The 57671-nt window shown below is 74.2% G+C and carries 48 protein-coding genes (1 of these 48 running past the window's edge); 23 read left to right on the top strand and 25 right to left on the bottom strand.

The features are described 5' to 3' along the window. Positions 1-1371: the 5' portion of a HelD family protein gene (locus ABT106_RS05855; protein ID WP_351272868.1), read on the bottom strand. It extends 708 nt beyond the left edge of the window; 1371 of the gene's 2079 nt are visible here — the first part of the coding sequence; its start codon is at positions 1369-1371; its stop codon lies off the left edge, out of view. Positions 1372-1692: 321 nt separating this feature from the next. On the opposite strand from ABT106_RS05855, the gene ABT106_RS05850 reads away from it, so the two are divergent. Further along, the gene (locus ABT106_RS05850; RefSeq protein ID WP_351272865.1) at positions 1693-1878 is read left to right on the top strand and encodes a hypothetical protein; all 186 of its coding nucleotides are present in this window, start codon (positions 1693-1695) and stop codon (positions 1876-1878) included. An 87-nt stretch (positions 1879-1965) separates the two neighbouring features. Here ABT106_RS05850 and ABT106_RS05845 read toward each other — a convergent pair whose 3' ends face one another. Then, positions 1966-3609 (bottom strand): DNA repair helicase XPB, encoded by a 1644-nt coding sequence (locus ABT106_RS05845; protein WP_351272863.1) that lies wholly within the window; start codon positions 3607-3609, stop codon positions 1966-1968. Between the two features lie 255 nt (positions 3610-3864). Between ABT106_RS05845 and ABT106_RS05840 the strand changes: the two genes are divergently transcribed. Beyond that, on the top strand, positions 3865-4407 hold the full coding sequence (locus ABT106_RS05840) for a DoxX family protein (protein WP_351272860.1): 543 nt from the start codon (positions 3865-3867) through the stop codon (positions 4405-4407). A 43-nt stretch (positions 4408-4450) separates the two neighbouring features. Here the strand turns inward: ABT106_RS05840 and ABT106_RS05835 are convergent, their stop codons facing one another. Both ABT106_RS05835 and ABT106_RS05830 read right to left on the bottom strand, forming a co-directional pair. Further along, the gene (locus ABT106_RS05835; RefSeq protein WP_351272858.1) at positions 4451-5041 is read right to left on the bottom strand and encodes a DUF4291 domain-containing protein; all 591 of its coding nucleotides are present in this window, start codon (positions 5039-5041) and stop codon (positions 4451-4453) included. 60 nt (positions 5042-5101) lie between these two features. Then, positions 5102-7609: a helicase-associated domain-containing protein gene (locus ABT106_RS05830; protein ID WP_351272855.1), complete on the bottom strand. Its 2508-nt coding sequence runs from the start codon at positions 7607-7609 to the stop codon at positions 5102-5104. An 86-nt stretch (positions 7610-7695) separates the two neighbouring features. Between ABT106_RS05830 and ABT106_RS05825 the strand changes: the two genes are divergently transcribed. Further along, positions 7696-8739 (top strand): hypothetical protein, encoded by a 1044-nt coding sequence (locus tag ABT106_RS05825; RefSeq protein ID WP_351272853.1) that lies wholly within the window; start codon positions 7696-7698, stop codon positions 8737-8739. A gap of 92 nt (positions 8740-8831) precedes the next feature. After that, on the top strand, positions 8832-9449 hold the full coding sequence (locus ABT106_RS05820) for an HAD family hydrolase (RefSeq protein ID WP_502979229.1): 618 nt from the start codon (positions 8832-8834) through the stop codon (positions 9447-9449). Between the two features lie 30 nt (positions 9450-9479). On the opposite strand, the gene ABT106_RS05815 is transcribed toward ABT106_RS05820, so the two are convergent. Next, a complete protein-coding gene (locus ABT106_RS05815) occupies positions 9480-9731 on the bottom strand; it encodes a hypothetical protein (RefSeq protein WP_351272849.1) in 252 nt (83 codons plus the stop codon). A 178-nt stretch (positions 9732-9909) separates the two neighbouring features. On the opposite strand from ABT106_RS05815, the gene ABT106_RS05810 reads away from it, so the two are divergent. Then, a complete protein-coding gene (locus tag ABT106_RS05810; protein ID WP_351272846.1) occupies positions 9910-10293 on the top strand; it encodes a cold-shock protein in 384 nt (127 codons plus the stop codon). A gap of 81 nt (positions 10294-10374) precedes the next feature. Here ABT106_RS05810 and ABT106_RS05805 read toward each other — a convergent pair whose 3' ends face one another. From ABT106_RS05805 to ABT106_RS05790, 4 genes are all read right to left on the bottom strand, one after another. Further along, on the bottom strand, positions 10375-11229 hold the full coding sequence (locus ABT106_RS05805) for a 1,4-dihydroxy-6-naphtoate synthase (protein ID WP_351272843.1): 855 nt from the start codon (positions 11227-11229) through the stop codon (positions 10375-10377). Further along, complete coding sequence (locus tag ABT106_RS05800) at positions 11216-11941, bottom strand: futalosine hydrolase (protein ID WP_351272841.1); 726 nt, start codon at positions 11939-11941, stop codon at positions 11216-11218. The genes ABT106_RS05805 and ABT106_RS05800 overlap by 14 nt, the downstream gene beginning before the upstream one ends. Positions 11942-11954: 13 nt before the next feature. Continuing rightward, the gene (locus ABT106_RS05795) at positions 11955-12440 is read right to left on the bottom strand and encodes a DUF2771 domain-containing protein (protein ID WP_351272839.1); all 486 of its coding nucleotides are present in this window, start codon (positions 12438-12440) and stop codon (positions 11955-11957) included. Positions 12441-12562: 122 nt separating this feature from the next. Beyond that, positions 12563-13939, bottom strand: a complete 1377-nt coding sequence (locus tag ABT106_RS05790) for an MFS transporter (protein WP_351272836.1) — start codon at positions 13937-13939, stop codon at positions 12563-12565. 334 nt (positions 13940-14273) lie between these two features. Here ABT106_RS05790 and ABT106_RS05785 point away from each other — a divergent pair, with 334 nt between their 5' ends. Continuing rightward, positions 14274-15191, top strand: a complete 918-nt coding sequence (locus tag ABT106_RS05785; RefSeq protein WP_351272833.1) for a DUF3027 domain-containing protein — start codon at positions 14274-14276, stop codon at positions 15189-15191. Positions 15192-15241: 50 nt separating this feature from the next. On the opposite strand, the gene ABT106_RS05780 is transcribed toward ABT106_RS05785, so the two are convergent. Beyond that, positions 15242-16273: a WD40 repeat domain-containing protein gene (locus ABT106_RS05780; protein WP_351272831.1), complete on the bottom strand. Its 1032-nt coding sequence runs from the start codon at positions 16271-16273 to the stop codon at positions 15242-15244. A 76-nt stretch (positions 16274-16349) separates the two neighbouring features. Here ABT106_RS05780 and ABT106_RS05775 point away from each other — a divergent pair, with 76 nt between their 5' ends. Beyond that, entirely contained in the window at positions 16350-17078 is a 729-nt protein-coding gene (locus ABT106_RS05775) for a GDSL-type esterase/lipase family protein (protein ID WP_351272829.1), read from the top strand. Positions 17079-17170: 92 nt separating this feature from the next. Here ABT106_RS05775 and ABT106_RS05770 read toward each other — a convergent pair whose 3' ends face one another. The 4 genes from ABT106_RS05770 to ABT106_RS05755 form a co-directional block, all read right to left on the bottom strand. Beyond that, entirely contained in the window at positions 17171-18160 is a 990-nt protein-coding gene (locus tag ABT106_RS05770) for an aldo/keto reductase (RefSeq protein WP_351272826.1), read from the bottom strand. 281 nt (positions 18161-18441) lie between these two features. Further along, positions 18442-18999, bottom strand: a complete 558-nt coding sequence (thpR, locus tag ABT106_RS05765; RefSeq protein WP_351272823.1) for an RNA 2',3'-cyclic phosphodiesterase — start codon at positions 18997-18999, stop codon at positions 18442-18444. A gap of 41 nt (positions 19000-19040) precedes the next feature. Further along, positions 19041-20468, bottom strand: a complete 1428-nt coding sequence (locus ABT106_RS05760) for an MFS transporter (RefSeq protein WP_351272820.1) — start codon at positions 20466-20468, stop codon at positions 19041-19043. Between the two features lie 25 nt (positions 20469-20493). Next, entirely contained in the window at positions 20494-20931 is a 438-nt protein-coding gene (locus tag ABT106_RS05755) for a MarR family winged helix-turn-helix transcriptional regulator (RefSeq protein WP_351272818.1), read from the bottom strand. 119 nt (positions 20932-21050) lie between these two features. On the opposite strand from ABT106_RS05755, the gene ABT106_RS05750 reads away from it, so the two are divergent. Beyond that, positions 21051-21233 (top strand): hypothetical protein, encoded by a 183-nt coding sequence (locus ABT106_RS05750; RefSeq protein WP_030156886.1) that lies wholly within the window; start codon positions 21051-21053, stop codon positions 21231-21233. A 34-nt stretch (positions 21234-21267) separates the two neighbouring features. Here the strand turns inward: ABT106_RS05750 and ABT106_RS05745 are convergent, their stop codons facing one another. Continuing rightward, a complete protein-coding gene (locus tag ABT106_RS05745) occupies positions 21268-22719 on the bottom strand; it encodes an NCS2 family permease (protein WP_351272814.1) in 1452 nt (483 codons plus the stop codon). A 128-nt stretch (positions 22720-22847) separates the two neighbouring features. On the opposite strand from ABT106_RS05745, the gene ABT106_RS05740 reads away from it, so the two are divergent. Continuing rightward, positions 22848-23171, top strand: a complete 324-nt coding sequence (locus ABT106_RS05740) for a DUF2530 domain-containing protein (protein ID WP_351272812.1) — start codon at positions 22848-22850, stop codon at positions 23169-23171. A 156-nt stretch (positions 23172-23327) separates the two neighbouring features. Continuing rightward, positions 23328-25793: a cation-translocating P-type ATPase gene (locus ABT106_RS05735; RefSeq protein ID WP_351272809.1), complete on the top strand. Its 2466-nt coding sequence runs from the start codon at positions 23328-23330 to the stop codon at positions 25791-25793. A 42-nt stretch (positions 25794-25835) separates the two neighbouring features. On the opposite strand, the gene ABT106_RS05730 is transcribed toward ABT106_RS05735, so the two are convergent. The 4 genes from ABT106_RS05730 to serC form a co-directional block, all read right to left on the bottom strand. Continuing rightward, complete coding sequence (locus ABT106_RS05730; RefSeq protein WP_502979231.1) at positions 25836-28988, bottom strand: sacsin N-terminal ATP-binding-like domain-containing protein; 3153 nt, start codon at positions 28986-28988, stop codon at positions 25836-25838. A gap of 69 nt (positions 28989-29057) precedes the next feature. After that, positions 29058-29699 (bottom strand): class F sortase, encoded by a 642-nt coding sequence (locus ABT106_RS05725; RefSeq protein WP_351272803.1) that lies wholly within the window; start codon positions 29697-29699, stop codon positions 29058-29060. Beyond that, positions 29692-30507, bottom strand: a complete 816-nt coding sequence (locus ABT106_RS05720; RefSeq protein ID WP_351272801.1) for a hypothetical protein — start codon at positions 30505-30507, stop codon at positions 29692-29694. Before ABT106_RS05720 ends, ABT106_RS05725 begins: the two co-directional genes overlap by 8 nt. Before the next feature lie 304 nt (positions 30508-30811). Continuing rightward, entirely contained in the window at positions 30812-31939 is a 1128-nt protein-coding gene (gene serC / locus ABT106_RS05715; protein WP_351272798.1) for a phosphoserine transaminase, read from the bottom strand. Between serC and ABT106_RS05710 the strand changes: the two genes are divergently transcribed. The 3 genes from ABT106_RS05710 to ABT106_RS05700 all read left to right on the top strand — a co-directional run bounded on the left by ABT106_RS05710 (position 31911) and on the right by ABT106_RS05700 (position 36327). Continuing rightward, positions 31911-34913, top strand: a complete 3003-nt coding sequence (locus ABT106_RS05710) for an FAD-binding and (Fe-S)-binding domain-containing protein (protein ID WP_502979227.1) — start codon at positions 31911-31913, stop codon at positions 34911-34913. The genes serC and ABT106_RS05710 overlap by 29 nt on opposite strands. Before the next feature lie 74 nt (positions 34914-34987). Continuing rightward, on the top strand, positions 34988-35965 hold the full coding sequence (locus ABT106_RS05705; RefSeq protein ID WP_351272796.1) for an EamA family transporter: 978 nt from the start codon (positions 34988-34990) through the stop codon (positions 35963-35965). Then, entirely contained in the window at positions 35962-36327 is a 366-nt protein-coding gene (locus tag ABT106_RS05700) for a DUF1801 domain-containing protein (RefSeq protein ID WP_351272794.1), read from the top strand. Before ABT106_RS05705 ends, ABT106_RS05700 begins: the two co-directional genes overlap by 4 nt. 22 nt (positions 36328-36349) lie before the next feature. On the opposite strand, the gene ABT106_RS05695 is transcribed toward ABT106_RS05700, so the two are convergent. Next, the gene (locus ABT106_RS05695; protein WP_351272791.1) at positions 36350-37360 is read right to left on the bottom strand and encodes a helix-turn-helix transcriptional regulator; all 1011 of its coding nucleotides are present in this window, start codon (positions 37358-37360) and stop codon (positions 36350-36352) included. Between the two features lie 81 nt (positions 37361-37441). Here ABT106_RS05695 and ABT106_RS05690 point away from each other — a divergent pair, with 81 nt between their 5' ends. Beyond that, the gene (locus tag ABT106_RS05690; protein ID WP_351272788.1) at positions 37442-37894 is read left to right on the top strand and encodes a hypothetical protein; all 453 of its coding nucleotides are present in this window, start codon (positions 37442-37444) and stop codon (positions 37892-37894) included. 90 nt (positions 37895-37984) lie between these two features. On the opposite strand, the gene ABT106_RS05685 is transcribed toward ABT106_RS05690, so the two are convergent. Continuing rightward, on the bottom strand, positions 37985-39667 hold the full coding sequence (locus ABT106_RS05685) for a CocE/NonD family hydrolase (protein ID WP_351272785.1): 1683 nt from the start codon (positions 39665-39667) through the stop codon (positions 37985-37987). Between the two features lie 346 nt (positions 39668-40013). On the opposite strand from ABT106_RS05685, the gene ABT106_RS05680 reads away from it, so the two are divergent. The 7 genes from ABT106_RS05680 to ABT106_RS05650 all read left to right on the top strand — a co-directional run bounded on the left by ABT106_RS05680 (position 40014) and on the right by ABT106_RS05650 (position 49457). Then, the gene (locus ABT106_RS05680; RefSeq protein WP_351272782.1) at positions 40014-40814 is read left to right on the top strand and encodes a TIGR03084 family metal-binding protein; all 801 of its coding nucleotides are present in this window, start codon (positions 40014-40016) and stop codon (positions 40812-40814) included. Beyond that, the gene (locus ABT106_RS05675) at positions 40811-42970 is read left to right on the top strand and encodes an acyclic terpene utilization AtuA family protein (protein ID WP_502979226.1); all 2160 of its coding nucleotides are present in this window, start codon (positions 40811-40813) and stop codon (positions 42968-42970) included. The genes ABT106_RS05680 and ABT106_RS05675 overlap by 4 nt, the downstream gene beginning before the upstream one ends. Next, positions 42967-44565: an acyl-CoA carboxylase subunit beta gene (locus ABT106_RS05670; RefSeq protein ID WP_351272779.1), complete on the top strand. Its 1599-nt coding sequence runs from the start codon at positions 42967-42969 to the stop codon at positions 44563-44565. Before ABT106_RS05675 ends, ABT106_RS05670 begins: the two co-directional genes overlap by 4 nt. Positions 44566-44573: 8 nt before the next feature. Next, positions 44574-46532: an acetyl/propionyl/methylcrotonyl-CoA carboxylase subunit alpha gene (locus ABT106_RS05665; RefSeq protein WP_351272777.1), complete on the top strand. Its 1959-nt coding sequence runs from the start codon at positions 44574-44576 to the stop codon at positions 46530-46532. Further along, complete coding sequence (locus ABT106_RS05660; protein ID WP_351272774.1) at positions 46529-47689, top strand: acyl-CoA dehydrogenase family protein; 1161 nt, start codon at positions 46529-46531, stop codon at positions 47687-47689. Before ABT106_RS05665 ends, ABT106_RS05660 begins: the two co-directional genes overlap by 4 nt. A 455-nt stretch (positions 47690-48144) precedes the next feature. Further along, positions 48145-48882 (top strand): enoyl-CoA hydratase family protein, encoded by a 738-nt coding sequence (locus ABT106_RS05655; protein ID WP_351272771.1) that lies wholly within the window; start codon positions 48145-48147, stop codon positions 48880-48882. Beyond that, positions 48870-49457 carry a TetR/AcrR family transcriptional regulator gene (locus ABT106_RS05650; RefSeq protein WP_351272768.1) on the top strand — a complete coding sequence of 196 codons (588 nt, stop codon included), beginning with the start codon at positions 48870-48872 and terminating at the stop codon, positions 49455-49457. Before ABT106_RS05655 ends, ABT106_RS05650 begins: the two co-directional genes overlap by 13 nt. 90 nt (positions 49458-49547) lie before the next feature. On the opposite strand, the gene ABT106_RS05645 is transcribed toward ABT106_RS05650, so the two are convergent. Next, positions 49548-50654, bottom strand: coding sequence for a citrate synthase 2 (locus ABT106_RS05645; protein ID WP_351272765.1), 1107 nt, complete (start codon positions 50652-50654; stop codon positions 49548-49550). Between the two features lie 199 nt (positions 50655-50853). Between ABT106_RS05645 and pdxH the strand changes: the two genes are divergently transcribed. Beyond that, positions 50854-51525: a pyridoxamine 5'-phosphate oxidase gene (pdxH, locus tag ABT106_RS05640; protein WP_351272762.1), complete on the top strand. Its 672-nt coding sequence runs from the start codon at positions 50854-50856 to the stop codon at positions 51523-51525. A 426-nt stretch (positions 51526-51951) separates the two neighbouring features. Beyond that, positions 51952-53268 (top strand): PAS domain-containing protein, encoded by a 1317-nt coding sequence (locus tag ABT106_RS05635; protein WP_351272759.1) that lies wholly within the window; start codon positions 51952-51954, stop codon positions 53266-53268. Positions 53269-53348: 80 nt separating this feature from the next. Here the strand turns inward: ABT106_RS05635 and gdhA are convergent, their stop codons facing one another. The 3 genes from gdhA to ABT106_RS05620 all read right to left on the bottom strand — a co-directional run. Continuing rightward, the gene (gene gdhA / locus ABT106_RS05630; protein ID WP_351272756.1) at positions 53349-54698 is read right to left on the bottom strand and encodes an NADP-specific glutamate dehydrogenase; all 1350 of its coding nucleotides are present in this window, start codon (positions 54696-54698) and stop codon (positions 53349-53351) included. 216 nt (positions 54699-54914) lie between these two features. Further along, entirely contained in the window at positions 54915-56321 is a 1407-nt protein-coding gene (locus ABT106_RS05625; protein WP_351272753.1) for an alpha/beta hydrolase family protein, read from the bottom strand. A 177-nt stretch (positions 56322-56498) separates the two neighbouring features. Beyond that, positions 56499-57671, bottom strand: a 1173-nt coding sequence (locus ABT106_RS05620; RefSeq protein ID WP_351272751.1) for a serine hydrolase domain-containing protein, incomplete at its 5' end; no start/stop codon positions are given.

Raw genomic sequence — 57671 nt, 5'->3', positions numbered from 1 at the left:
CGCCTCGTCGATCAGGACCAGGTCCGCCGCCGACCACGCCACCGACTTCACGCTCCGGAACGGCTTGGGCCACAGCAGCAGCTTCTGCTCGTCCGCCGTGAGGACCCCCTCCGCGTGGGCGGCCAGGAACTCCGGGTCGGAGAGCAGCCGCAGGACCAGCCTGGCCGGTTCGACCGGCGGCCAGACCGCCTTCACGGCCGCCTTGACGGCGGGGTTGCGCGCCACCGCGTCCTGGACGCGGTCGTCGGGCGCCTCGCCCGCCTGCTCCATCCGTACGAGCACCGCGTGCGCGATCCGCTGCGGCAGCGCGTCACGGGCGGCGCCGTAGCGGATGTCGCGGTTCTGGAGCTCCTCGACCATCTCGGCCAGCTCGTACGCCGGGACCCGCCAGCGCCGCGACCCGCGGACCACCATCAGCGGCTCGGCGGGCGGGGTGACGTGCGAGCCCAGCGCGCGGCGCAGCACCTGCGCCATCCGGGCGTCGCCCTTGACGACGGCGGTCGCGGCGGCGTCCCGCGCGCGTACCTCCAGGCCGTCGCGGGCGACCAGGTCGTCGACGGTGGCCTGCTTGACCTCCAGCTCGCCGAGCGCCGGGAGGACCTGCTCGATGTAGTGCAGGAAGGAACGGTTCGGCCCGATGACGAGCGTGCCCGTACGGGCGAGGCGGTCGCGGTGGGCGTAGAGGAGGTACGCGACGCGGTGCAGGCCGACGGCCGTCTTCCCGGTACCGGGCCCGCCTTGCACGCAGACGGAACCGGAGAGCCCGGAGCGGACGATCTCGTCCTGCTCGGGCTGGATCGTCGCGACGATGTCCCGCATGGGGCCGACGCGGGGCCGTTCGATCTCCTGCTGGAGCAGCTTGCTGACGCCGGCCGCCTCGCCGGGGTCGGAGAGGTGCTCGTCCTCGTACGCCGTCAGCTCGCCGCCGGTGTAGCCGAAGCGGCGGCGCAGCGAGACGTCCTGGGGGTCCTTCCTGGAGGCCCGGTAGAACGGCTGCGAGACCGGCGCCCGCCAGTCGATGACCATCGGGTCGCCGCCCGCGTCGTGGACGTGGCGGCGGCCGATGTAGAACCGCTCGCCCTCGGCGCCCTCGGCGAGGGTCGCGCCCGGGGCGTGCAGGTAGTTCAGCCGCCCGAAGAACAGGGGGGTGTGGGAGAGGTCGGCGAGGGACTTGATGCGGTCGTCGATCTGGGCCTGGAGGACGATCGCGTTGACCCAGTTCGCGGTGACGTCGCGGATGTCGAGGGCCTCGGCGTCCTCGCGCATGGCGCGGAGCGCGGAGCGGGACGCGGCGAGATGGGAGCGTTCGCGGGCGAGGGGGTCCGACGGTGCGGGGGCGTGCGGGTCTGATGCGGGCGCGTGCGCGGGCACGGGGCTGCCTCCAGCTGCTGGGTGCGAACGGAAGCCCGCCGGTTTCCGTGCGGCGGGCGGCACTCCCCGGTGAGGCGGCGGGAGGCGGCAAGAGCGGAGATTCTAGCGAGGGGCGGGGCCCGGTGCGAACGGATTGGGGGCCGGACGTCCCCTCGGGGGCGAGACCTCCGTACGGGTGTACGTACGGGTGTGGTACCGGGGAGTGTCATACCCCGGACAGAGCCGGCGGGGGGAGGCATGGGCCGTGAGGAGGAGGCCGGGGCCCCGGGATTCCGTCCGTGGGCCGATGTGGAATCCGCGCCGGAAACGCACCATGGATACATGAGCACCGCAACCTTCACCCCGGTCCAGGGCGGCCGCCCGAGCGGCGCCACCGCCACCTCCGACTTCCGTCCCCGGCACAGCCTGGGCGGCGTGCTGCGCGGCGCGAAGGTCTTCGCGGCGACCGCCGTGAGCGTCGTCGTCCTGGGCGAGTACGCCGAGGACGCGGGCGTCATACGCCGCTGACGGCACGGCCGCCGGCCGGCCGCGCCCGCCTGCCGGCGGCGCGGCCGCGCGCTGCGACGTGGCGGCGGGGCGGCGTCGGCCGCGCGGTCAGTCGTTCGCCAGGATCTCGTCCGCGTCCATGATCCGGTAGGCGTAGCCCTGTTCCGCGAGGAAGCGCTGCCGGTGCGCCGCGAAGTCCTGGTCGACGGTGTCGCGGGCGACGACCGAGTAGAACCGCGCCTCGTGGCCGTCCGCCTTCGGACGCAGCACCCGGCCCAGGCGCTGGGCCTCCTCCTGGCGGGAGCCGAAGGTGCCCGACACCTGGATGGCGACGGTCGCCTCGGGCAGGTCGATGGAGAAGTTGGCGACCTTCGAGACGACCAGCACGCTGATCTCGCCCTCGCGGAAGGCGTTGAACAGCTTCTCGCGCTGCGCGTTCGAGGTCTCGCCCTTGATGACGGGCGCGTCCAGGTGCTCGCCGAGCTCGTCGAGCTGGTCGATGTACTGGCCGATGACGAGGGTCTGCTCGCCCTTGTGCTTGCGCACCAGCGCCTCGGTGACCTTCCGCTTCGTCGCGGTCGTCGCGCAGAAGCGGTACTTCTCCTCGGTCTCGGCGGTCGCGTACGCGAGCCGCTCCGCCTCCGTCAGGTTCACCCGTACCTCGACGCAGTCGGCGGGCGCGATGTAGCCCTGCGCCTCGATCTCCTTCCACGGCGCGTCGAACCGCTTCGGCCCGATGAGGGAGAAGACGTCCGACTCGCGGCCGTCCTCGCGCACGAGCGTGGCGGTCAGGCCGAGCCGGCGGCGCGCCTGGAGGTCGGCGGTGAACTTGAAGACCGGCGCGGGCAGCAGGTGCACCTCGTCGTAGACGATCAGGCCCCAGTCCCGGGAGTCGAAGAGCTCCAGGTGCGGGTAGATGCCCTTCCGCTTGGTCGTGAGGACCTGGTACGTGGCGATCGTGACGGGCCGGATCTCCTTGCGGGTGCCGGAGTACTCGCCGATCTCCTCCTCCGTCAGCGAGGTCCGCTTGACCAGCTCGTGCTTCCACTGGCGGGCCGAGACGGTGTTCGTGACCAGGATCAGCGTGGTCGCCTTGGCCATCGCCATGGCCCCGGCGCCGACCAGCGTCTTGCCGGCGCCGCAGGGCAGCACCACGACACCGGAGCCGCCGTGCCAGAAGCCCTCGACGGCCTGCTGCTGGTACGGGCGCAGGGCCCAGCCGTCCTCGTCCAGCTCGATCGGGTGCGCCTCGCCGTCCACGTACCCGGCGAGGTCCTCGGCGGGCCAGCCCAGCTTGAGCAGCGTCTGCTTGATCTGCCCGCGCTCGGAGGGGTGCACGGCCACGGTGTCGGCGTCGAGCCGGGCCCCGACGAGCGGGGCGACCTTCTTGGACCGCAGGATCTCCTCCAGCACGGGCCGGTCGGTACTGGTCAGGACCAGCCCGTGCACGGGGTGCTTGGAGAGGGTCAGGCGGCCGTAGCGCGCCATGGTCTCGGCGACGTCGACGAGCAGGGCGTGCGGGACGGGGTAGCGGGAGAACTCGACGAGCGCGTCGACGACCTGCTCGGCGTCGTGCCCGGCGGCCCGGGCGTTCCACAGGCCGAGCGGGGTGATCCGGTAGGTGTGGATGTGCTCGGGAGCCCGCTCCAGCTCGGCGAAGGGAGCGATGGCCCGGCGCGCGGCGCCGGCCAGCTCGTGGTCGACCTCGAGGAGGAGTGTCTTGTCGCTCTGGACGATCAGTGGACCATTCACGCGCAGCGCCCCGTTTCATTCAGGCCAAACCTCCAGTGTGCCGTACGGCGCGGAGGCTGGGAACACGGCGCTTCGGCGGGGCGACCGGCGGGGCGACCGGCGGCGACCGGCGGGGCGCCGGATCGGGCAGGTGTTCTGCGGCCGAACGGGTAGACGGCAGCGGTCGATGGGGCGGACGCCGATGTTGCGGCGGGGCCGGCGCGGCGGGCGTCGTACGGTGGCCGTCGCTGCCAGGCGATCTCGGAACGGACCCTCATGACGCAGACAAGCTGGGACCGCACGCTCTTCAGCACCTCCACGGCTCCCGCCACCACCCTCACCCACGACACCGGCCTGCTCCTGCTCCGGCTCGTCGTCGGCCTCAGCATGGCCGGCCACGGCGTGATGAAGCTCTTCGGCTGGTACGGCGGCCCGGGCCTCACCGCGACCGGCAAGGGCTTCACGAGGGCGGGCTATCCCGCCGGGGACGCGATGGCCGTCATCGCCGGCCTCTCCGAAACCCTGGGCGGCCTCGGTCTCGCCCTCGGTCTGCTCACCCCGCTCGCCGGAGCGGCCCTGACCGGCATCTTCATCAACATCCTCGACCTCCGGGGCCTCGGCGCCTACTTCCCGCCCAAGGGCGTGGAACTCGAAGTGGTGCTGTTCGCCGCGGTCGTGGCCCTCACCCTCACCGGGCCGGGCCGCTTCGCCGTCGACCACTACCTCCCGGTGCTGCGCGAGTCCCGGCCCCGCTACTCCCTGCTCGCCCTGCTGCTGGGCGTCGTCGCGGGATGCGTCGTCCTGCTCCTCCGGGACTGATTCCTCCGCCCTTCCGCCTCCTCCACGACCGGCCGGACACCCCCTACGCGCCCAGGTGCTCCAGCGGCCCCGAGGGGTACGGGGTCTCCGCGGGCAGCAGGGCCCGCGCGGCCGCCTCGTCCCCGGACCGGAGCAGGCCGTGGACCTCCCGGGCCAGCGGGGTCACGTCGCGGATGGAGACCGTCCACGCGTCGGCGTACGCGCGACAGGACGGCCCGGACAGGCCGAGCTGGAGCGAGCGGTACGGGAGCGGGCCGAGCCGTACGTCCCGCTCCGGGTCCCACTGGACCCGGGCCGAGGACTCCCGCAGGGCCCGCCGCCAGGCCGTGCGGTCGGCGTGGACTCCGCGGGAGTAGTGGGACAGGCAGGCGCCGGCCAGTGCCCGGTCGAAGCCGTCGCGGGTGATCTCGACGGCGAGGACCGTCTCCTGGCCGGCCTTGGTGGCCCAGCCGCAGCGGTACATCATCCACAGGAACGACGGCTTGACCCACGTCATCCGCTCCCGCTTCCAGGCGGGCGGGAAGCGGCCGTCGCGGGCCGCGGGCAGGCCGAGCGAGGGGGCGTACGCCTGGTAGACGGTGACCGTGGTGGCGGTGTGGGCCGCGCGGATCTGGCGCGGGGGTACGTCGTGCATGCCCCCACCCTGCGGTGCGCCTCCCGGCGGGACCACCGGTTTTCCCCGCCCGGGCCGGGGTCAGAGGTGGTCCTCCTCCAGTTCCGCCACGCCCGTGATCCGGTGGAGCGCGTACGTGCGGACCTCGTCCGCCGTGTGGTCGTAGCCCGTCACGAAGCCGCCCTCCACCCGGACCGGGGCGAGGACCCGCTGGCTCGCCGCGCCGTCGGCGTTCACGTAGCCGATCCACACCGCCGAGCCCGTCATCGCCGCCGCCTGGACCGTCGCGAGGGTCTCCGCCGCGCTCGTGCGCGGCAGTCCGCCCGGCACCCCCGCCGAGGGCGCCGGTTCCCTGCGGACCGCCGTCGCCGCCAGGTCGCCCGCGCGGATGGCCCGTACGGCCGCCCCCAGCAGCGTCGCGTCCGGCACCGGCGGCCCCTCCGGCACCGGTACGGGCGCCGCGCGCCCCGGGCTGCGGTGGGCGTCGGCCCGGCCCACCAGGACGTCTCCCGTAGGGGACTCCGCGGCCGGCGCGTATCCCATCGCCCGCAACCCGTCGAGCAGGGCGCCCGGTTCGCAGTGCGCGGCCAGCACGGTCGGCGCGAGGCGGCGCAGGCCCAGCCCGGCCGAGCGCTTGTCGGCGAGGATCTCGCCCAGCATCGCGTCGTCGTCGCACCGCACGTACGAGGAGGCCGCCCCGACCCGCAGGTGCCCGTGCCGCCGGGCCACGTCGTCGATCAGGTACGCGAGCGGCTGCGGGACGGGGGTGCGGCTGTGCTCCTTGAGGAAGGCGTGCAGGTCGACGGCGGTGTGCCCGGCGTCCAGGGCGCGCCGCACCGAGCCCGGCGTGAACCGGTACACCGTCGCCCCGCCCTTGGACTCCACGTCCGCGAGGACCGCCAGGGTGTCGCCGAGCGGCCGCCGCAGCGGGCCGGGGGCCACCGCCGTCAGGTCGGCCTGGAGCAGGACGTGGTCCACCGGCTCGGGCAGCAGCGGGGCCATCAGCGGCGCCGGGTCGCGGTGTTCCAGCAGGGCGCGGCCCGGCCCGGACAGCGCGCCCCGGCCGGTGACGCCCAGGGTTTCGGCCTCGTCCAGCGCCCAGCGGGCGAGGCGGGCCCGCAGGTCGCTCGTCCCGCGTACGGGGCGCTCCCACGCGAGCCGGGCCAGCAGGGCGTCCGGGGCGCCGGCACCGCCCTCGGGGAGCCCGGCGAGGAGTTCCAGGACGCGGCGGCGCACCTCGGGGGCGGCGGAGCGGTCGAGTTCGGGGCCGAGCGCCGACAGGGTGCGGCCCTTGGCGTCCTGTTCGCCGACGAGCCCGGCGGTGCGGGTGGCGGGCAGCCAGGCCGCCGCGAGGGCCGACCACCGTTCGGCGGGCGCCAGTTCGCACCAGGTGTCGAAGGCGGGGGTGGGGGCGTAGCGTTCGTCCGCCTCGCCGTCGCCGGCCAGCAGCCCGGCCGCGTACGCCAGCTCGGCCCAGAACGCCGCGGCGGCCTCGGTGGCGTCCAGGGTGGCCGCGGCCCGCTTGAGGTCCCGTACGGACAGCCCGCCGGCCCGCAGCACCGCCGGACCGGCGTACTCCCAGGACTTCACCAGCTCCTCGACGGTCGACAGCGCGGCCATCGCCTGCCCGGCGGCGTTCGCGTCCACAAGCTGTGGACGGTGCTCGCGGTGTACGGGCACCGGCGGCGCGAGCGGCGCGGTGTCCCGGTGCGCGAGCCCGCCGCGCAGGTGCAGCGCCACCTCGCGCGGCAGGACGACGGTCCGCGCCGAGGCGGGCAGCAGCAGCCCCCGGTCGCGCAGCCAGCGCACCGGAGCGGTCGGGTTCGGGGTCACCTCCCCGTACGGCGGGCCCCACACGAGCCGCCCCAGCACCTGGTGGGCCTCGGCCGGAGCCTCGTCGAGCAGGGCGGACATCCGCTCCGGGTCGGTGAACAGCCCGGTCAGCGCGGAGACCGCGGACACCGGGTCGTGGGTGGCGGGCAGCCCGGCGGCCGACACGATCTCCTGCACGCGGGTCGGCGACATCCCGGCCGTGGCCTCCGCGACGGTCGGCCCGAGGCCGGTCGGGGAGGGCCGCTGCGCCGAGGGAGCCAGCAGCTCGCGGGCGGTGCGCACCAGCCGCACCCGCTCCTCGTCGCCCCACACCAGGGCCTGTTCGCGCAGGGTGGCCAGGGCCCGGGGGAGCGCGGCGCGGGCCCCGTTGTCCTCGCCGGTGGTGCCCCTCTCGCCGGTGAGCAGCGACTCCAGCACCGGGTACGGGCACGGGTCCGGGGCCACGGCCAGCGCCTCGGCCGTCTGGAGTGCGAAGCGGTCGAGGCGCTCCAGCGCCCGTACCACCGAGGCCCGGGTGCCGGCGCGGGTGGCCAGCTGGGTCACGTCGCCCGGTACCGGGCTCAGCAGGTCGGGGCGCGCGCGCAGCAGCGCGGCGAGCGCGGTGTCGTCGCGGGAGCGCAGCGCCTCGGCGAGCGAGCGCGGGGCGCCCGCCCCGGCGCTCCCCGCGGAGCCGCCGGGGGCGTCTCCCGCTGCGGTGCTTGCCTCGGGCACAGTCGCCTCCTGGTCGCGTCGGCCGGTCAGTCGGCCGGTCCCCATCCGGCCAACGGTATCCGCTGCGCCCGCGACAGCTCCACGGGCGCACGCGCTACCTTCGGCACAGGTGGTACGGGAGGAGCCGGGGCATGGGGATCGAAAGCGACCATCTGGTCTACGAATATCTGAGCCGGGTCGGGGACTTGGCGCAGCGCAGGCACCTGAACTCCGGCGACCGGATGCGGCTCGTGGCGGGGCTGCGGGACGAGATCGACCGTCGGCGCGCCAAGTTCGACCCGGAGACCCCGGCCGCCGTGCGCCGCATCCTGGAGCGGATCGGGACGCCCGAGGAGGTCCTCGACACCCTCGGCACGCTGTCCGGCACGGCGCCCGGCGGCCGGGCCGTCGCCCCGGCCGCCTTCGACCCGGGTCCGGCGGTGCCCGCCCAGCGGGGCCCGGGCCGGCTGCGCCGCAAGGCGGTGCCGCCGCGCCCGGAGGCGGAGCCGGAGAACGTGCCGCCGCACCTGGCCGGGCTCGACGAACTCGGGCCCTCCGACGGGGTGGAGCCCGACTGGTGGCGCGTCGCGCCCGGTTCCTACGGGGCGGGCCCGCAGGTGGACGGCTTCGCGGGCGGCATCGAGATCCCGGACCTGTTCAAGGAGGGGCCGCAGGACGAGGACGAGGCCGGGGCCGGGGAGGCGGCCGGGGGCGGGGCCGCCGGCGGGCCGGGCAAGCCGTCCGGCCCGCCGGAGGCGCGCGCCCGGGCCGTCGCCCGGCTGCTGCGCGAGCGGCGGCGCGCGAAGCGGGCGGCGAAGGAGGCCGCGCCGGTGGTGGCCGAGACCGCCGCCGTCCCGGCCCGCCCCAAGCCGAACGCCTTCCTGCTGCTGGCCGCGGCCGTCCTCGTCGCCGGGGTGGTCAGCGGCTACTGGCTGCTGCTGGTCGTCGGCTGGCTGCTGCCGTACGCCTCGCGCGTGCTGCGGCCCGGGGAGCACAAGTGGGCCGTCTTCGGGCCGCCCGGGGCGGTGCTGACGGGGGCGGGGGTGTGGCTGTGGGGCCGGATGAACGGCAAGTGGGGCGAGACCCTGGCCGAGGACCAGCTGAGCGAGGTCCTGCACGGGATGGGGCCGTGGCTGCTCCGGGCGGCGGGCGTGGCCTCCGCGCTGTACCTGGTGTGGCGGGCCCGCAGACGCTGACGCCGGGCCGGGGGGCCGGTGCGCCGCCCCGGGGTGCGGGGGCCGGGGTCCTGGGGCTGGGCGCCCGCCGGGGGCTCGGCACAATGGCCGGTATGAACCTCACCGTCGGCTTCGACCTCGACATGACCCTGATCGATTCGCGTCCCGGCATCAAGGCCGCCTACCGGGCCCTGTCGGCCGAAACGGGCACGTTCATCGACGCCGACGCGGCCCTCACCCGGCTCGGGCCGCCCCTGGAGGAGGAGCTCGCGCACTGGTTCCCGGCGGACGAGATCCCGGCCGTGGCCGACCGCTACCGGGAGATCTATCCCACACACGCCATCGGACCGACGCCGGCCATGCCGGGCGCCCGCGAGGCGGTCGACGCGGTCCGGGCGCTCGGCGGGCGGGCGATCGTCGTCACCGCCAAGCACGAGCCGAGCGCCCGGCTGCACCTGAAGCACCTGGGAATCGAGCCGGACGCGGTCATCGGCTGGCTGTGGGCGGAGGCCAAGGCGGGCGCGCTGCGCGAGTACGGGGCGCAGGTGTACGTCGGCGACCACGTCGGTGACGTACGCGGAGCCCGGACCGCCGGAGCGCTGTCGGTGGCCGTGCCGACCGGCCCGTGCCCGGAGGCCGAACTGCGGGAGGCGGGCGCGGACGTGGTGCTCCCCGACCTCACCGCGCTGCCGCGGTGGCTCACGGCATACGTCGCCGGCCGCCCGGCGTAGGCCAGGCGGCCCGCCCCTCCTCCGCCCGGCTCAGGCTTGCGAGGCCCGCGCCGCCCTCCGCTGGGCCGCGGCCGAGCGGAACACGCCCGCCGCGGAGATCGCGAAGCCGACGCCCATCAGCATGCACACGGCCCACGCGTACGGGGGGAACGGGTCGACGTCCAGGAACAGCGGGGCCATCGTGGCCAGAGTGGCCACGGCACCGGCGATGAACACGATGCCGCCGGCCTTGACGAGTCCGTCGCCGGGCCGCGCTTCGTCGCAATGAGGAGTAACAGTCACCTCACCAGGGTAGTTCCCTGGCCGAAGCAGCCGACGGCGAAGGTCCGGGTATCGACTTGTCACCCGGACCCCGGCCATTAGCCTTGAGGTGGCGGGTCATCCATGGCCCGCCGCGCTGTTGCCCGGAGCCGTCACACGGCATACCGGACCCCGACGAGCACAAGGACAGAGGACGGACGTGCCTACCGGCAAGGTCAAGTGGTTCAACAGTGAGAAGGGCTTCGGCTTTCTCTCCCGCGACGACGGCGGCGACGTCTTCGTCCACTCGTCGGTGCTCCCCGCCGGGGTCGACGCGCTCAAGCCCGGCCAGCGCGTCGAGTTCGGAGTGGTCGCCGGCCAGCGCGGTGACCAGGCGCTTTCGGTGACGGTGCTGGACCCGGCACCGTCGGTCGCGGCCGCCCAGCGGCGGGGGCCCGACGAGCTCGCCTCCATCGTGCAGGACCTCACGACCCTTCTGGAGAACATCACTCCGATGCTGGAGCGGGGCCGTTACCCCGACAGGGCCCACGGCACGAAGATCGCCGGACTGCTGCGCGCGGTGGCCGACCAGCTCGACGTCTGAGCGCCCGCGCACGACGGTGCCCCGCCCTCGCGAGAGCGGCGGGGCACCGTCGTGTCCGGGCGGTGCGAACGGCCGCGACGGCTAGGGGAAGTCCAGCGCGCCGGACGGGATGGCCGGTACCAGCCCCTCGGCGGCCGCCCGGGTCAGCAGTCCGCGCACCGCCGCGTAGCCCGCGTCGCCGAGGTCCGCGGTGAACTCGTTGACGTACAGCCCGATGTGCTGGTCGGCGACGTCCGGGGCGAGTTCCTGGGCGTGCGCGCGGACGTACGGCCGGGAAGCCTCCGGGTCGTCCCAGGCCATCCGGACCGACGTACGGGCCGACTCGGCGAGCGCGCGCAGCCGCTCCGCGCCCAGCGACCGCTTCGCGATGATCGCGCCGAGCGGGATCGGCAGCCCGGTCGTCGACTCCCAGTGCTCACCCATGTCGGCCAGGCGGTGCAGCCCGTAGTCCCGGTAGGTGAACCGGGCCTCGTGGATGACCAGTCCGGCGTCCACCCGGCCGTCGCGCACCGCCGGCATGATCTCGTGGAACGGCAGCACGACCACCTCGCCGACCCCGTCCGGCAGGACGTCGGCCGCCCACAGCCGGAACAGCAGGTAGGCGGTGGAGCGTTCGCCCGGCACGGCCACCGTCTTGCCGGCCAGGTCCGCGCCCGGCTCGCGGGTGAGGACCAGCGGGCCGCAGCCGCGGCCCAGCGCCCCGCCGCAGGGCAGCAGCGCGTACTCCTCCAGCACCCACGGCAGGACCGCGTACGACACCTTCAGCACGTCCAGCTCGCCGCGCTCGGCCATGCCGTTGGTGACGTCGATGTCGGCGAAGGTGACGTCGAGGCCGGGCGCGCCCGGCACCCGGCCGTGCGCCCACGCGTCGAAGACGAAGGTGTCGTTCGGGCACGGCGAATACGCGATCCGCAGCGGGCCGTCACCGGTGCTCATGGCGTTCTCCCCAATGGACGAGTACGGGTCCCAGCGCGCGGAACCCGTCCGCGAGGGCGGCGAGGGCCTCCCCGATCCGCCAGGCGTCGCGGTCGCGCGGGCCCACCGCGTTGGACACGGCACGGATCTCCAGCACGGGCAGCCCGTGCGCGGCGGCGGCCTCCGCCACCCCGAAGCCCTCCATGGCCTCGGCTCCGGCCTGCGGGTGCCGTACGGCGAGCTCGGCGGCGCGGGCGGCGCTGCCGGTGACGGTGGAGACGGTCAGGACGGGCGCGAGCAGCGCCCCGGTGGCCTCGGCGGCCAGCGCGGCCAGCTCGGCGGGCGGCAGGTGCACGGCCCGCCCGAAGCCGAGGGCGGCCACGTCCACGAACCCCTCGGGGGTCTCCGCCCCCAGGTCGGCGGCGACGATCGCGTCGGCGACCACGAGGGAGCCGGGCGGGGCGGCGGGCGCGAACCCGCCGCCGATGCCGGCGGAGATGACGAGGCCGTAGCCGGTGAGGGTCAGGGCGGTGGCGGTGGCGGCGGCGGCCGCCGCCGGTCCGACGCCCCCGACGAGCACGTCGAGGGCGATGCCCGGGAGGTCCCGCCGGGTGAGGGGGTAACCGCCGGGAAGGGTGCGGGGCTCGGGGCCGGGCGTGTCCGGATGAGGGGTCAGACCGGCCACGACGGAGTCCGCCTCCGCCGCCACCGCGGTCACGACGAGCGCGCGCACCCCGGCCGCCCGGCTACTTCAGCTTCAGGTTGAACGACCAGACGGCCAGCGGCTTGCCGTCCCTGCCGACCTGGACGAAGGCCAGCTTCTTCGACGTGGGGGCCTCGCCCTGGCCGCCGGTCGCGAACACGTCGGCGCCCGGGAAGCTGCGGTAGGTGTTCGAGGAGGGCTCGGTGATCGGCTGCCCGTCCAGGACCGCCTGCCACTGCTTGCCGTCCTCGACGACATCGGGCTCGACGCCCAGGCGCAGGGTGTCGCCGCGGGCGTACGAGACGGCCTTGGCGTCCTTCAGGTTGGTGAGGCACTCCTGGACCTTCTCCATGGAGAGCTCCTTGCCGTCGTGGCAGGCGGCTTCGGCGGACACCGTGGTGGTGCCGACCGTCACGGTCGCCAGCGGTGTCGGCTTGTCGCAGGCGGAGAGGAGGAGGAGGCCGGCGGAAACGGCTCCGAGGGCCGCGACGCTGCGGCGGGCCCTACCCGAGAAAAGCGGTGCGGTCATGAGCCGAAGGCTATCGGGCCGGTGGGCCGAGCCGCCGCACGGGGTCCCGCCGGTGGTCCGCGGCGCGGCGCGGGTCCCGCTCCGCCGGGGCGGCGCGGCCCCCGCCGGGCGGCGGTCCCCCGTCACGCCACCCTCGGGCGGGAGGAGGAGCCGTGCTGGTGGTGCCGGGGTGCGGAGCGCAGGCCCCGCAGGGCCATCGCCGTGCCCAGCGCCACCACCACCGCCGCGACGGCCATGCCCAGCGCGCCGTTCAGCGGCAGCGCGATGCCGATCGCACCGCCCAGCACCCACGCCACCTGGAGCAGCGTCTCCGAACGGGCGAACGCGGAGGTGCGGACGGCCTCGGGCACGTCCCGCTGGATCATCGCGTCCAGGGAGAGCTTCGCCAGCGCCTGGCAGAAGCCCGCCGTGGCCCCGAGGACCGCCACGAACAGCCCGCTGAAGAAGACCGTCGCCAGCACCGCCACCGCGAGCGTCAGGCACAGCACGGCCGCGATGATCGCCTCGGGGGCGCGGGCCCGCAGCCACGCGCCCACCGCCGTACCGCACGCGTTGCCCAGGCCCGCCGACACGCCCACGATCCCCAGCGACACCGCGGCGCTCTGCCCCGCGAGCGGGTGCTCGCGCAGCAGGAACGCCAGGAAGAAGATCAGGAACCCGGACAGCCCGCGCATCGACGCGTTGGCGAGGAGCCCGCACAGCACCGACGGACCCACCGTGCGCAGCCCCGGCCTGGGGGAGTGCGCCTCGTGCGTGGACAGCCGGGCCCGGCGCTCGCCCTTCGCCTCGTCCACCTTGTGCGGCAGCGTGAACGCGGCGAAGGTCCCCCAGATGAAGATGGCGCAGGCCCCGTACAGCGGCCACGGCGGGCCGATCGCGTGCAGTCCCGCCGCGACCGGCGCGGCGGCGCCCGTGGCCAGCAGACCGGCCAGCGTGACCCGGGAGTTCGCCTTGACCAGGGAGAAGTTCGGCGGCAGGAGGCGCGGCACCACGGCGCTGCGCACCACGCCGTACGCCTTGGACGCCACCAGGACGCCGAGCGCCGCCGGATACAGCTCCAGCCCGCCCGTGGCCACCGCGCCCGACATCATCACGGCCAGCAGGGCCCGGGCGAGCATCGCGGCCGCCATCGCGGCCCGCCGCCCGTGCGGCAGCCGGTCCAGGAGCGGGCCGATCACCGGGGCCAGCAGGGTGAAGGGGGCCATCGTGATCGCCAGGTACAGCGCGACCCGGCCGCGGGCCTCGTCCGTGGGTACGGAGAAGAACACCGTCGAGGCCAGCGCCACCGTGATCATCACGTCGCCGGCGCCGTTGATCGCGTGCAGTTCGATCAGTTTGCCGAGGCCCGACTCGCCCGCCCCGTGCGCGTGGGTGGCCCGCCGGATGCCGCGCGCCGTCCCCGTGAAGGGCCGGTGCAGGGCACGCCCCAGAGCCCGGCCGGCCCTCTTGGCCGGTCCCGAGCCGTCATCGGACGACCGTACGGGTGCCACCCGGCCCATACTGCCCCACTTGGCCCCCCCGGATGCCTCCCGGCGCGTCGCGGGGTGCCGCCGGGCGGTGGCTTGTCCGCGAATCGGACCTTGCATGTGGGCCCAAGGCGCCGGAGGAGGTAGCGTGCGTAGCGCGCCACCGGCGGTTGCTCTTGGCCGCGCGCCTCTTCGCGATCCCGCAGAATGGATCGCAGTTAGGTGCGCCCGAGGCCGATCGGGTGCGGACGTCGACGCGGCCCTCTGGTCCGCTCCGCCCGCGCCACGTACGGACAGACCGACGGGTCGTTGTGGACGACAGTACGGACGGCGCACTCGTGAGACGGCGTAGGAGAGAACGAGACCAGTGAGTGCTGCGACGACGCGAAGCCGTACCCCGCGTACCCCCGACCGCCTGTGCGTCGAGGCGGTAGAACTCGCCCGGTCGGCGGCCGAGGAGGCCGCCTTCCCCGGCGTGGTGGGCGCGCATGTGACCGCGGTGGCGGAGGGCGACCGGGTCGTCACCCACTTCTTCGAGTGCAAGGAACCGGGCTACCGGGGCTGGCGCTGGGCCGTGACCGTGACCCGCGCCTCCCGCGCGAAGAACGTCACGCTCGACGAGACGGTGCTGCTTCCCGGCGACGACGCGCTGCTCGCCCCCGAATGGGTGCCGTGGAGCGAGCGGCTGCGCCCCGGTGACATGGGCCCCGGCGACCTGCTGCCCACCGACGCCGAGGACCTGCGGCTGGAGCCCGGCTGGTCGGGCGAGGACGCCCCGCCGCCGAACTCGGTGGTCTCCGCCGAGATGGCCGAACTGGTCGAGGCGGAGGACGCGGACGTCACCGACCGCGCCGTGGTCCCGGTGCGCGGGTCCATCACCTCCGTCGCCGAGGAACTCGGCATGCGGCGCGCCCGGGTCCTGTCGCGGTACGGGCTGCACAGCGCGGCCGACCGCTGGGACGAGTCCTTCGGAGCGAAGACCCCGATGGCGCAGGCGGCGCCCGCGTCGTGCGTGTCGTGCGGGTTCCTCGTCGCGATCGGCGGCTCCCTCGGGCAGGCCTTCGGCGTCTGCGCGAACGAGTTCGGTCCGGCGGACGGCCGCCTGGTGTCCCTCTCGTACGGGTGCGGGGGCCATTCGGAGGCCGCCGTCATGCCGAAGCCGCTGCGGCCCGCGCCGCACGTGCTGGACTCCGTGGCCTCGGACGAGTTCCCGCTGCGGCCCGCCTCCGGCACCGGCTCGGTGCCGGTCGCGGACCTCCCGGCCGCGGACCTCGGCCACTCGTAACCGCTCCGGCGCGGTTCCGGCGCGGTTCCGGGGCCGCCCCCGGGGCCGGGCTACTTCGGGGCGCGGCGGCCCAGCAGCCGCTTCGCCGCGAGGACGAGGACGGTTCCCGCCCCCAGGACCAGGGCGCCCTTCGTGAAGTCGCCCTCCCCGGCCGTCGGCTGACCGCCCGCGGCCGTGGCGCCCGGCTCCGGGGACGCCTCTCCCGGGGTTCCCTCCGACGTCTTCCCCGGCGCCGGCCGCGGATCCCGCGCCACCGGTACGGCCACCACCCGGCTGTCCGCGCCCTCGGAGCCGAACATCAGCGTCCGGCCGTCCGCGGTGTACGTCACCGATTCGGCCTGCCCCTGCCAGGGCGCGTCCACCCGTTCGCCCTCGCCCTGCGGACGGCCGTCCTTCCACCCGTACGTCCGGGCCGTGAAGTACCCGCGCAGCGTCAGCCGGGTGCCGTCCGGTGAGAACGCCCCGTCCGTGACCCACGGGGCGTCGGCGATCCGCCGGAACACGTTCCGGCCGTCGCCGGGCACGAGCCGCTCCGGGCCCTCGTACAGGCCGCCCCTCTGCTCGTCCTTGCTCGCGATGTACACCCGGCCCGTCACCGGATGGACCATCAGGGACTCGGCGTTGCGCGGCCCGTCGGCGTAAGTGACCGTGAACTGCTCGGCCTTGACGGTGGCGTCGCGCAGTTCCTTCGGCTCCGGGAACCGGTAGATCCACACGTGGTCCCAGGTTCCGCCCAGGTTGTCCCCGATGTCCCCGACGTACAGCTGCCCGTCCGGCCCCAGCGAGATCGCCTCGACGTCGCGCGGCTTGCCGATGCCCGTCAGAGCCAGCCGGGCCACCGTACGGCCGGTCGCCGAGTCCACGGCGTACACGTACGGGCCGTCGTCGCTGTCGTTGTGCGTCCAGTACACGCCCGGGTGCGCCCGGCTGGCCGCGAGCCCGCTCGACTCCTTGATCCGCGGGTCGGAGAGGGTGAACCCGGCCGCCCCGGGCGACTCCGCGGCGGCGGCGGCTCCCGGCAGGAGGACGAGGCAGCCGGCCAGGGCGGCGGTGAGGGCGGCGGTCGACGGCAGCAGGCGCATGCCCCAAGCCTGCCAGCCCGGACGGCGTGTCCGGCATCACAGGGGCGCCCGGCGGGTGATCCGCGATGATGACCGGATGCGTTTCATGTTCGTCGGCGACTCCATGACCATCGGACGCGCCGGCGACTACACCTGGCGCTACCGGATGTGGCAGCACCTCGGCGCCGCCTTCGGCGGGCCCTTCGAGATCGTCGGCCCGCGCACCACGCTGTACGACGACGGCGCCGCCGCCGGGGCGCCCGCCGCCGATCGACCCGCGGCCGGTCCGCCCGCCCGCCAGGGGTACGCCGGCCCGGACTTCCCCCGGGAGGCTCGCCGCCACCTGGCCGGCTGGGGCGAGGGCTGGCAGCACATGGCCCCCCTGATCGGCCCCGCCGCCGGGGCCGCCGGGGCGGACGTCCTGCTCGTCTCCCTCGGCCTGATCGACCTCGGCTTCTACACCCGCGCGGACCAGACCGCCGAGAACGTCCGCCGGTTCGTCGCCGCGGCCCGCGAGGCCCGTCCGGCCGTGCGGATGGTGCTGCTGCCGGTCATACCCAACGTCCGCGCCCGGCACGACGCGCCGTTCGCCGCCGAGGTGGCCCGCTTCAACGAGCTGCTGGCGAAGGCCGTGGCCGACCTGACCACCGACGCCTCGCCGATCCTGCTGGCCGCGCGCCCGGCCTCGTACGAGATCGACCACGACACCTACGACGGCACGCACCCCAACGCCTCCGGGGAGCACCGCATCGCCGGCGAGTTCGCTGCCGTCCTGCACCAGGGCTGGGGCCTCGGCGGCCCCTACCGCCCGGCCGCGCGGCCGTAACGGGCCCGTTCCGGGGCCGACTTGACCGGAGCCCGCGCGGCCGCCGCCCCGGGGCGAGAGGGCGGCGGCCGCGGTACGCCGTAGGGGCCCGCCTACCAGGCGAACGCCTCCGGGGAGGCACCCGGGCCGGGGAAGATCTCGTCCAGGGCCGTCAGCAGCTCCTCGCTCAGCTCCAGTTCGAGCGCGCGCAGGGCACTCTCCAGCTGTTCGGCCGTGCGGGGGCCGACGATCGGGCCGGTGACCCCGGGGCGCGTCAGCAGCCAGGCCAGCGCCGTCTCGCCGGGCTCCAGGCCGTGCTTGTCGAGCAGGTCCTCGTACGCCTGCACCTGCGCCCGTACGGACGTGTTCGCCAGCGCGTCGGCGGAGCGCCCGGAGGCGCGGCGGCCGCCCTGGACCTCCTTCTTGATCACGCCGCCGAGCAGGCCGCCGTGCAGCGGGGACCACGGGATGACCCCGAGCCCGTACTCCTGGGCGGCGGGGATGACCTCCATCTCGGCCCGGCGCTCGGCGAGGTTGTAGAGGCACTGCTCGCTGACCAGGCCGACACCGCCGCGGCGGGCGGCGGCTTCGTTCGCCTGGGCGATCTTGTACCCGGGGAAGTTCGACGACCCGGCGTACAGCACCTTCCCCTGCTGGATCAGGACGTCGACCGCCTGCCAGATCTCCTCGAAGGGGGTCCGGCGGTCGATGTGGTGGAACTGGTAGAGGTCGATGTAATCGGTCTGGAGCCGCTTCAGGCTGGCCTCGACGGCCCGCCGGATGTTCAGCGCCGACAGCCGGTCGTGGTTGGGCCAGGGGTCTCCCTCGCCGGCCATGTTCCCGTACACCTTCGTGGCCAGGACCGTCTTGTCCCGGCGGCCGCCGCCCTGGGCGAACCAGGTGCCGAGGATCTCCTCGGTACGGCCCTTGTTGTCACCCCACCCGTAGACGTTGGCGGTGTCCACGAAGTTCAGGCCCGTGTCGAGCGCGGCGTCGAGGATGCCGTGGCTGGTGGGTTCGTCTGTCTGGGGGCCGAAGTTCATCGTGCCGAGAACGAGTCGGCTGACCTTGAGTCCCGTGCGTCCGAGCTGCGTGTACTTCATGGGGCACAAGCCAACTGCCTGGAGTCCACTCCAGGCAAGAGCACCTCGCGAACCCGGGGCTCCCGCGGTGCGGGCAGGGCGGGGCCCGGCAGGGACGCGGGAGGGACTCGGGGGGCGCGGGCGGGCTACTGGCCGACGGCCGCCGCCACGGCCACGACGAGGAACATCAGCACGAGCACACCCGCCATGACGCGGTTTCTGGTCTTGGGATCCACCCGTCGAGACTAACCCGGCCCGCCGCAGGACCCCGCACGGCCCTCGGCGCCCGTGGACCAGCCGGGTCAGCCGCCGGTCAGCGGCCAGGCCCCGACGGTCTCGTAGCGGGGCTGCTCGCCCGGCACCCCGTCGACGGGGAGGTTGCTGCGGACCAGGCTGAGGGTGTCGGCCGTCCAGGGGGCGCCCTCGAAGCCGGCGAGGGCGTCGAGGTAGGGGCCCAGGGGGGTGGCGGAGTGGCGGCCGCGGGCCAGGGTGAGGTGCGGGGTGTAGCGGTGGTGCTGCTCCATCGGTACGCCGGCCCGCCGGGCGGCCGCGTCGGCCCGTTCGGCGAGCATCCGCAGCCCGTCCAGCCCTCCGGCGGCCCCGGCCCACAGGGCATGGTCGCCGAAGTGCCCGGAGCCGTGCAGCCGCAGGCCGAAGGGGGCGGTGCGGTGGGCGGCGCGCGCCAGCCGGGCGTGCAGGTCCGGGAGCACGTCGTCCCGTACCTCGCCCATGAAGGCGAGCGTGAAGTGCCAGCCGGCCTCCGCCGTCCACGTCAGCCGGTCGTCGCGCAGCGGCCGTACGGCCTGCGCCAGCTCGGCGACGGCCGTCGGCGGCGGGAGTACGGCGGCGAACAGTCTCATCCTGCGACCCTACCGGCGCCGCCGCCCGCGCCCCGGGCCCGTCAGGCGGCCGTGACCAGTTCGCGGCGGCGCGGCGAGGGCACGAAGGAGACCCCGTGCCGGTTCACCCGCAGGCGCAGGTTGCCGACGCGGGCCAGCACCACGGCGATGGCCACGGAGGCGACCAGCGAGATCACGCCGCCCGCCGCCATGCCGATCCGGGCGCCGTACGTGTCCGTGATCCAGCCCAGCAGCGGGGCGCCCAGCGGGGTCCCGCCGGTGAAGACCATCATGAACAGGGCCATGACCCGGCCCCGCATCTCGGGGTCGGTGGCCATCTGCACGCTGGAGTTGGCGGTGACGTTGACCGTCAGGCCGAAGACGCCGATCGGCACCAGCAGCGCGGCGAACAGCCAGAAGCCGGGCGCGAACGCCGTCACGGTCAGCAGCGCGGCGAACAGCACGGCGGCGGCCACCAGGAGCCGGAGCCGGGAGTGTCCGCGCCGGGCCGCGAGCAGCGCCCCCGCGAGGGAGCCGGCGGCGATCAGGGTGTTGAAGAGCCCGTAGGTGCCCGCGTCCCCGTGGAAGACCTCGCTGACGAACGCCGACAGCCAGATCGGGAAGTTGAACCCGAACGTGCCGATGAAGCCGACCAGCACGATCGGCCAGACCAGCTCGGGGCGCCCGGCGACGTACCGCAGTCCTTCGCGCAGCTGTCCCTTGGCACGGGGCCGGGGCTCGACCGGGTGCAGCTCGGAGGTCCGCATCAGCAGCAGTCCGGCGATCGGCGCGGCGAAGGACAGCCCGTTCAGCAGGAAGGCCCAGCCGGAGCCGACGGCGGTGATCAGCACACCGGCGATCGCCGGGCCGACCAGCCGCGCGGACTGGAAGTTGGCCGAGTTCAGGCTGACGGCGTTGGCGACCTGGTCCTTGCCGACCATCTCGGGGACGAAGGTCTGGCGGGCCGGGTTGTCGACGACGGTCACGAGGCCGAGCAGGAAGGCCGCGAGGTAGACGTGCCAGACCTGGACCTGTCCCGCGAGGGTGAGTACGGCGAGCGCGACGCCGGTGAGGCCCATGGCGCTCTGGGTGGCGAGCAGCAGCGGGCGCTTCGGCAGCCGGTCGGCGAGGACGCCGCCGTAGAGGCCGAACATCAGCATCGGCAGGAACTGCAGGGCGATGGTCACGCCGACCGCGGAGGCGGAGCCGGTCAGGGACAGGACCAGCCAGTCCTGGGCGATGCGCTGCATCCAGGTGCCCGTGTTGGAGACCACCTGGCCGGTCGCGAAGAGCCGGTAGTTGCGGATCTTCAGCGAGCTGAACATGGAGTTCTTGGCCGCGGGTGCGGAGCCTGCTCCGGGTGCCGCGGAGGCGCCGGATACGGCGGGTTCCGCGGATGCGGCGGTCGCTCCGGCGGTGGTGCCACCGGTGGCGGTCGTCGGGGTGGATATGTGGCCGGGTGCGGAGTCTGCTCCGGTTCCCGTACTCAAAAGCGTTCGCCTCCTGGCGTCGTTCCTACAGGTGGGCGAGCTTCTCCAGGACGGGTGCGGCCTCGCGCAGCTTGGCCCACTCCTCCTCGGTCAGCTCGGCCGCGAGCCCGGCCAGGAAGGCGTTGCGCTTGCGGCGGCTCTCCTCGAGCATCGCCTCGGCTTCCTCGGTCTGGCGGACCACCTTCTGGCGGCGGTCGTCGGGGTGCGGCTCCAGCGTGACCAGTCCCTTCGCCTCCAGGAGCGCGACGATGCGTGTCATCGACGGCGGCTGGACGTGTTCCCGCCGCGCCAGCTCGCCGGGGGTGGCCTGGCCGCACCGGGCGAGGGTGCCGAGTACCGACATCTCGGTCGGACTCAGCGACTCGTCGACGCGCTGGTGCTTCAGGCGCCGGCCCAGGCGCATGACGGCGGAGCGGAGATCGTTCACGGCGGCAGCGTCGTCGCCATGGGAAAGGTCATGCATGTCTTTAGAGTAACTCATTACTCTCGCTAAGGAACACCGGTTGTTTTTCGTCACTCGTACGGGTGAGTCGGCGGCGGAAAGCGGCACGCGTCCACGCCCTGTGCCCCGACTCTTTCGGCATGGGGACACATGTGCTGAGCATGCGCATAGACGGGGAGCTCCTCGACAGGCTCCGGACTCATGCCGCCAAACGCGGAATGAGCGTCCAGGACTATGTGGTCCGGACGCTCATTCGCGACGACTTCGACGAGCGCTTCAAGGCGGCCGTCGACGAGACGGAGAAGTTCTACGGGCTCACCTGATCAGGTGGGACGGGACGGAACCGGCGCGGGCCGGTCACGTGAGGCCGAGGGCCGGCATCGCGTAGTAGAAGACGAACACCACGGCCACGACGTACATGGCCACCGGGACACCGCGGCCCCGGCCGGTCGCCAGCCGCAGGACGCAGAAGCTCACGAAGCCGATGCCGATGCCGTTGGTGATCGAGTAGGTGAAGGGCATCATCACCATGGCCAGGAAGGCCGGGACGGCGATGGTGAAGTCGCTCCAGTCGATGTCCCTGACCGAGCCCGCCAGGATCAGGAAGCCCACCGCCAGCAGGGCGGGGGTCGCGGCCTGGGACGGGACCATGGTGGCGAGCGGCGTGAGGAACAGCGCCACGGCGAAGAGGCCGCCGGTCACGACGTTCGCGAAGCCCGTACGGGCACCCTCGCCGACGCCGGCGGTGGACTCCACGAAGCAGGTGGTCGCGGAGGACGAGGTCGCGCCGCCCGAGGCGACGGCCAGGCCGTCGACCAGCAGGACCCGGTTGATGCCGGGGAAGTTGCCGTCCTTGTCGATCAGCTTCGCCTCGTCGCCGACGCCGAGGATCGTGCCCATGGCGTCGAAGAAGCAGGACAGCAGGACGGTGAAGACGAACAGGACGCCGGTCAGCATCCCGACCTTCCCGAAGCCGCCGAACAGGCTGACCTGGCCGACGAGCCCGAAGTCGGGCGCGGCCACCGGGTTGCCGGGCCACTCGGGAACGGTCAGGCCCCACGCCTCGGCCGGCAGGTCCGTGATCAGCTGGACGGCCACCGCGGCGACGGTCATGGCCACGATGGAGATCAGGATCGCGCCCGGAACCTTGCGGATGATCAGCGCCAGGGTCAGCAGCGTCCCGACCACGAAGATCAGCACGGGCCAGCCGTGCAGGTGGCCGTCGCTGCCGAGCTGGAGCGGGACCGTGGTGTGCGCGGCGTCCGGGATGCGGGAGACGAAGCCCGAGTCGACCAGTCCGATCAGCATGATGAACAGGCCGATGCCGATGGCGATGCCCTTGCGCAGGCCCAGCGGGACGGCGTTCATGACCCGCTCGCGCAGGCCGGTGGCGACGAGCAGCATCACCACGAAACCGGCCAGGACCACCATGCCCATGGCGTCGGGCCAGCTCATGCGCGGGGCGAGCTGGAGGGCGACCACGGTGTTCACGCCGAGGCCCGCGGCCAGCGCGATCGGGACGTTGCCGATGACACCCATGAGAAGGGTGGAGAAGGCGGCCGTCAGGACGGTGGCGGTGACGAGCTGGCCGCCGTCGAGCTGGTGGCCGTACATGTCCTTCGCGCTGCCCAGGATGATCGGGTTCAGCACGATGATGTACGCCATCGCGAAGAACGTCGCGAGACCGCCCCGGACCTCGCGGGCCACGGTGGAGCCGCGCGCGGAGATCTTGAAGTAGCGGTCGAGTCCGCTCTCCCCCGAGGGGGGCTCCGGGGTGGTGGGCGTGGTGGCGGGGGCCGGGGTGCTCATACGGTCCTCATTGGGTGGTTCATACGAAGAAAATGGGCCACGCCCACACCGTTTCAGTATGAACACATGAACGAAGGAGCGTCCATCTCCGCGCGTAGACCCTGCCGCAACCGGCCTAGACTTGCCGCATGGCGAAATGGACAGCGCGGCACGAGGCGCCCGAGCCCCTTGAGGGTCCGGTCGTCGCCACCGTCACCGGCGGCACGGTCATCTGGTTCGCCCTCTTCCTCGTCCAGCTCCCCTTCTACGGGTGGTTCTCCGACCGCGGCCAGCTGTGGTGGGTGTGGACCTGCGCGGCCGGCGGCGTCCTCGGCCTGATCGGCATCTGGTACGTCCGCGGCCGCGAGGCGGCCCTGAAGCGCCACGCGGAGGCGGCGGCCGAAGCCGAGGCCGCCGCGTCGGCGGGGTCCGACGAAGGCGCCGGGCCGGGCGGGCCGGCCGCCGGGGGCTGAGCGGCGGGCGCTGACCGGCGGGGGCCGACCGCCTGGGGCTGACCGGCCCGGCCGCGGCGGCCGGGGGAGACCAGGGAACGATTCGGGTCATCCCCAGGTCGGATCTTCGGTCCGCTCGGCGGGTGAAGCGTTCGAACGCCCTTTACCGTCGAGAGCATGACGCAGCGGGCGAGGATCGAATCCGATGGACCGGAGCCGGGCGGCCCGGCCGCCGGGACCGCCATCGACGCAGGGGCCGAGCTGGATCCCGTACACCCGATGCGGCTGCCCGCCCCCAGATTCAAGCCGGGGGGACTGAGCACCGCCGAAGTAGCCGAACGGGTCGCGAGCGGCGACGTCAACGACGTCCCCGTGCGTTCCTCGCGCTCCACCACCGAGATCGTCCGCGCCAACGTCTTCACCCGCTTCAACGCGATCATCGGCGTGCTGTGGGTGGTCATGCTGTTCGTCGCGCCCATCCAGGACAGCCTGTTCGGCTTCGTGATCATCGCGAACACCGGCATCGGCATCATCCAGGAACTGCGCGCCAAGAAGACCCTCGACGGTCTCGCCGTCATCGGCGAGACCAAGCCCAGCGTCCGCCGCGACGGCCGGACCGCCGAGATCTCCACCTCCGAGATCGTCCTCGGTGACGTGATCGAGCTCGGCCCCGGCGACAAGGTCGTCGTCGACGGATCCGTCGGCGAGGCCGACGGGCTGGAGATCGACGAGTCCCTGCTCACCGGCGAGGCCGACCCGGTCCTGAAGAAGCCCGGCGACCCCGTCATGTCGGGGTCCTTCGTCGTCGCCGGCGGCGGCGCGTTCACCGCCACCAAGGTCGGCCGCGAGGCGTACGCCGCCCAGCTGGCCGAAGAGGCCTCCCGCTTCACGCTCGTCCACTCCGAGCTGCGCTCCGGCATCTCCACCATCCTCAAGTACGTCACCTGGATGATGATCCCGACCTCGATCGGCCTCATCATCAGCCAGCTGATCGTCAAGGACAACAACCTCAAGGACTCCATCGCCCGGACCGTCGGCGGCATCGTCCCGATGATCCCCGAGGGGCTCGTGCTCCTGACCTCCGTCGCCTTCGCGATCGGTGTCATCCGGCTCGGCCGCAAGCAGTGCCTGGTCCAGGAGCTGCCCGCCATCGAGGGCCTCGCCCGTGTGGACGTCGTCTGCCTCGACAAGACCGGCACCCTCACCGAGGGCGGCATGGACGTCACCGAACTCCGCCCGCTCGGCGGCGCGGACCCGGCGTACGTCAAGAAGGTCCTCGGCGCCCTCGGCGAGTCCGACCCCCGCCCCAACGCCAGCCTCCAGGCCATCATCGACGCCTACCCGGACAGCGCCGAGTGGCGCTGCACCGAGTCCCTGCCGTTCTCCTCCGCCCGCAAGTACAGCGGCGCCAGCTTCAGCGAGGGCGACGGCGAGAACAACACCTGGCTGCTCGGCGCCCCCGACGTGCTCCTCCCGGCGGGCGACGCGGCCCTCGACGAGATCAACGGGCTCAACGAGCAGGGCCTGCGCGTCCTGCTCCTCGCCCGCTCCGGCCGCGAACTCGACGACGCGGCCGTCACCACCGGCGTGCGGCCCACCGCCCTGATCGTCCTGGAGCAGCGGCTGCGCCCCGACGCGGCCGACACGCTGCGCTACTTCGAGGACCAGGGCGTCAAGGCGAAGGTGATCTCCGGCGACAACGCCGTCTCGGTCGGCGCGGTCGCCGGCAAGCTGGGGCTGCCGGGCGCGGAGAACACGGTCGACGCCCGCACGCTCCCCACCGACCGGGAGGAGATGGCGAAGGCCCTCGACGAGAACGCCGTCTTCGGCCGCGTCACCCCGCAGCAGAAGCGGGACATGGTCGCCGCCCTCCAGTCCCGCGGCCACACGGTCGCCATGACGGGCGACGGCGTCAACGACGTGCTCGCGCTCAAGGACGCCGACATCGGCGTCTCGATGGGATCGGGCTCGGAGGCCACCCGCGCGGTCGCGCAGATCGTGCTGCTGAACAACAGCTTCTCGACCCTTCCCTCGGTGGTCGCCGAAGGGCGCCGGGTCATCGGCAACATCACCCGGGTCGCGACCCTCTTCCTCACGAAGACGGTCTACTCGGTGCTGCTGGCCGTCCTCGTGGTCTGTTCGCAGGTCGAGTACCCCTTCCTGCCCCGCCACCTGACCCTGCTGTCCACCCTCACGATCGGCATCCCGGCCTTCTTCCTCGCGCTGGCGCCGAACAAGGAGCGGGCCAGGCCGCACTTCGTGAAACGGGTGATGCGCTACGCCATCCCGGGCGGCGTCATCGCGGGCACGGCCACCTTCGTGACGTACCTGGTCGCCCGCTCGTACTACACCGGCCCGGACGCCCTGAAGGCGGAGACCAGCGCGGCGACGCTGGCCCTGTTCCTGACCTCGATGTGGGTCCTGGCGATCATCGCCCGCCCGTACACGTGGTGGCGGGTCGGGCTGGTCGGCGCGATGGGCCTGGCGTTCCTGATCGTCCTGGTCGTGCCGTGGCTCCAGGAGTTCTTCCAGCTCAAGCTGGTGGGCACCACGATGCCGTGGATCGCGGTCGCCATCGCGGCCGCCGCGGCGACCCTGATCGAGTTCACCTTCCGCTGGGTCGACCGCAGATTCCCCGCCTAGACCCGCAGTCCCGGCCCCTCGTGGGGCCGGGGGCGGGCGGGGTCAGTCGAACCAGCGGTCGCGGGCCAGTTCCGCCGTGCGGGAGGCGTCCTCCAGGAGGGCCGCCACCTCGAAGCGGCGGGGCCACTGGCCGGCCGCCCAGGCCAGGCCCGCCGCCACGCCCTCCAGCGTGGCCGCGTGCACGGTGCCGTCGGGGGTGCGGCGCCAGTCCAGCTCGGTGCCGCCCGCGATCAGCTCCTCGTGCTCCAGGTAGCCCGCGGGGGTGGCCGGGCCGAGCAGGACCCGTACCGACTCCGGTACGTCGTGCTCCTCGCCGGGCGTGCTCACCTCCGCCGGGACCGTCTGCGACAGCCGGCGCACCTGGAGCAGCTCCGCCAGGTCCGCCGCCCGGGCCGGGGCGACCGGCAGCAGCGGCAGGCCCGCCGTCAGCGGCAGCAGGTCCGGGGCGTCGGCGATGACGGCGTCGGCCGCGTCGACCACCCGGACCTCGCCGTCCACCACCGCGCGCAGCTCGTCCGGCAGGGTGACCTGCTCGGGGTCCAGGTCGGCCAGCGCCCCGTACAGGCCGTGCAGTTGCCGGTCGGTGACCTCGCGGTCCGGATCGGCCAGGCGGGCCAGCAGCTCGGCCGCGCCGCCGGGCTCCTCCAGCAGGGCGGGCACGGTCGTGCGTACGCCGAGGGCCCGCAGCACCTGCTCGTCCTCGAACCCGGTGGCGTCCGCCGGGGTGTAGAGCCCCGCGAGCAGCGGGTCGCCGCCCGCCGAGCGCAGGCCCGCGGGACGGCGGCCGTCGAGCACCGGGTGGTCGCGCAGCCACCAGGCGGTGTACGGGCGCACCGACCGCGTGGTGCCGTCCGGGAGCAGGATCCGTACGGGCTGGGTCAGCGCGTCGCGCAGCGGCGGCCGCGCGAGCATCGCGAGGGCCTGCGGCCAGCAGTCGTCGTCGACGAGGTCGAGGTCGCGCACGGCGACCAGCTCGGTCGCCACCGGCGGCACCGGGGTGTCCGGCAGCTGGTCCAGTACGTCCTCGCACCACACGTCCACGGCGTCCAGCAGGCCGGCGTCGTCGGGCTCGGCGAAGTCGCCGTCGCGGGGCTCCAGTTCGTCGGGGTCCAGGACCACGTCGGTGGCGCGCACCAGCTGGAACTCGGCCAGCACTCCGCAGGCGGTCAGCGGGCCCGCGCCCCACCGGTCCACCAGGTCGGCGTCCACGTACGGGACCTCGTCCTCGCGGATCACCGAGGCCAGCGGCGAGCCCGGCAGCAGCAGTTCGCCCGCCGGGGTCGGTTCGCCGTCCTCGTCGGGCAGGGCGAGCGCGCCGAGCCAGGGCTCGTCGCCCGCGGCGAGGTCGGCGTCGCGGACCAGGCCGAGGACCACCTCGGCCAGCTCGTCCGCGTCCAGGGTGTCGGCGTCCTCGTCCCAGATGTCCCCGGCGTCCAGGGAGGCGGCGACGGCCGCCCGCACCTGCGGGGTCGTCAGGACCGCGCGCGGGGTGGCCGGGAGGGCGCCGAGCTTCTCCAGCAGCGGGTGCGCGGCGTCCGGGTGGGCCACCTTCAGGCCGAGGCGGGCCAGGTTGTCGGGGGTGTCCGTGCCGGGCAGCAGGATGTGCCGGGGGCCGATCGCGGTGCGGCCGTCGGCCAGCGGGACGGGCAGCCCGGACAGCCGGTCGGGGTCCACCCCGGCGAGGCTGTCGTAGAGCCGGTGCCACCAGTCGGGGGTGCGCTCGATCCCGGCGATCCGCTCGATGGCGTCGCCCAGCGGGAGCCGGCCCACGCCCAGGGCGCGCAGCTCGGCGCGCCGTTCCAGGCCGGCCGGGAGCAGCGTCGGCAGGACTTCGGCGAGGACGCGTACGGTGTCGGCGCCCGCGCCCTCCACCACTTCGGCCTCGAAGGGGCGCAGGGCGGCCCGCGCCTCGGCCCCGTCGTCCTGCCCCGCCCGGTCCTCGTCGGGGGCGGGCGGGACGGCGGGGGCGAGGAAGGCCGTACGGGGAAGGCGCTGCAGGACGGCGGCGCGCAGGGCGCCGTCGAGCTCGCCCTTGCCGAGCGGGCCGGGCACGAGGTCGACGAGGGCGGTGGTCACCGGCTCCCAGGTGCCGAGGAGTTCGGCGTAGGCGTCGGCCGCGCGCTCCACGAGGAAGTCGGTCAGCGGTCCGGGAGCGGGGTGCCGGCGGGTGGGGTCCAGGGGCAGGGTCGCGATGAGCAGCGCGGGGAGGCCCAGCGGTTCGTCGGTGGGGGTCGGGGCGTGCACGACGGGGGCGGTGGCGGGGCGCACGGGGGCGCCGTCGGCGTCGACGGGTACGGACCAGGACACCGCCCAGGTGGGCCGCAGCCGCTCCTCGACCGGGCGGTCGGCCAGCAGGGCGCGTTCGAGGGGGCCGCCGTGGCGGACGGTGCGCCAGCGGCTGGTGCCGGCGGCGGAGTCCTCGATGACGGTGTACGGGCCCTCGTCGCGGCGGTAGAGGGTGCGGGCGCCGTCGGACGGGGTGTCGATGACGACCTCGCGCAGCCCGGGCAGGGTGAGCAGCAGCGCGTCGTCCACGGAGGCGAGCAGCCGTGCCACGAGGTCCTCGGCGGCCGCGTCGCGCAGTGGGAGCACCACGACGGTGTCGTAGCCGTCGGGCGCGGTGCCCTCGGCGGGCAGCGGCAGCCGCAGCAGCGGGACATGGCCGTCGCGGCGGCGCAGCTCGTCGCCGAGCCCGGGGCTGCCGACGGCGGCCCCCCTGGCCAGCTCGCGGGCCTCGGCCAGCGACCAGCGGACCCCGCCGTGGCGGCCGAGGACGGCCGGCTCGTCGCAGACCGCGAGGACGGCCGCGAAGCCGACGCCGAACCGGCCGACGGTGTCGCCCGACCCGGTGGACTCCCGCTTGGCGGAGGCGCGCAGGGTGCTCAGCGACTCCACGCCGGTGGCGTCCAGTGGGGCGCCGGTGTTGGCGACGGCCAGGACGCCGTACCCGCCCTCGCCGGGGTGCAGGGTGAGCCGCAGCCGGCCGGGGACCGCGGCGCGGGCCGCGGCGTCGGCGGCGTTCTGCGCCAGCTCGATGACGAGCCGGTCGCGGTAGCCGCCGAGCGCCAGGTCCTCCTCGGCGTTGGCGTCCTCCCGGAAGCGGGCGGGGCCCGCGCCCCAGGCGTCGAGCACCCCGCGCCGCAGCCGGGCCGTGCCGAAGGGGTCCACGCCGTTCTGGGCCGCCGTCACTCGCACGTTCACGCCACTGCCTCCAAGCCGTACTGCATTCGGGAATGCCGAGCCCTGAAGGTATCGCGTACGGGGTCAGACCTTGCCCGTGAGGTGGGCGAACACCACCACGTTGGCGTCCCAGTGGCGGTCGGCGGTGAGGTCGCCGCCGCAGGTGATGAGGCGCAGTTCGGCCTTGCCGTGGGTGTCCCCGTAGACCTTGTCGGTGGGGAAGGCGTCCTTCTTGAAGGTGTCGACGGCGTCCACGGCGAAGACGGCGGTGGTGCCGTCGGTGCGGTGGATCTCGATCTTCTGGTCCTTCTTCAGTTCCTTGAGGTGGTAGAAGACGGCCTCGGGGGTCTGCGGGGTGTCCATGTGGCCGACGACGGCGGCCGCGCCCGCTTCTCCGGGGGTGGGTCCCTCCTTGTACCAGGCGGCGTCCTGCGGCTTGGCGAAGTCGGGCTCCCGCATGACGCCTTCGGCGTCCAGGCCGACGGTGTCGAGCGGCGCGTTCACCGACAGATCGGGGATCTTCACCCGGTCCGGGACGGACGGCGGGAGCGGGGCCGCGGAGCTCGCGCCGGCCGGGGCGTGGCCCGCGCCGTCGGCGGCTCCGGCGCTGCCCGCGGAGCAGCCGGCGGCGAGGACGGCGGCGAGGGCCGAGGCCCCCGCCAGGGCGGCCGTACGGCGTGCGCGGCCGGTGCGGCCGCCCTGGCGGAGCGTGGTGGGCTCAGGCATTGCTGGTCTCGGGGAGGAGACCGGCGGGGGCCTGGCCGGTGTTGACGGAGCCCTTGGGGGTCTTGTGCAGGCTCGGGTCCAGCGGCTTGACGTCGTGGCGCGGGGCCGGACCGGCCTTGGCCTCGGTGGAGAACTTCACGACGTCGAACTCCTTGCCGCCGGCGAAGGCGTGCACGCCGTAGTAGCCGGACTTGACGTCCTTGGCGACGGTGGCGGTGCCGGTGAAGGCGCCCTTGCCGTCGCTCTTGAGGTTGACCTGGCCGCCGAAGGCGCCGGACGTCACGAAGGCGTTCTTCTCGGCGGTCTTGACGGTGACGACGACCTTGTCGCCGGGGCGGCCGAAGTCGGTCGACAGGTTCAGGGCGGAGGGCCGCGGGGTGGGCTTGGGGGCCGGGGCGTCCGCGGTGACGCGCAGCTGCGCGGTGGCCTGGAGCTTGGCGCCGTCGGGGCCCGTGCCGGTCAGGGAGACGCCGTAGTCGCCCGCCTTGACGTCGGAGACCGTGGCGGTGCCGCCGCGGCCGTCGGTCATCCTCACGTCGGCCAGGGCCTTGGAGGAGACGGAGAGGTGTGTGGAGCCGTCGGGAACGTCCATCTGGAAGCTGACGGAGGCGCCCGGCTTGGCGCTGGGGGCCGACAGCGTGAGGCCCGCGGCGGCCGCGTGGGCGTGGCCGTCGGTGGTGGTGCCGTCGGTGGTGGGGCTGGAACTGCCCGCAGGAACAGGGGTGTCGGCCGCGAACGCGGTGGCGGCGCCGCCGAGGGCCATCGACGAGGCGAGGACGATCGCCGAGAGGGTGAGTGCCTTGCGCATGAGGTTTCCTCCTGAACGGGCCGGGGTTTTTCCCGGCACACCAGACATGAGGGACATCCTGGGCGGTTTGGTTGCGGCCCTCCGGAGGGTCAAAGGAGGCCCCTGCCGAAGGTCCCCCGGCATGAAGCCGCAGGTCGCGCGGGGGCCGCGGTAGTGCCGTTTGCGGGCTGTTTGCCGCGATTTTTGGGACGAAAGTCCCGGCGGACGAGGCCGCCGGCGGACGGCGGGAACGCCGGAGCCCCCGGCGACGTGACGTCGCCGGGGGCTCCGGGGCGGTGCGGGAACACCGCGGGTACGGCTGCGGTTACAGCTTCTCGATCACGTAGTCGACGCACGCGGTCAGCGCCTGCACGTCCGCCGGGTCGATCGCCGGGAACATCGCGACGCGCAGCTGGTTGCGGCCCAGCTTGCGGTACGGCTCGGTGTCCACGACGCCGTTGGCGCGCAGCACCTTCGCGACGGCCGCCGCGTCGATGTCGTCCGAGAAGTCGATCGTGCCGATGACGGCGGACCGCTTGTCGGCGTCCACGACGAACGGGCTCGCGTACTTCGACGCCTCGGCCCAGCCGTACAGGTTGCGTGCGCTGGCCGCGGTGCGGCCGGTCGCGAACTCCAGGCCGCCCTGGCCGTTGAGCCACTCCAGCTGCTCGTTCAGCAGGAAGAGGGTCGACAGTGCCGGGGTGTTGTACGTCTGGTTCTTCAGCGAGTTGTCGATCGCCGTCGGCAGCGAGAAGAACTCCGGGATGTGCCGGCCCGAGGCGTGCACGCGGGCCGCGCGCTCCAGGGCCGCCGGGGAGAACGCCGCCAGCCACAGGCCGCCGTCCGAGGCGAAGGACTTCTGCGGGGCGAAGTAGTAGACGTCGGTCTCGGTGATGTCCACCGGCAGACCGCCGGCGCCCGAGGTCGCGTCCACCAGGACGAGGGCCCCCCCGTTAGCACTGTCGGCGCCCGCGACGCGCTTGATCGGCGCCGCGACACCCGTGGAGGTCTCGTTGTGCGTGAACGCGTACACGTCCACGCCCGCCTCGGCGACCGGCTCCGGGTGGGTGCCCGGCTCCGAGGAGATCACGGACGGCGCGTCCAGCCACGGCGCGAGCTTCGCGGCCTTGGCGAACTTCGAGGAGAACTCACCGAAGGTGAGGTGCTGCGACTTCTGCTCGATCAGCCCGGCGGTCGCGATGTCCCAGAAGGCGGTGGAGCCGCCGTTGCCCAGGATCACCTCGTACCCCTCGGGGAGGGAGAAGAGGTCCCGGATCCCCTGACGCACCGAGCCGACCAGGTTCTTGACCGGGGCCTGGCGGTGAGAGGTTCCGAGCAGGGAGGTACCGGTGGCGGCGAGGGCGTCCAGCGCCTCGGTCCGCACCTTGGAGGGGCCCGCGCCGAAGCGTCCGTCGGCGGGCTTGATGTCAGCGGGAATCTGGATCTCGGCCACGAGCGGAGCGTATCGGGTACCGGTCCACCCCTCGGAGGCGCGTCCACCCGGTGAGACGCGCCGGGACGGTGGCAGGCTGGGCGCCGTGACGTCTCCCGGGGAACTCGAACGGACATTGCGGGCGAACCTCCGCGGGGAGGTGGACTTCGGCGCCGCCGCGCGGGCCCTGGCGACCATGGATGCCTCGAACTACCGGCGCGTCCCGGTCGGCGTGGTCGCCCCGTACGACGCCGACGACGTGGCCGCCGCCCTGCGCGTGTGCGCCGACGCCGGGGTCCCCGTCGTCCCGCGCGGCGGCGCCACCTCCATCGCGGGCCAGGCCACCGGCACGGGCGTCGTGCTCGACCTGACCCGCCACATGAACGCCGTGGTGTCGGTCGACCCGGCCGCCCGCACCGCCGTCGTCCAGCCCGGCCTGGTGCTCGACCGGCTGCGGGACGCGGTCCGCCCGTACGGACTGACCTTCGGGCCCGACCCCTCCACCCACTCCCGCTGCACCCTCGGCGGCATGATCGGCAACAACGCGTGCGGGGCCCACTCCGTGGCCTGGGGGACCACCGCCGACAACGTCGCGGAGCTGGCCGTGACCGCGTACGGCGGCGCCTCCCACCGCCTCGGCAGCGGCTGGGACGGCGCCCCCGCCGGACTGCGCGAACTCGTCGCGGGGAACCTCGCCGTGCTCCGTACCGGGCTCTACGGCCCCTTCGGGGACTTCTCGCGGCGGATCTCCGGCTACGGCGGACTCGACGCCCTCCTCCCCGAACGCGGCACCGGGCTCGCCCGCGCCTTCTGCGGCAGCGAGGGCACCCTCGGGGTGGTCACGGAGGCGGTGGTGCGCCTGGTCGAACCCCCGGCCGCGCCCGTCCTGGCCGTCCTCGGGTACGCCGACGAGACCGCGGCCGCCGAGGCCGCCGCGGGCTTGCTTCCGTACGGTCCGCTGACCCTGGAGGGCATGGCGCACGACCTCGTCGGGGCCGCGGCGGCCGGTCTCCCGCGGGGCGCTGCCTGGCTGTTCGCGGAACTGCCGGACGAGGGCGCGGCGCGGGCCCTGCTGCGCGGCGCCGACGCCGTGGACGCGCGGCTGGTGACCGGCCCGGCCGGGCAGCGGGCGCTGTGGCGGATCCGCGAGGACGCGGCGGGCACTGCGACACGGCTGCCCGGGGGCGCGATGGCCTGGCCGGGCTGGGAGGACTGCGCGGTGCCGCCGGCCCGGCTGGGCGCGTACCTGCGGGAGTTCCGCGCCCTGCTGGCCGCGCACGGCCTGCACGGATCCCCCTACGGGCACTTCGGCGAGGGCTGCGTCCACGTACGGATCGACTTCGACCTGGTGACCCGGGAGGGCGTGGCCCGCTACCGGACCTTCTCGCAGGAGCTGGCCGGCCTGGTCGTCGCGCACGGCGGCTCGCTGTCGGGGGAGCACGGGGACGGCCAGGCGCGGGCGGAGCTGCTGCCGAGGATGTACGGGCCGGACGCCATCGCCCTCTTCGGCGCGTACAAGGACGTGTGGGACCCGGCGGGCGGCATGAACCCCGGCATGCTGGTCCGGCCGGCCCGGCTGGACGAGAACCTCCGCTTCGCGGTGCTGCCGGACACCCTCTTCGCGGCGGAGGTCGCCCGGTGCGTGGGCGTCGCGAAGTGCCGCTCGACGGAGACGGGCGGGGCGGCGGTGATGTGCCCGTCGTACCGGGCCACGGGCGAGGAACGGCACTCCACGCGCGGCCGGGCGCGGCTGCTGCACGAGATGCTGGCCGGGGAGATCGTCACCGACGGCTGGCGCTCGGCGGAGGTCGCCGGCGCGCTGGACCTGTGCCTCGGCTGCAAGGGGTGCCTGAGCGACTGCCCGGTGGGCGTGGACATGGCCGCGTACAAGGCGGAGTTCCTGCACCGGCACTGGGCGGGCCGGATCCGCCCGCTCGCCCACTACACCCTGGGCGGCCTCCCCGGCTGGCTCCGCCTGATCGCCCGGCTGCGGCTCGCGGCCGTCGTCAACGCGGCCGCCCGCCGCCTCCCCGTCCCGGGCCTCACCCGCGCCCGCCCCCTCCCCCCGGTCACCCGCACCCCCTTCACCCACTGGTGGCACACCCGCCGAACCCCGGCCCCGCCCCGCGATTCAGCCTCGCCGGCGTTTGAGGCGCGGGTCCGGGCGGAGCCCGACGGCCGCCCGCAGGGCACCGGTACCCCGGCCACCGGCCCCGCCACCCGAGCCACCGGCCCAGGTACCGGCACCGCGACGCCCGTCGTGCTGTGGCCCGACACCTTCACGCAGCACCTCGCCCCCGAGACCGGGCGCGCGGCCGTCCGCGTCCTGGAGGCGGCCGGGTTCGCCGTCACCGTCCCCCGGGGCCCGGTCTGCTGCGGCCTGACGTACGTCTCCACCGGCCGCCTGGACCGCGCCCGCACGGTCCTGCGCCGCACCCTGGACACGCTGGACGCCTCCGGCGGCACCGGCAGGACCGGCGGAACCGACACAACCGGCGCCACCGCCACCGCCACCCCCGTCCTCGTCCTGGAACCCAGCTGCGCCGCGGCCCTGCGCACCGACCTCCCCGCCCTCCTCCCCGACGACCCCCGCGCGCACCGCCTCGCCGCGGCGGTCCGCACGTTCGCCGAGACCCTGGAGGAGTACGCCCCGCACTGGCGGCCGCCCCGGATCGACCGGCCGGTCGCCGGTCAGACCCACTGCCACCAGCACGCCGTGCTCGGCGACGCCGCCGACCGCCGGCTGCGCGAGCGGGCCGGTCTCACCGGCGAGCTCAGCGGCGGCTGCTGCGGCCTGGCGGGGAACTTCGGCTTCGAGCCCGGCCACCACGACGTGTCGGTCGCCTGCGCCGAGGAGCAGTTGCTGCCGTCCCTGCGCGCGGCTCCGGACGCCGCCCTGATCCAGGCGGACGGGTTCTCCTGCCGTACCCAGATCGCCCAGCTCGGCGGGGTACGGGCCCGCCACCTGGCGGAACTCCTGGACGAGGCGCTGTGAAGCGGGACTCCAGCGCCGTGCGGTAAGGAAAAACCTGCCGGGACACTCCTTACCGAAGCCCTTAGGCTGGAGACATGACCGCCCCCTCCGAACCGGCCGCCCCCGCCGCGGCCCCCGCAGCCCCCGCCCCCCTCATCCCCGGCCCGCAGGGCCTCGCGGCAGCCCCGCAGGACTCCGCGGCGGCCCGGTTCGGCCCGGTCGCGCTGGTGGTCGCGGCGGGGGTCTCGGTGCAGTTCGGCGCCGCCCTCGCGGTCACGATCATGCCGAGGGCGGGTGCGGCGGGCGTGGTCACCCTGCGCCTCGCGGCCGCCGCCCTCGTGCTGCTGCTCCTGTGCCGGCCCAAGGTGCGCGGCTACTCCCGCGCCGACTGGGGCACGGTGCTCGCCTTCGGCGTCACCATGGCCGGGATGAACGGCCTCTTCTACCAGGCCGTGGACCGCATCCCACTCGGTCCGGCCGTCACCCTGGAGGTCCTCGGCCCGCTCGCCCTCTCGGTGATCGTCTCCCGGCGCCTGGTGAACCTGCTGTGGGCGGGCCTCGCCCTCGGCGGCGTGGTCCTGCTGTCCGGCCACGGCGGCGGGGGGCTCGGTTTCGGTTCCCTCGATCCGGCGGGCGCCGCCTTCGCGCTCGGCGCGGGCGTGATGTGGGCGGCGTACATCGTCTTCAGCGCGCGCACCGGCCGCCGCTTCCCGCAGGCCGACGGCCTGGCGCTGGCGATGGCCGTGGCCGCGCTGCTGTCGCTCCCGCTGGGCGTCTTCGAGGCCGGGTCCGCCCTGCTGGTGCCGAGCACCCTCGCGCTGGGCCTCGGGGTGGCCGTGCTGTCCTCGGTCCTGCCGTACACCCTGGAACTGCTCGCCCTGCGGCGGCTCCCGGCCTCCACCTTCGCGATCCTGATGAGCCTGGAACCGGCCATCGCCGCCACCGCCGGCTTCCTCGTGCTGAACCAGGCCCTGTCCGCCGTGGACGCCCTGGCCATCGCCCTCGTGATCGCGGCCAGCATGGGCGCGGTCCGCTCCCAGACCCGCAAGCGCGCCCCGGGGCGGACCCCGTGAAGGACCCCCGCGTCGACGCCTACCTCGCCGGGGTTCCGGAGGCCCGCCGGGCGGCCCTGACCCGGCTGCGCGAGCTGTGCGCGGCCGAGCTGACGGGCTTCGAGGAGCAGATCGCGTACGGGATGCCGGTGTACGTCCGGCCGGGCGCGGAGGAGGGGGAGATCGCCTGGGCGAACCAGAAGCAGTACATCTCCTTCTACCTGCTGCGCACGGACGTGCGCGACGCCTTCGCGGACCGGCTGGCCGGCCACGACATGGGCAAGGCGTGCCTGCGCTTCCGCAGTCCCGCCAAGGTCGACTTCGACCTCGTCCGGGACCTCCTGCGGGCCACGGCCGGGGCGGCGCCGGGACCGGTCTGCTGACAGTGCCGGGAGCGGGCCGCTCTCACGCGTACCGGGCCGCCATCGCCGCCAGCGTGGACCTGACGCGGTCCCGCAGAGCCGTCGGGAAGAGGACCTCCGCGTCCGCGCCCAGCGACAGGAACTGCCCTTCGGCCCGCGCCTCGGACTCGATCGGCAGGGTCGCTCGCGTCCACCCGGGGAGTTCCGGGTCGGGCTCGCCCGTGGCGGCCAGCGCCCGGGCCTGGACCCCCGTCAGCCCGGCGGCCCCGCGCGCGGAGAGGCGTACGACGGCCTCCTCCGGGTAGAGACGCGCGTGGAAGTCGGCCTGGGTGCGCTGCCAGTGCGCCGCCAGGTCGAAGCCTTCCGGCAGCTCCGGCTCCGACTCCCCGGCCGTCTCGGTGACCCGCAGGATCTGGTCCACCCGGTACGTCCGCGCCTCCCGCGTCCCGTCCGGGCCGTGTGTCCCGTCCGGGCCCGGTGTCCCGGCGGGCGCCGCCACCAGGTACCAGCGGCCGGCTTTGAGGACCAGCCCGTACGGGGCCAGCCGGCGTTCCACCTCCTGCGGGGCCCGCCACCGCCGGTAGCGGACGTCGATCACCCGGCCCCGCCACACCGCGTCGGCGACCTGGGCCAGGTACGGGGTCTCCTCGTGCTCCGCGTACCACCCGGGCGCGTCCAGGTGGAACCGCAGCCGCATCCGGTCCGCCTGGGCGCGCAGCTCCGGCGGCAGGGCCGCCCGCAGTTTCAGCTGAGCCGCCGACAGGGCCCGGCCGAGGCCCAGCTGCGCCGCCGGGCCCGGCATCCCGGTCAGGAACAGCGCCTCCGCCTCGCCCGCGTGGAGGCCGGTGAGCCGGGTGCGGTAGCCGGCGAGCAGCTGGTAGCCGCCGCTGTGGCCGGCGTCCCCGTACAGCGGTACGCCCGCCGCGCTCAGGGCCTCCGCGTCGCGGTAGACGGTGCGTACGGACACCTCGAGCTCCCGCGCCAGCTCGGCGGCGGTCATCCGGCCGCGCGTCTGGAGCAGCAGCAGGATCGACAGCAGGCGGCTGGACTTCATCGGCACTTCACTGACACAGGATGTCAGGGGAGCGCTCCTACGGTTCCCCCGTATCGCAACGGATCCAAGGGAGCACACGGCATGGACGACTTCGACTTCCTCGTCGGCAGCTGGGACGTCGCCAACCGCCGGCGCGTCGACTTCCTCGACGCGGACAGCCCGTGGGAGGAGTTCCCGGCGGTGTCGCGTATCTCGCGGCACTTCGGCGGCGGCGCGAGCTTCGACGAGGTCGACTTCCCGACGAAGGGCACCGGCGGCCTGACGCTGCGGCTCTTCGACCGCGAGCGCGAGGAGTGGTCGCTGTACTGGGCGAGCGGGCGCACCGGCACCCTGTTCCCGCCCGTCGTCGGCCGGTTCGACGGCGACCGCGGGGTCTTCGAGGGGGAGGACACGCACGACGGGAAGGACGTCCGCGTGCGGTACGTGTGGTCGGGCACCTCGGGAGCCGCGCCGCGCTGGGAGCAGGCTTTCTCGCTCGACGGGGGCGCGACCTGGCTGGACAACTGGACGATGGACTTCGCGCGCCGCCCGTAGCAGGGCCCGTGGCGCGGGCGGCTGCGGCCCGCAGCGGTCCGCCCGCCCCGCCGGCACGGGGGTCCGGAGGGGCGGGCGGGCCGGGGGGACTCAGCCCAGCGGCAGGTCCACGTACGACGGCGTCGTCTCCGGGGAGGTGAAGGACAGCGTCGCGCGCGGCAGGTTGGCGTCCCCGTAGAAGGGGTCGCGGGCGTCGATCACCAGCATCAGCCGGTGGCCCGGCGGGACGTCGTACGCCGTCGCCTGGAGGTCGATGTCCGCGCTGATCAGGCTGTCGGGAGCCGAGTCCAGGTCGGTGTACGGGGCGTGCGTGACGAGGTGGGCCGTGCCGTCGGGCGCCAGGTCGAGCAGGTACGCGACGAAGGTGGAACTCGGATTCGCCGCCCGGTAGGTGACGCGCAGCCTCGGCGTGCCGCGCAGCCGGGTGGTGTCCTCGGCCGGGGCCGACGCCCACACCGCGGCGACGGTGCGGTCGATGTCGGCCGTCGGGTAGACCTTCGGGCGGCCGGCGATCTCGGCGTACCCGGAGGTGACGACCGCGTCGGCGACGGTGGCCGGGGTGTCGACCCCGCACAGGACGCCCGCCGTCCAGCCGGCCTCCGGCTCCTCGGTGAGTTCCCCGCCGCCCGCCAGGTGCAGCCGGTGTACCCGCTCGGTGAGGGAGTGCCAGGTGGGGCGCGGTTCGAGGGTCTTGTTCCACATGACCTCGCTGAGCACCTGGCCCTCGTCGGCGATGCCGTTGTCGATGCCGCGCAGGTGGTGGTCGAACCAGCGGTGGGCGTCCGTCCAGATCCGGTTGGGCAGGCCGAGCATGCCCGTCATCTCGGGGCCGGAGTGGTCCCCGATGGAGAGGGCGAGGCGCTTGGGGCCGGTCAGCTCGTTGAACATCTTCAGCGTCTGGTTGGCCGGGAAGAGGGTCTCGTGCCAGGCGTGCGCGAAGTAGACGGGCAGCTGGCGGCGGTTGAGCTCCTTGATGTGGCTGAACGGCGAGCGGATCTCCGCCCATTGGAGGGTGCCCAGGATGTCGCGGTTGCCGAGGACGTTGTCGAAGACGCTCTGCGTCTGCGGGCTCAGCCGCGCCTTCGCCGCCGCGCCGAGCAGGGCCCGCACGGCCGCGACGTGCCGGGTGGAGTTCTCGTAGAACGCCTCCCCGAGGTCGCCCCAGCTGCTGAGCGCGACCACGGCGTCGACGCGGGTGTCGTGCGCGGCGACGAGCTGGCTGATGCCGGAGCCGTACGAGTCCCCGAGGAAGCCGATCTTCGTCACCGGTCCGGAGGCCCGCTCGATGAGGTGGTCCAGGGCCCGGCTGCCGTCGGCGACGTCCAGCGGGCCCGCCACGTCGACCTGGCCCTCGGAGGCGGCGAAGCCGCGGGTGCTGTAGGCGAGGACGTCGTAGCCGCGGGCCGCGAAGAGGGTGGCCTGGACGGCGTACGTGAGCCAGCCCAGGTCGGTCCAGGGCGAGGGCATCACGATCACGGGCCGGGGGCCGGCCCCGGTGTGGCGCCAGAGCGCGGCGTCGAGCCGGTCCCCGTCGGCGCCGGTCACCTTGCCGCGGGTGAAGACGGTCACGGAGCGGGCCTCGGCGACCTCGGCCGCGCGGGCCGGGGCCAGGCCGGTGAGGTCGCCGCTCTCCAGGGCGGTGACGAAGGCGCCGAGGGTGGTCGCGTCGAGTTCGGGATAGAGGGAGGCCGGGGCGGGAGCGCCGGAGGAGCCGGAGAAGCCGGAGGAGTCGGGTCGGGAGGAGCCGGGGCGGGAGGAGGAGGCTGGAGTCACGTCGGTTCATCCTCTTCGTCGAGTTTCGTCGAGTTCGTCGAGTGACATGAACGTGGTGTGCTCGCCCGGGCCCGGAGCGGAACGTCCAGTATCGACGGGACATCCGGTGACGTATCGCGCGTTTCCCGCTTACGGCCTGAATTGCCCCCGCACCCCCGCCGGACGCCGCCGCCCGGGACCTGCGCGCGCCGTGCGACACGCCAAGTCCACTTCCTGGAAGCCGGGTTGGGGTCCGTGGCGGGAACGTGCCGCCTCGTGCGGTCTCTCCATAAAATCATGCAAGCGTGCTTGATTGTTTTAATGGAGACTGCCAGTCTTCCCCTCACGCCGAGAAGGGGAGCGCACCGTGCCCGATCCGTCCGCCGTCGCCGTCTTCACCGATCTCTCCGAGGAGAGCCGTGAACTGGACGCCCTGGTAGGGCAGTTGCCCGAAGCCGACTGGTCCCGTCCCACCCCCGCGCCCGGCTGGAGCGTCGCCCACCAGATCGCCCACCTGCACTGGACCGACCGGGCGTCCCTGCTCGCCCTCACCGACGCCGACGGCTTCGCCGGGATGGTCGAGGCGGCCCTGAAGGCCCCCGACTCCTTCGTCGACGACGGCGCCGAGGAGGGCGCGGCACTGCCGCCCGCCGAACTGCTCGCCCGCTGGCGGGCCGGGCGCACGGCCCTCGGCGCGGCGCTGGCCGCGGCCTCGCCCGGCACCCGCTTCCCCTGGTACGGGCCGCCGATGAAGGCCGCCTCGATGGCGAGCGCCCGGCTGATGGAGACCTGGGCGCACGGCCAGGACGTGGCCGACGCCCTCGGGGCCGGCCGGACCCCGACGGACCGGCTGCGGCACGTGGCCCGGATCGGCGTACGGGCCCGCGACTACGCCTACGCGGTGCGCGGACTGCCCGCGCCGGACGGGGAGTTCCGGGTGGAGCTGACGGCGCCGGGCGCGGAGGGCGTGTGGGCGTACGGCCCGGCCGACGCCCCGCAGCGGATCACCGGCCCGGCGCTCGACTTCTGCCTGCTCGTCACCCAGCGCGCCCACCGCGCCGACCTGGCCCTGACGGCCACCGGCCCCGACGCGGACCGCTGGCTGGACATCGCGCAGGCTTTCGCGGGCCCGGCGGGCCCCGGCCGCGCACCGCGGGACGCCGGGTGACGCGCCGGCCGCTGCGGATCGGCAACGCCTCGGGCTTCTACGGAGACCGGGCCGGCGCCGTCCGCGAGATGCTGACCGGCGGCCCGCTGGACGTGCTGACCGGGGACTACCTCGCCGAGCTGACGATGCTGATCCTCGGCCGCGACCGCCTGAAGAACCCGGACCTCGGCTACGCCAAGACCTTCCTGCGCCAGCTGGAGGAGTGCCTCGGGCTCGCGCGGGAGCGCGGGGTGCGGATCGTCGCGAACGCGGGCGGCCTGAACCCGGCCGGGCTCGCCGACGCCGTACGGGAACTCGCGGCGAAGGCGGGCGTCCCCGTCTCGGTCGCGCACGTCGAGGGCGACGACCTGGTGCCGTACCAGGAGGGCGCGCTGACGGCGAACGCCTACCTCGGCGGCGCCGGGATCACGGCCTGCCTGCGGGCCGGGGCCGACGTGGTCGTCACCGGCCGGGTCACGGACGCGGCCCTGGTCAGCGGCTCGGCGGCCTGGTGGTTCGACTGGGCGCCGGACGCGTACGACCGGCTGGCGGGGGCGGTGGTCGCGGGCCACGTCCTGGAGTGCGGCACCCAGGCCACCGGCGGGAACTACTCCTTCTTCGCGCGGCACGACGTCCGCCACCCCGGCTTCCCGCTGGCGGAGGTCGCCGAGGACGGCTCCTCGGTCATCACCAAGCACCCGGGCACGGGCGGCGCCGTCACCACCGGCACGGTCACGGCCCAGCTCCTCTACGAAACCCAGGGGGTCCGCTACCTGGGCCCCGACGTCACCGCACGGCTCGACACGGTCCGGCTGGCCGGGGACGGCCCCGACCGGGTCCGCGTCTCGGGCGTCCTCGGCGAGCCGCCGCCCCCCACCCTCAAGGTGGGCGTGACCCGAGTCGGCGGCTGGCGCAACGAGGTGGTCTTCGTCCTCACCGGGCTCGACATCGACGAGAAGGCGGCCCTGGTCCGTTCCCAGCTCGCCGCGTCCCTGGCCGGGGTGGCGTCGGCGCGGTGGACCCTGTCCCGGACGGACCACGAGGACGCCCCGACGCAGGAGACGGCCAGCGCCCTGCTGCGCCTGGTCGTCCGCGACCCGTCCCCGGAACGGGTCGGCCGCGCCCTGACGTCGGCGGCGATCGAACTGGCCCTCGCCAGCTACCCGGGCTTCCACGTGACGGCCCCACCGGGCCCCGCCCAGCCGTACGGGGTCTTCACCTCGGCCCACGTCCCGGCCGACACGGTCCCCCACACCGCGATCCTCCCCAACGGCACCCGCCTCCCCATCCCCCCACAACCCCCACCCCCCACCCCACCCCTCCCGGCGGCTCCGGCCGCACCCCAGCCCCTCCCGTCGGCCCCCGCCGCACCCCAGCCCTTCCCGTCGGATCCCGGTGCGCTTCCACCCCCGTCGGCGGATCCCGCCGCACCCCCACCCCTCCCGGCGGATCCCGCCGCACCTCCCGCCCTCTCAGCGCAGTCCGGCGCACCCTCACCCCTCCCGGCGGAGTCCGCGCACCATCCAGCCCCGCCGGCGTTTGAGGCGCGGGGGCCGGGGGGCGGAGCCCCCGAAGGGGTCCGGGGCGGAGCCCCGGTTTCGGGAAGGGGCGGGGTGGGGGAAAGCCCCGCAGGGCCACACCAGCCCCCGCAACGGGACCCGTACCACGGCCAGGGCGGCCAAGGCGGCCAGGGCGGCCAAGGCCAAGGCGGCCAGGGCGAGGGCCGACCCACCACCCGCGCCCCCCTGGGGGCACTGGCCGGGGCCCGCAGCGGCGACAAGGGCGGCGACGCCAACGTCGGCGTATGGGTCGAGTCGGCCCCCGCCTGGGACTGGCTGCTCACCACCCTGACGGTGGACGCCTTCCGGGCGCTGCTCCCCGAGACCCGGGACCTCCCCGTAACCCGGCACGAACTGCCGCACCTGCGCGCCCTGAACTTCACCGTCACCGGCATCCTCGGAGACGGCGTGGCCTCGGGCCACCGCTTCGACCCCCAGGCCAAGGCCCTCGGCGAATGGCTCCGCGCCCGCCACCTCGACATCCCGGCCCACCTCCTCCCGGCCGCCCCCGCACCCCCGGCCGGAGCCACCCCCGCCGGAGCCACACCCGCCGGGACCACACCCCCGCCCCCGCAGCCCGCCCAGGGCCCCGCTCCCGACCCGGAGGTCGGAACATGACCCGCCTCGGCACCACCGTCGACCCGCACACCCCCGAGCACGCCCAGGCCCGTACCGCCGCCCTGGAACGCCTCGCCGCCCTCGACGCCGAGCACGCCAAGGCCCTCCAGGGCGGCGGCGAGAAGTACACGGCCCGCCACAAGACCCGCGGCAAGCTGCTGGCCCGCGAGCGCGTCGAGCTGCTGCTCGACCCGGACACCCCGTTCCTGGAGCTGTCCCCGCTGGCCGCCTGGGGCAGCGACTATCCGGTCGGCGCCTCGATGGTCACCGGCATCGGCACCGTCGAGGGCGTCGAGTGCCTGGTCACGGCCAACGACCCCACGGTCCGCGGCGGCGCCAGCAACCCGTGGACCCTGAAGAAGGCCCTGCGGGCGAACGAGATCGCCCGGCAGAACCGGCTGCCCTGCATCAGCCTCGTGGAGTCCGGCGGCGCCGACCTGCCCTCCCAGAAGGAGATCTTCATCCCGGGCGGGGCGATCTTCCGCGACATCACCCGGCTCTCCGCCGACGGCATCCCCACCATCGCCGTCGTCTTCGGCAACTCCACCGCCGGAGGCGCGTACATCCCCGGCATGTCCGACCACACCGTCATGATCAAGGACCGCTCGAAGGTGTTCCTCGGCGGTCCGCCGCTGGTCAAGATGGCCACCGGCGAGGAGAGCGACGACGAGTCCCTCGGCGGAGCCGACATGCACGCCCGTACCTCCGGACTCGCCGACCACTACGCCCTCGACGAGCACGACGCCATCCGCCAGGCCCGCCGCATCGTCGCCCGCCTCAACCACCGCAAGCCGTACGCCGACCCGCCCCGGGCCCGGGAGCCGCTCCACGACCCCGAGGAACTCCTCGGCATCGTCCCGCCCGACCTGAAGACCCCCTTCGACCCCCGTGAGGTCATCGCCCGCATCGTCGACGCCTCGGACTTCGACGAGTTCAAGCCCCTCTACGGGACCAGCCTGGTCACCGGCTGGGCCACCCTCCACGGCTATCCGGTCGGCATCCTCGCCAACGCCCAGGGCGTGCTGTTCAGCGCGGAGTCCCAGAAGGCCGCCCAGTTCATCCAGCTCGCGAACCAGCGCGACATCCCCCTCCTCTTCCTCCACAACACCACCGGATACATGGTCGGCAAGGAGTACGAGCAGGGCGGCATCGTCAAGCACGGCTCGATGATGATCAACGCGGTCTCCAACTCCCGCGTCCCGCACCTCTCCGTCCTGATCGGCGCGAGCTACGGCGCCGGCCACTACGGCATGTGCGGCCGCGCCTACGAGCCCCGGTTCCTCTTCGCCTGGCCCAGCGCCAAGTCCGCCGTCATGGGCCCCCAGCAGCTCGCCGGGGTGCTCTCCATCGTGTCCCGGCAGTCCGCGGCCGCCAAGGGGCAGCCGTACGACGAGGAGGCCGACGCCGGGATGCGTGCCTTCGTGGAGGCGCAGATCGAGTCGGAGTCCCTGCCGATGTTCCTGTCCGGGCGGCTGTACGACGACGGGGTCATCGACCCCCGCGACACCCGCACCATCCTCGGCCTGTGCCTGTCGGCCGTCCACAACGCCCCCGTCGAGGGCGCCCGTGGCGGCTTCGGCATCTTCCGGATGTGAGCGCCCCCATGACCGATCACGCCATCACCGACGCCCCCCTGACCGGCAAGCCCCTCGACCCCGGCAAGCCCCTCACCTCCCTCCTCGTCGCCAACCGGGGTGAGATCGCCGTACGCGTCTTCCGCACCGCGCGCGCTCTCGGCCTCGCCACCGTCGCCGTCCACTCCGACCCCGACGAAGACGCCCTGCACGTCCGCGAGGCCGACGCGGCGGTCCGCCTGCCCGGCGCGGCCGCCGCGGACACCTACCTGCGCGGCGACCTCGTCATCAAGGCGGCCCTGGCCGCCGGGGCGGACGCCGTCCACCCCGGCTACGGCTTCCTCTCCGAGAACGCCGGCTTCGCCCGCGAGGTGCGGGCCGCCGGTCTGACCTGGGTCGGGCCGCCCCCCGCCGCCATCGAGGCGATGGCCTCCAAGACCCGGGCCAAAGAGCTGATGCGTGCCGCCGGAGTCCCGCTCCTGGACCCCGTCGACCCGGACGCCGCCACCCCCGCCGACCTGCCGCTCCTGCTCAAGGCCGCGGCCGGCGGCGGAGGCCGCGGCATGCGCGTGGTCCGCGCGCTCGACGAGCTGCCGGAAGCCCTCGCGGGTGCCCGCGCCGAAGCCGCCTCCGCCTTCGGCGACGCGGAGGTCTTCGCCGAGCCGTACGTCGAGCGGGGCCGCCACGTCGAGGTGCAGGTCCTCGCCGACGGGCACGGCACCGTCTGGGCGCTCGGCACCCGCGACTGCTCCCTCCAGCGCCGTCACCAGAAGGTCATCGAGGAGGCCCCCGCACCCCACCTCCCCGAAACGCTGCGCGCCACCCTCCACGAGGCGGCCGTCGCCGCCGCCCGGGCCGTCTCCTACGAGGGCGCGGGAACCGTCGAGTTCCTGGTCACCGCCGACGGGCGGCCGTACTTCCTGGAGATGAACACCCGCCTCCAGGTCGAGCACCCCGTCACCGAAGCCGTGTTCGGCCTCGACCTCGTCGCCCTCCAGCTGCGGATCGCCGAGGGCGCCGCCCTGCCGCTGACCCCGCCCGAGCCCGACGGGCACGCCGTCGAGGCCCGCCTGTACGCCGAGGACCCGGCCCGGGACTGGCGGCCGCAGACCGGTGTCCTGCACACCCTCGCCGTCCCCGGAGCCGTCCGCGTGGACACCGGCTTCACCGACGGGGACACCGTCTCCGTCCACTACGACCCGATGCTCGCGAAGGTCGTCGCCCACGCCCCCACCCGCGCCGAGGCCGTCCGTACCCTCGCGCACGCGCTCGCCGCCGCCCGGATCCACGGGCTGACCACCAACCGCGAGCTGCTCGTACGCTCCCTGCGCCACCCGGAGTTCGCCGCGGGGCAGCTCGACACCGGCTTCTACGAGCGCCACCTCACCGCCCTCACCGAGGAGGCCCCGGACGTCTCCCTGGCCGCCCTGGCCGCGGCGCTCGCGCAGGCCGCACCGGCCCCGGACGCCCCGCTCGCCCGCCGCCTCGGCGGCTGGCGCAACGTCCGCTCCCAGCCCCAGGCCCGCCGCTACACCGCCTCCGGTACCGAGCACGAGGTCCAGTACGAGCCGGTGAACCACCCGGGCGTCCGGGTCCTGGCGGCCACACCGGAACTCGTCACCCTCGAAGTCGAGGGGATCCGGCGCCTGTTCCACGTGAAACAGAAATCGAACGAGGTCTACGTCGACTCCGTCCTCGGCTCCCACACCCTCACCCCCGTACCCCGGTTCGCGGATCCCCAGGACCGCACCGAACCGGGCTCCCTGCTCGCCCCCATGCCCGGCACCGTCGTCCGCGTCGCCGAGGGCCTGGCCCCCGGCAGCCCCGTCACCGCCGGGCAGCCCCTGCTCTGGCTGGAGGCGATGAAGATGGAACACCGCATCCTCGCGCCCGCCTCCGGCACGCTCACCGCGCTCCACGCCGCCACCGGCCAACAGGTCGAGTTCGGCGCCCTGCTCGCCGTAGTCCAGGAGGAACCGCAAGCATGAGCTCCGTCATAGAGACCCAGGAACACCGGGACCTGCGCACCGCGGTCGCCGCCCTCGGCCGCAAGTACGGCCGCGACTACCTCGCCCGCGTCGCCCGCGAGGGCGGCCACCCGGACGAGCTGTGGGCGGACGCCGCCAAGCTCGGCTACCTCGGGGTCAACCTCCCCGAGGAGTACGGCGGCGGAGGCGGCGGCATCGCCGAACTCTCCATCGTGCTGGAGGAACTCGGAGCGGCGGGCTGCCCGCTGCTGATGATGGTGGTCTCGCCCGCCATCTGCGGCACGGTCATCTCCCGCTTCGGAACCGAGGACCAGAAGCGGGCCTGGCTCCCCGGCCTCGCCGACGGCAGCCGCACCATGGCCTTCGGCATCACCGAACCGGACGCCGGCTCCAACTCCCACCGCATCACCACCACGGCCCGCCGCGACGGCGACGCATGGGTCCTCACGGGCCGCAAGGTCTTCATCTCCGGCGTGGACATCGCCGATGCCACCCTCATCGTCGGCCGTACCGAGGACGCGCGCAGCGGCCGCCTCAAGCCCTGCCTGTTCATCGTCCCCCGGGACACCCCCGGCTTCTCCCGCTCCCTCATCGAGATGGAGCTCCAGGCAGCCGAGAAGCAGTGGGAACTCACCCTGGACGACGTCCGTCTGCCCGCCGACGCCCTCGTCGGCGACGAGGACGCCGGTCTCCTCCAGCTCTTCGCCGGCCTCAACCCCGAGCGCGTCATGACCGCCGCGTTCGCGATCGGCATGGGCCGCTACGCCCTCGCCAAGGCCGTCGACTACGCGAAGACCCGCCAGGTCTGGAAGGACCCGATCGGCGTCCACCAGGCCATCGCCCACCCCCTCGCGGCGTCCCACATCGAACTGGAACTGGCCCGGCTGATGATGCAGAAGGCCGCCGCGCTGTACGACGCGGGCGACGACATGGGCGCGGGTGAGGCCGCGAACATGGCCAAGTACGCGGCCGCCGAAGCCTGCGTCCGGGCCGTGGACCAGTCGGTCCACACCCTCGGCGGCAACGGCCTCACCCGCGAGTACGGCCTCGCCTCGCTCATCACCGCCTCCCGGGTCGCCCGGATCGCCCCCGTCAGCCGCGAGATGATCCTCAACTTCGTCTCCCACCAGACCCTGGGCCTCCCCAAGTCCTACTGACCCCGCGCCTCAATCGCCGCCGAGGCTGTAGTTGCCCGGGAACGCGCGCCGAGAAAGCGACGGGACGGATGTGCGGACCAAGGGCGGGGACGGGGTGGGGGGTTGGCCGGGACGTAAAACGTGATTTGTGGCGTATACGGGGCCCGTACAGCCCGGGCGGGGTCGGACGCCATAAATCATGCAGTCCCGGACGACCCCCCACCCCGGCACCGCCCCCCGGAGCCGCGGCCAGGCACCCCGGCACCGCCCCCGGAGCCGCCGCCAGGCACCCCGCACCGCCCCCCGGAGCCGCCGCCAGGCACCCGGCCCCGCCCAACCCGAGCCCCCACCTGGCCGCCGCCAGGCACCCGGCACCCGGCACCCGGCACCCGACCTGGCCGCCCCCGCCGGAGGCGCCCCGCATACGCTCCCCCCAGGGGACACCCGCCCACCCCACCGCCCCCTCCGGAGGAGACATGGCCCCACTCGTGCACGCCGCCCAGGCGGCCGGCGTCACCACGCTCACCCTCGACTCCCCGGCCAACCGCAACGCCCTCTCCGCCGCCCTCGTCGGAGAACTCCGCGCCGCGCTGGCCGCCGCCGCCGCGGACCCCGCGGCCCGGGCCGTCGTCCTCACCCACACCGGCACCACCTTCTGCGCGGGCGCCGACCTCAAGTCCCCGTGCGACCCCGCCGACTTCCTCGCCCTGCTCCGGGAGGTCGCCGGGCTGCCCAAGCCCGTCCTCGCCCGCGTGACGGGCCACGTCCGGGCCGGGGGCCTCGGCCTGCTGGGCGTCTGCGACATCGCCGCGGCCGGGCCGCTGTCCTCGTACGCCTTCACCGAGACGCACCTCGGCCTCGCCCCCGCCGTCATCTCCATGCCGCTGCTGCCCCGCCTCGACCCGCGGGCCGCCGCCCGCTACTTCCTCACCGCCGAGCGGTTCGACGCCGCCGAAGCCGCCCGCATCGGCCTGCTCACCCTCCACGCCGACGACGTCGACGAGGCCCTCGCCCCGGTCCTGGCCGGCCTGCGCGGGGCCTCCCCGCAGGGCCTGGCCGCCACCAAGGCGCTCACCGCCGCCGCCGTACGGGAGACCCTGGACCGCGACGGCGCCCGCCTGACGGAGCTGTCCGCGGGCCTCTTCGCCTCCGCCGAGGCCCGCGAGGGCATCACCGCCCGCTTCGAGCGCCGGGACCCGTCGTGGGCACTGTGACCGGCCCCAAGCAGGCGCGCAGCCGCGTCACCCGCCGCCACCTCCTGGAGGCGGCCGTCTCCTGCCTCGCCGAACAGGGCTGGGCGGGATCCACCGTCGCCGTCGTGGCCGAACGGGCCGGGGTCTCGCGCGGCGCGGCCCAGTACCACTTCCCGACCCGCGAGGACCTGTTCACCGCGGCCGTCGAGTACGTCGCCGAGGAACGCTCCACGGCCCTGCGCGACCTGTTCCACGCGGGCCCGGCCGCCCGCCCGGAGGTCGTGGCGGCCCTGGTGGACCTGTACACCGGGATCCTCTTCCGGGCGGCCCTCCAGCTGTGGGTCGCCGCCTCCAACGAGGAGCAGCTGCACCCCCGGGTCTCCGAACTGGAGGCCCGCGTCGGCCGCGAGACCCACCGGATCGCCGTCGAACTGCTGGGCGCGGACGAGTCCGTGCCGGGCGTACGGGAGACCGTGCAGGGCCTGCTCGACATGGCACGCGGCCTGGGCCTGGCCAACGTCCTGACGGACGACACGGCCCGCCGCGCCCGTGTGGTCGCCCAGTGGTCCCGGATCGTGGACACCGCCCTGTCCTGAACCTCCCGCGCGGGCGAGGCCCGTACGCGCGAGGGCGCCGCACCCCTGAGGGGGTACGGCGCCCGGAACGCGCGGAGCGGGGAGGGAAGGTCAGGCGGTCGTGGCGATGTCCGCGTACCCCTCGATGTCGCGCGGGTCCCGCCCGCCCGGTCCGATGTAGCGGGCCGACGGGCGCACCAGGCGGCCCGTGCGCTTCTGCTCCAGGATGTGCGCCGACCAGCCGGCGGTACGGGCGCAGGTGAACATCGAGGTGAACATGTGCGCCGGCACCTCCGCGAAGTCCAGCATGATCGCGGCCCAGAACTCCACGTTCGTGGCGAGCACCCGGTCGGGCCGGCGGGCGTGCAGCTCCTCCAGCGCGGCCTTCTCCAGGGCGGCGGCCACCTCGTAGCGCGGGGCGTCCAGCTCCTTGGCGGTGCGGCGCAGAACACGGGCGCGCGGGTCCTCGGCGCGGTAGACGCGGTGCCCGAAGCCCATGAGCCGCTCGCCCTTGTCGAGGGCCTTCTTCACGTACGCCACGGCGTCGCCGGTGCGCTCGATCTCCTCGATCATGCCGAGCACGCGGGACGGCGCCCCGCCGTGCAGCGGCCCGGACATCGCGCCGACGGCGCCGGACAGGGCCGCGGCCACGTCCGCGCCGGTGGAGGCGATGACGCGCGCGGTGAACGTGGAGGCGTTCATGCCGTGCTCGGCGGCCGAGGTCCAGTACGCGTCGACGGCCTTGACGTGGCGCGGGTCCGGCTCGCCCCGCCAGCGGATCATGAACCGCTCGACGACGGACTCGGCCTTGTCGATCTCCTGCTGCGGCACCATCGGCAGGCCCTGGCCGCGGGCGGACTGGGCGACGTACGAGAGCGCCATGACGGCCGCCCGCGCGAGGTCGTCGCGGGCGGTCCGCTCGTCGATGTCGAGCAGCGGTTTCAGACCCCAGACGGGGGCGAGCATGGCGAGCGCGGACTGCACGTCGACGCGGATGTCACCGGAGTGGACCGGGATGGGGAAGGGCTCGGCGGCCGGCAGGCCGGGGTTGAAGGCACCGTCGACCAGCAGGCCCCACACGTTCCCGAAGGAGACGTGCCCGACCAGGTCCTCGATGTCGACGCCCCGGTAGCGGAGCGAACCGCCCTCCTTGTCCGGTTCGGCGATCTCGGTCTCGAACGCGACGACCCCTTCGAGCCCGGGTACGAAGTCGGACATCAGGCGGCTCCTCAGATAGTGCGGATACGGGCGGCTCCCGCCGCATCCGCGGTCCGGCGCGGTCATCCCCGTTGATGCCCGGCGAGTCCGATGGTCACCCGTGCGGGGGTCCTCGGACCGGCCCCAAGATTTTGTCCGTTCCCGGTGGACTGCGGAAGCGTGACATACGGCACACCCCCGGTGCTCCGACTGCGGCAGGATGGCCCGCGTGACCGATCAGGACCTTGACCCCGCCGTCATGCGCAAGCAGTACCGCTCCGAGATCGTCGAGGAGAGGAGCCTCGCTGGTGACCCCATGGCGCAGTTCGCCCGGTGGTTCCAGCAGGCCGCCGACGCGCACCTCTTCGAACCCAACGCCATGGTCGTCTCGACGTCGACCCCCGACGGCCGCCCCAGCTCGCGCACGGTGCTGCTGAAGCAGTTCGACGAGCGGGGGTTCGTCTTCTTCACCAACTACGACTCCCGCAAGGGCCGCGAACTGGCGGAGAACCCGCACGTCGCGCTGCTCTTCCCGTGGCACCCCATCGCCCGCCAGGTCGTCGTCACCGGCACGGCGGCCCGGATCGGCCGCGACGAGACCGCGGCGTACTTCCGCTCCCGCCCGCACGGCTCCCAGCTGGGTGCCTGGGCGAGCGAGCAGTCCAGCGTGATCGCCTCGCGAGCGGAGCTGGACCAGCGCTACGCGGAGCTGGCCGCCCGCTACCCGGAGGGCGAACAGGTCCCGGTCCCGCCCCAGTGGGGCGGCCTGCGGGTCACCCCGGACGCGGTGGAGTTCTGGCAGGGCCACGAGAACCGCCTGCACGACCGGCTGCGCTACGTCCGCGACGCGGAGCCCGCCGGGGCCTGGCACGTCGAGCGGCTGTGCCCGTAGCGGCCCGCGTCCGCGGTGGCGTCCCGGGAACGCAGGCGACCCGCGGGCTCGGGATTCTCTCCTGCAGTGAGAGAAGCCGGCCGGACGTGCCGGCGAGCCCGCGGGTCGGGTGACTGCTGTGGATTGGCGCCTGGCGATCCCGCCGGGCACCGCACTGGGTGCGTGCGACGACGGGCGCTTAGCCCGCAGTCACCTCACGCGTCCGGTTTCCGTACATTTCGGTAACCACCTCCCTTCTGTGTGGCACGAGCGTAAAACTCCGCCCGGCGGGGCACAACCGTTTATTTTCCGGAGCGCGTCGACGCACCACCCACGGGGCGAAACGGATCATTACGGGGTAATCGGGGGAACGGTGTGTGGGGTGCGTCACGTTCCAGTTGAATGATCTGGCGTGCCGCACACGCGAACACCGGCAGGGGGTGCCAGGTGAGTGCTTCCGGGCGTGACGAGGCCACCGACGATCTGCTCGCAGCGCTGCTCGACGGGATGGACGCCGCCCTGTGCGCGTTCGACGCGGACGGCGTGGTCACCCACTGGAACCGCGAGGCGGAACGGATCCTGGGCTGGTCCGCCGCCGAGGCCGTCGGACGCAAGGGCTTCGCGGGGTGGGCGGCCCGCTCCGCCGACGCGCAGGACGTGCAGGACCGGCTCATGGCCGCCCAGGACGGGCCGGGCCGGCAGGTCCACGAGTTCGCGCTGCTGACCAAGGACGGCGGCCGTGTCCTCGTACGGACCCAGTCCGCCGGCGTACCGGGCGCGGACGGCAGACCCGCCGGGGTGTACTGCGCCTTCAGCGAGGTGCACGCCCAGATCGACCTGGAGCGGTCCATCGCGCTGAGCGAGGCCCTCATGGAGGACGCCTCGTGGGGCGTCGTGCTCGTCGACGTCGACCTGCGCCCCGCCGTGGTCAACGCGCACGCCGCGCGCGCCTTCGCCGCCGGCCGCACCGCCCTCCTCGGGCGGCCGCTCGGGGAACTGCTGGCCCAGGGCGTGGAGGAGCTGGAGGGCGCCCTCCAGCACGTGCTCGCCGAAGGCGCGCCGCCCGCGCCGGTCGAGCTGTGGGTGACGGTGCGCACGGCGGAGGGGCTGCGCCGGTGCTGCTGGCGCTGCGGGTTCCTGCGGCTCGCCTCGCCGCTCGCGGAGGAGCCGGTGCCGCTCGGCGTCGGCTGGCTGTTCCAGGACGTCACCGAGGCCCGCCAGGCCCAGCTGGACACCGCGCGGCTGCGGTTCCGGTCCCACCAGCTGCACCGCGCGGGGCGGGCCGCCGCGGAGTGCGAGGATCCGGCCGAGGCGGCCGCCGTACGCCTGGACTTCGCCCTCGCGGGCTTCGCCGACCACGTACTGCTCGACGTCCTCGACCCCTCCGCCGGGCCCGAGCGCCGCCGCCTCCTGCGGTCCGCCGCGTCGCCGCCGGCGCTGCCCGGGCCGGGATCGATCCCCGTGCCGTACGAGGCCGGGCACCCGGCGCTCCAGGCGCTGGACCGCGTCGGCTCGGTACGGGCCTCCGCCCCGCGCGGGGCGCAGGACGCGGCGTGGGCGCGGGCCCGCCGCTGGCAGGAGGACGCGGCGCACGCGCTGTGCACGGTGCTGCGCAGCCGGGGCCGGACCCTGGGCACGCTGACGTTCCTGCGCGGGCCCTCGCGGCCGGCCTTCGAACGCGCGGACGCGGCGTACGCGGAGGAGGTCGCGGCCCGCGTCGCCGCCGACCTGGACCTGTCCTCCCGGGACTCCCCCCAGCACTAGGGGCAAGGGCAAGGGCAGGGGCGAGCCGGGCCGGACCCGCCCGGCTCGCCCCACCCTCCCCCTCGCCCCGACCCTCACCCTCAGATGACGCCCTGGGCCAGCAGTGCGTCCGCCACGCGTTCGAATCCGGCGATGTTGGCGCCGGTCACGTAGTCGCCCGGAGCCCCGTAGCGGGCGGCCGTCTCGTGGGCAACCGCGTGGATCGACCGCATGATGTCCGCGAGTTCCTCCTCGACGCGCCGCGCGGTCCAGGACACCCGGCCGGCGTTCTGCGCCATCTCCAGGGCGCTGGCCGCGACACCGCCGGCGTTCGCCGCCTTGCCGGGGCCGAAGGCGATGCCCGACTGGTGGAAGAACCGGACGGCCGCGGGCGTGGTGGGCATGTTGGCACCCTCCGAGACCGCCTGGACGCCGCCGCGCACCAGGGCCAGCGCGTCGGCCTCCGTCAGCTCGTTCTGCGTCGCCGAGGGGAAGGCCACGTCCGCGGGGACCTCCCAGACCCGGCCGCCCGGGACGAAGCGCGCGGAGCCCCCGCGGCGCACCGCGTACTCGCTGACGCGACCGCGCTCGACTTCCTTGATCTGCCGCAACAGGGCGAGGTCGATGCCCTTGTCGTCGATCACGTACCCCTGCGAATCGGACGCCGTGAGCGGGTTCGCCCCGAGCTGCTGCAGCTTCTCGATCGTGTGCAGAGCCACATTGCCCGAACCGGAGACCACGGCGGTCAGCCCGTCCAGGACCGTGCCGCGCACCGCGAGCATCTCGGCGGCGAAGAGCACGCTGCCGTAGCCCGTGGCCTCGGGCCGGATCGCAGAACCGCCCCAGCCCGCGCCCTTGCCCGTCAGCACACCCGCCTCCCACCGGTTGGTGATCCGCCGGTACTGACCGAACAGGTAACCGATCTCCCGGCCACCCACACCGATGTCACCCGCCGGCACATCGGTGTGCTCCCCGATGTGCCGGTACAGCTCCGTCATGAACGACTGACAGAACCGCATCACCTCCGCATCTGACCTCCCCTGCGGATCGAAGTCACTGCCACCCTTGCCCCCACCGATCCCCAACCCGGTCAGCGCATTCTTGAACACCTGCTCGAAACCCAGGAACTTCACCACACCGATGTCCACCGACGGATGAAAACGCAAACCCCCCTTGTACGGGCCCAGCGCACTGTTGAACTCCACCCGGAACCCACGGTTCACCCGCACCCGGCCCCGGTCGTCCGTCCACGGAACCCGGAAGACGATCTGACGCTCGGGTTCCAGGAGCCGTTCCAGTACCCCGGCCTCCGCGTACTCGGGGCGCGCGGCGAGCACGGGGGCGAGGGTGTCCAGCACCTCCCGTACGGCTTGGTGGAACTCGGGCTGGGCGGGGTTGCGACGCTCGATGTCGGCCCGCAGGTCGTCCAGCCTGTCCTTCGGATCCTTCACGGTGCAGTCCAATCGGGGGTCGCCGGCGGCCCTGTGGGCCCGGATCGGGGAGCGTAACCCGAGGCCGGCCGGCCCTCGCGAGACTTTGTGATCTTCCAACAAGGACCGTGCGGACGCGCCCGGTTGCGCCCGGAGCGGTGACGCCGAGGGCGGCGGCGCGAGCTGCCCGCGCAGCACGTACGGCGCCCGCACGACGACCGCGGGCGCCGACGCGGGTCAGCTTCCCGGAAGGGTCTGCTGGAGCCAGTCGAAGACGACCTCGCAGTGCAGCTGCGGTGCCATCGGGGAGCAGTGGAGCTGGGCGCCCTGAGCCGCGGTGAGCTTGAGGTAGTCCTTGGGCGAGGTGAGCTTGTCGTACATCTGGCGCGGCTGGCCCGGGTAGAACTGCTCGTCGTCGTAATCCAGCACCAGGGTGGGCGCCTTGATGCGGCCGACCACGGAGCTGATGGAGAGTGCCTGGATCCGGGTGGCCGGGGTGTAGAAGTCGGTGAACAGCTTGCCCTGGCGGGCTTCCAGCATCGCCGGGATGGAGAAGGGCTCGAAGCGCTTCTTCATGACGGCGGCCGCGGCCGGCGGGAGTTCGGGAACGACCTCCTTGTTCCAGATGTCGTTCGTCTCCTCCTTGCCGGGCGTGAGGATCTTCCGGATCTCGGGCGGGAAGCCGAGCCACGGCTCGACGCAGCCGGGCATGGCGACCAGTGCGGCGATCCGGTCGTCGAAGGCTGCGGCCCGGGGGGCGAGGTCGCCGGCCATGCTCAGGCCCGTCAGGGCGATCCGGTTCGGATCCACGTCGGGGCGGGCGGACAGCCAGTCGACGAGGGGGCTGACGACCTTCTCCCAGGTGGGGGTGAACACCACCCGGTCGACGAAGAGCAGCTGCCCCTGTCCCGGGCCGTCGTAGACGAGCGCGTTCCAGCCGCGCGCGAGGGCGGCGGGGACGCCGTAGGTCCACATGTCGACGTTCTGGCCGTCGCTGCCGTTGGTCAGGATCACGGTGGGCCGCGGGGTGTTCGACTCGTCGGGGCGGAAGAACCACACCGGGAGCGGGGTCGTGCCGTACGGGACGGTGGCCTTCACGGCGGCCGGTTCGCACAGGTCGCAGAAGGTGTCCCAGGCGCCCCGGCCCGCCTTGTACAGCTGCTCCTCGCTGCCCGGGTCGTCGGTACCGAGGACGAAGAAGAGGGCCTGCCCGTAGTACTGGGCGGCGCGCAGGGCCCGGAACCGTCTGGTCTGGTCGTCGGCCGGCGCGCCCGGCGGCGCCTTGAGCAGCTGGTCGCCGAGGGCACGGAACGTCCTGACGTACGTCTGCGCGGAAAGGCCCGCCTGGTTGATCGCGTTCACGGCGGTGAGGACCTCGCCGACCTCGCTGGAGCCGGCGCCGGCGGCGCCGAGGGCGAGGAGGCCGTTGAAGTTGTAGGCGGGGTCCTTGAAGAGCGTCATCGCGCCCGGGGTGGGGTTGTCCGCGGCCTCGCGGGTCGGGGCGGACCCGCTGGGTGTGGGCGCAGCCGCTCCGGTGACGCCCCCGGGCGCGCAGCCTGCGGCGAGTGCCGCCGCCCCCGCGCCGGCGACGAGCAGGGCGCGGCGGGTGGGGCCGGACTCACGGTCATTGCGTACGCGTGCCATACCCGCCGACCGTAGTACCGACCTGCCGCGCCGGCCTCCCGTGTGCTCCGAACGGGTCCCGCCCGGGGGTGCGGCACGACGTGCCCCACCCGCTGCGGCTGCGGAGCCAGGCGTGTTCGAGAAGTCCCGCCTGGCTCGCGACGCCCTCCGGGCACCCGGCGCTACTTCGCGGACAAGCTAGTGCCGGTTCTGGCCGACCTGGGACGGGGAGGGCAGGCTCCACAGGTGGTCCGGGGTGACGATCTCGGTCACGGCCTTGCCGAGCGTGGTGCTGTACGAGCCGCCCTGGTCCATGTCGGAGTTGACCAGGATCACCATCGTGGCCTTCTCCTCGGGGAGTTGGGCGGCGATCGTCTCGTAGCCCGGCAGCTCGCCGTTGTGCCCGAGCCAGCCGTTGACGTCGGCGATGCCGAGGCCGTACGAGATCCCCGGCACGCCCACCGGCTCGGTCCGCAGCCGCTGCGCCTGCGTCGCGGGGGTCAGCAGCCGGCCGCCGACGAGCGCCGGGACCCAGGCGTGCAGGTCGTCGAGCGTGGAGACGGCGGAACCAGCGGCCCACGCCCAGGAGGGGTTCCAGTCGGTCGCGTTGACGACGGCGCCGCTCGGGGAGAAGCCCGTGTACCCCTCGGCGTGCGGTTCGGGGAAGTCGGTCCCGCTCGGCAGGGAGGTGTCCGTCAGCTTCAGCGGGGCGAAGACGTGGTGACGGAGGTAGCCGTCCAGGGGCTGTCCGGACATCTCCTCCAGCAGGAGACCGAGGAGGATCGTATTGGTGTTGCTGTACTCCCACTTGGCCCCGGGCGCGAAGTTCGGGGGGTGCGCGAAGGCGTGGCCGAGCAGCTCGCGCGGGGTGAACTCGCGGTGCGGGTCGGCGCGCAGGGCGGCGAGGAACTTCGCGTCCTCGGTGTAGTTGAAGAGGCCGCTGCGCATGCCGGCGAGCTGACGCAGGGTGATCTTCCCGCCTCCGGGCACGCCGTCCACGTACTTCGAGATCGGGTCGTCCAGCGCGATCCGCCCCTGGTCGACCAATTGGAGGACGGCGGTGACGGTGAAGGTCTTCGTCACGCTGCCGATGCGCATGGAGAGGTCGGACTTCATGGGGATGCCGGACCGGGTGTCGGCGGTGCCGAAGGCCCTCACGTACTCGCCGCGGCCGGGCAGCCACACGCCGACGATCGCGCCGGGGATCTTGTCGCGCTTCATGGCCCCGCCGATGGCCGCGTCGAGCCGGCGCACCGTCGCGGGGTCGAGCGCCTGCGGTACGGCCGCCGCCGCGCCGGTCGCGGTGGCCGTACCGGCGGCGGGTACCGCCACCGCCGCCCGCGCGGGGGCGGCCGGGGCGGCGGCGACGCC

The sequence above is a fragment of the Streptomyces sp. NPDC002044 genome (assembly GCF_040296725.1).
In the GTDB taxonomy this organism is placed as follows: Bacteria; Actinomycetota; Actinomycetes; order Streptomycetales; family Streptomycetaceae; genus Streptomyces; species Streptomyces antarcticus.
This window is presented reverse-complemented; position numbering and strand designations above follow the sequence as displayed.

Coding starts and splice junctions, on each gene's coding strand:
- ABT106_RS05735 (WP_351272809.1), top strand. CDS start 23,328: ATGACGCAGCGGGCGAGGATCGAATCCGATGGACCGGAGCCGGGCGGC.
- ABT106_RS05625 (WP_351272753.1), bottom strand. CDS start 56,321: ATGGCACGCGTACGCAATGACCGTGAGTCCGGCCCCACCCGCCGCGCC.
- ABT106_RS05805 (WP_351272843.1), bottom strand. CDS start 11,229: ATGAGCACCGGTGACGGCCCGCTGCGGATCGCGTATTCGCCGTGCCCG.
- ABT106_RS05725 (WP_351272803.1), bottom strand. CDS start 29,699: ATGCCTGAGCCCACCACGCTCCGCCAGGGCGGCCGCACCGGCCGCGCA.
- ABT106_RS05835 (WP_351272858.1), bottom strand. CDS start 5,041: ATGCACGACGTACCCCCGCGCCAGATCCGCGCGGCCCACACCGCCACC.
- thpR (WP_351272823.1), bottom strand. CDS start 18,999: ATGAGACTGTTCGCCGCCGTACTCCCGCCGCCGACGGCCGTCGCCGAG.
- ABT106_RS05645 (WP_351272765.1), bottom strand. CDS start 50,654: ATGTCCGACTTCGTACCCGGGCTCGAAGGGGTCGTCGCGTTCGAGACC.
- ABT106_RS05665 (WP_351272777.1), top strand. CDS start 44,574: ATGACCGATCACGCCATCACCGACGCCCCCCTGACCGGCAAGCCCCTC.
- ABT106_RS05820 (WP_502979229.1), top strand. CDS start 8,832: ATGAACCTCACCGTCGGCTTCGACCTCGACATGACCCTGATCGATTCG.
- ABT106_RS05655 (WP_351272771.1), top strand. CDS start 48,145: ATGGCCCCACTCGTGCACGCCGCCCAGGCGGCCGGCGTCACCACGCTC.
- ABT106_RS05825 (WP_351272853.1), top strand. CDS start 7,696: ATGGGGATCGAAAGCGACCATCTGGTCTACGAATATCTGAGCCGGGTC.
- ABT106_RS05755 (WP_351272818.1), bottom strand. CDS start 20,931: ATGCATGACCTTTCCCATGGCGACGACGCTGCCGCCGTGAACGATCTC.
- ABT106_RS05840 (WP_351272860.1), top strand. CDS start 3,865: ATGACGCAGACAAGCTGGGACCGCACGCTCTTCAGCACCTCCACGGCT.
- ABT106_RS05795 (WP_351272839.1), bottom strand. CDS start 12,440: ATGACCGCACCGCTTTTCTCGGGTAGGGCCCGCCGCAGCGTCGCGGCC.
- ABT106_RS05690 (WP_351272788.1), top strand. CDS start 37,442: ATGGACGACTTCGACTTCCTCGTCGGCAGCTGGGACGTCGCCAACCGC.
- pdxH (WP_351272762.1), top strand. CDS start 50,854: ATGGCCCGCGTGACCGATCAGGACCTTGACCCCGCCGTCATGCGCAAG.
- ABT106_RS05790 (WP_351272836.1), bottom strand. CDS start 13,939: ATGGGCCGGGTGGCACCCGTACGGTCGTCCGATGACGGCTCGGGACCG.
- ABT106_RS05775 (WP_351272829.1), top strand. CDS start 16,350: ATGCGTTTCATGTTCGTCGGCGACTCCATGACCATCGGACGCGCCGGC.
- ABT106_RS05850 (WP_351272865.1), top strand. CDS start 1,693: ATGAGCACCGCAACCTTCACCCCGGTCCAGGGCGGCCGCCCGAGCGGC.
- ABT106_RS05705 (WP_351272796.1), top strand. CDS start 34,988: ATGACCGCCCCCTCCGAACCGGCCGCCCCCGCCGCGGCCCCCGCAGCC.
- ABT106_RS05670 (WP_351272779.1), top strand. CDS start 42,967: ATGACCCGCCTCGGCACCACCGTCGACCCGCACACCCCCGAGCACGCC.
- ABT106_RS05740 (WP_351272812.1), top strand. CDS start 22,848: ATGGCGAAATGGACAGCGCGGCACGAGGCGCCCGAGCCCCTTGAGGGT.
- ABT106_RS05780 (WP_351272831.1), bottom strand. CDS start 16,273: ATGCGCCTGCTGCCGTCGACCGCCGCCCTCACCGCCGCCCTGGCCGGC.
- ABT106_RS05770 (WP_351272826.1), bottom strand. CDS start 18,160: ATGAAGTACACGCAGCTCGGACGCACGGGACTCAAGGTCAGCCGACTC.
- ABT106_RS05660 (WP_351272774.1), top strand. CDS start 46,529: ATGAGCTCCGTCATAGAGACCCAGGAACACCGGGACCTGCGCACCGCG.
- ABT106_RS05830 (WP_351272855.1), bottom strand. CDS start 7,609: ATGGGGACCGGCCGACTGACCGGCCGACGCGACCAGGAGGCGACTGTG.
- ABT106_RS05710 (WP_502979227.1), top strand. CDS start 31,911: ATGTCAGCGGGAATCTGGATCTCGGCCACGAGCGGAGCGTATCGGGTA.
- ABT106_RS05695 (WP_351272791.1), bottom strand. CDS start 37,360: ATGAAGTCCAGCCGCCTGCTGTCGATCCTGCTGCTGCTCCAGACGCGC.
- ABT106_RS05750 (WP_030156886.1), top strand. CDS start 21,051: ATGGGGACACATGTGCTGAGCATGCGCATAGACGGGGAGCTCCTCGAC.
- ABT106_RS05745 (WP_351272814.1), bottom strand. CDS start 22,719: ATGAGCACCCCGGCCCCCGCCACCACGCCCACCACCCCGGAGCCCCCC.
- ABT106_RS05720 (WP_351272801.1), bottom strand. CDS start 30,507: ATGCGCAAGGCACTCACCCTCTCGGCGATCGTCCTCGCCTCGTCGATG.